We start from the raw sequence: 56781 nt of genomic DNA, 5'->3' as shown, positions 1-56781 counted from the left end.
CGTGCGATCGCCGGCGCCGTGACCGCGGACGATCCCAAGGCGCGTCTGATGGACGAGTACGCCGCGTACCGCCGCAAGGAAGCGCGTTCGCTCTACGACGAACAGGGCGATCTCGAGCGCGAGATCGCGCGCACGTCGTTCGAGAACGACGAACTGCCGGGCCTCGGTTCGCATCTGCGTGACGACTGGCGCCGTCGAGGTCTCGACTCGAAACTCGGCGAGACGGCTTTCTTCGACTGGCTGGCCCGCAAGACCTGGGGCGAACCGACCGACGGCGATCTGCTCGCTTTCACGCTGAGCCAGTCGCGCGCAGCCTGACGGTGTGGCCGTCGCGGCCTGCCCTGCCGCCGCGCATTCGCTCTTCGAATCAATAAAAAAGCGGTCTTCACGCATCCACGTGAAGACCGCTTTTTCTTTGCCGCCCCGACTTACTTCGTCTTGAGCATCTCTTCGATCTGGTGAAGGATGGCATCGCGCCGGTCCTTCGTCAGACCCTTCAGACGCAGTTCCAGCCTGTCATCGCCATACGACTTCAGATCGCCCACGGCCACGCCGTCGAGCTTGATCTCCATACGCTGCGCGTAACGCTGGCGACCGGCCGGCTTGGGGCTCTCCTGAGGCGTCGCACGACCCTTGACGATATCGGCGACCTGACGCGTGCTGAGATCGTCGGCGAGAATCCGGTTGATCAGCCGCAGCGTGGCGTCCGTGCCGCGCGCGCCGTGATAGCGGCCAACCTGGTACGCCATGTTCGAACCGAAGCGGTCCGGGCGCGCGACCATTTCGTGCATCACCGCTTCAGGCAGTTTGCCGATCGACAGCGCAACCGCCACGGTCGATTCGTCGAGGCCGAGATGATCGGCCAGTTCGCGCTGGCTCTGGAAATGCTTGTCGTCGATAAAACGCTTCCAGACGACGGCGTTGTCGAACACCGTCTGCGAATCGCGCTGCACGTTGAGGTCGTAGCCGAGTTTGTAGCTCTCCAGCCCGATCGGCAGATCGACGACGATCGCCTTGACGACTTCCTTGTTGGCTTCCTTGAGCGCCCGCACGCGTCGTCCGCCGTCGCTCACGAAGTAGCTGCCCGGAGCGGCGTAATCGGGGATCACGTGGATCGCCTGCTGCTGCCCCTGCTTCGCAAGATTGACCGCCAGTTCGGCAATCGACGTCTTCAGATAGAAGTGGCGCGGATTGAACGGGCTCGGCTTGATTGCCTTCAGCGGCAGTTCGATGATCTGGCCGGGGCGGTAACCCTGGTCGACGCGCCACGCGCGGTATTCGGCCGATTCGTGTTCGCCGGTGGCGAGCACTTCTTCCTGGGCTTCCACGGCCGGTTCCGGCTGGCTGGCACGACCGACGACTTCGCGCGTCTTGGGCTTGTCCTGGACGAGGCCGTCGATGGCGTTGAGCCGGTCAAGCGCGGTGCGCTTCTCGCTGCTCGTCGTATCAGGCCGGGCCTGGAAACCCTTGGCAAATTGTGAGGACTTCATTCAGGTTCCTTTATGCGCATAAAGTCAGGAGAGCATCTCCGCGATCTCGTCCGCGCAGGCGCGAACTTCGACCGCGGCGAGCCGCGCACCGCGATCGTTCATCTGCAGGACTGTCTGGCCGAGGGCCATGGCCTGCTTGTACGCTTCGCGGGTGGGGATCTGCGTCTTGAGCAAAGGAAAACCGAGTTCTTCCAGCGCACGCTTGAGTTCACGCGTGAGCATGCGTTTCTCTTCGGTCTTGTTCAGCAGGAACACGGCCTTGAGATCTTCGTTCATGACCTGCGCTTGCTGCACCAGCTTCACGAGGCCGACGCTCGACCAGTAATCAGCTGGCGATGACGACGTGGGGATGACGGCAATCGATGCCGCGAGCAGCACCACGCCCGACACTTTCTCGGTGATCGACGGCGGGCAATCGACAACGATGATGTCGTAGTCGCCAATGAACTTCTTGATCTCGCGGTGGATCTGGCCACCGGCTTCGGAGAGATTGACCACCGGGAAAGGAATGCCGACGTCGCCGTCAGCGGAAGCGCTTGCCCAGTGAACCAACGTGTTCTGGCCGTCGGCATCGACCACGAGTACACGCTTTCCCCGTTCATGAAATGCTGCGCCGAGATGCATCGCGATCGTGCTCTTGCCGACCCCGCCCTTCTGCTGCGTGACTGCGATTATCTCTGCTGCCAATTGATTTTCTCCTTTTGCTAATTGTTTTGGATTTTACCTGGATTAAGTTGTGATTCAACGGCAAGAGCTTGTTTTTCGTCGTATGAAGCTGCAACGTTGGCCGTTCGGCTGAGGTTTATGCGCATAAAGGTCGAAGGCCGCGGCGAGCGCGTGCCGTCGCACGGCACCAATGGAACGATGGCGCCCCACGCCGAATTGCGTCGCGCCGTCAGGCTTTATGCGCATAAAGCAGATGACAGCGATGCTCCTGGAGGTTGCCGAGCGTAGTCACGGTTTTCATGACCGATGTCGACCGCCGCCGATGCTTTCCACTCGTGCGACTCCAAAGGTTTATGCGCATAAAGTCCGCGCACTCATTGCCCAGATTCCGGCATGTCTTTGATGGCATCAACCGCGCATGCACTCTGTGGCGATGGACGGGCACGGCTTTATGCGCATAAAGCCGTCCGGCGATCTGATGCGTTCGACGAATCGCCCGCACTTCCCTCCCCTCTTGCCGATGTCGCCAGTGCGATTCTTTATGCGCATAAAGCGCCCTACCCGCGTGGTCTTCGCGGCATGGCGTGCTCTCATCTCGACCCGCCGGTAAAATCAGTGCCGACTCAAACGACCACACATGGAGACAGGCCGTGAGCCAAAGTCAAACGCGGGCCAGTCCGCAATACGTGTCGCCCCACCTCACCCTCCTGCGCTTTCCTGCTACCCAACCATGATCACGATCTACCACAACCCCCGTTGCTCGAAATCGCGCGCGACCTGCGAACTGGTCGCCGGCACCCACGCCGCTGGCGAGCCCGTCGAAATCATCGAGTATCTGAAGACGCCGCTCACAGTCGATCAACTGAAGGCGCTCCACGCGCTCCTCGGTGGCGATCTGCGCGACATGATGCGCACGAACGAAACGGAATATGAAGAACTCGGCCTGGGCGCGGACAGCGTCAGCGACGACCAGCGCTACGCAGCCATCGCCCAGCACCCGATCCTGCTGCAACGTCCGATCGTCGTGCGTAATGGCCGCGCCGCGATTGGCCGTCCGCCGGAAAACGTCGCCGCCTTGTTTGCCTGACCTGGGCGCGCAGTCGCCAAACCTCACGAACATCCCAACGGCCGCTTCACACCCGACACGGCCTCTTCCCAACCGCAGTGACACCGATCATCGAGAATCCCGTGGAGTCCCTTGCTAACTTACCCGCGTGGTCGTTCCACGACACACGCCTGATCCTCTCCTGTGCGCTCGGCCTTGTGCTGATCGTTATCCTGATTAGCGCGCTCAAGCTCGCGCCGTTCCTCTCGATCCTCGTTGGGACGTTCGCGGCGGGCTTCGCCGCCGGCGTGCCGCTCGAAGGCGTCGCGAGTGCATTCAGCAAAGGCGCCGGTGCGCTGCTCGGCGATGTCGGCATCATCATCGCGCTCGGCGCCATGCTAGGTGCGCTGATGGCGGAATCGGGCGCGGCCGACCGCCTCGTGTCCACCTTGCTCGATCATTCGACGCCGCGCACGCTGCCGTGGATGATGTCGCTCGTCGCGGTCATCATCGGCTTGCCGCTCTTTTTCGAAGTCGGCCTCGTGATGATGGTGCCGATCATTTTCGTCATGGCGCGCCGTTCCCAACAGCCGATCCTGCGCATCGCCATTCCGGCGCTCGCGGGCATGACCACGCTGCATGCGCTGCTGCCGCCGCACCCGGGCCCGCTGATTGCCGTCAGCGCCTTGCATGCGGATCTGGGCATTACGCTTGGCTTCGGCATCATCGTGGCGATTCCAGCGGTGATCCTCGCGGGCCCGCTCTATGGTTCGTGGCTCTCGCGCCGCATGCAGGTGGCGGAACCCGAAGATCTCGGCAAATTGTTTACGAGTCATGATCCGCAACTGGCGGCGCCGAGCTTCGGCGTTTCGCTGCTGACCATTCTTCTGCCCGCCGTACTGATGCTTTGCCGCACGGTCGCGAAACTCGCGCTGCAGCCCGATACGCTCAGCTTCACCGTGCTCAACTTCTTAGGTGAGCCTTTGATCGCGCTCGGGCTCACCGTTCTGTTTGCGATCGTTGCGCTTGGTTGGTCGCGCGGCATGGCGCGTGAACGTGTCGGCAATATCCTGCGCAAGAGCCTGCCGCCGATCGCGGGTCTGCTGCTGACCATCGGCGCGGGCGGCGGTCTCAAACAGACGCTCGTGCTCGCCGGCATCAGCACGACGATCAGCAAGATCGCCGTCGGTGCGCATCTGCCGCTGCTGCTGCTCGCGTGGCTGATTGCCGTCGCGCTGCGTCAAGCGACGGGTTCCGCCACGGTCGCCACCACCGCCACTGCTGGCATCGTCGCGCCGGTCGTCACCGGTCTGAGCGCCACCCACAATTCGCTGATGGCGCTCGCCATCGGCGCGGGCTCGGTGTTCTTCTGCCACGTCAACGATGCGGGCTTCTGGATGGTGCGCGAGTACTTCGGCCTGAAGCTGAAACAGACAGTCTTCGTCTGGTCGATTTTGCAGACCATCGTTTCGGTCGTCGGTCTCGTGCTCACGCTGCTGCTCTGGAGCCTGCTCAGCTAGCGCCCCGCCCTACCGCGTCTGTCGCAGCGCATTCCGGCGCGCTGCGACAGATGTGCTCAAAACTCAGGCGCCCTACTCCGCCGACCGGAACCCGACACATTGCCGATGGCACCGGCCTTTGCGCAAAGTTGTGCACAAGGTTATCGACAAAATCTGTGGATAAACCGCCGCCTTCGCACTTGTCCACATTCCCTCGTCCCCTCATCCCAGCGCCGGACACCCTGACATACCCGCCACGCCGCACGCGCCTATGATGTGGGTTCTCTGCAATGCGCTTCGCGCGCGCTCTCGAGAACTCCGAGGAGGACACTGAGATGGCCTATCAAATCGCGGTCGTGGTCGGCAGTCTGCGCAAGGAATCGTTCAACCGTCAGCTCGCGCATGCCGTGACGACGCTGGCACCCGCCGACTTTTCATTCGAGTTTCTCGACATCGGTGGATTGCCGCTTTACAGCCAGGATTACGACGCCGATTTCCCCGAAGTCGCGCGTCAGTTCAAGCAGAAAATCGAAGCCGCCGATGCGCTGCTCTTCGTGACGCCCGAATACAACCGCTCGATTCCGGGCGTGTTGAAGAACGCGATCGACTGGGGATCGCGGCCGTGGGGCAAAAATTCGTGGAGCGGCAAACCGGGTGCGGTGCTCGGCACCTCGCCGGGCGCGATCGGCACTGCCCTCTCGCAGGCGCACCTGCGCAACGTGCTGGCGTATCTCGATGTCGCGACGCTCGGTCAGCCCGAGATGTTCGTCAAACACGACGTCAGCCGCATCAACGAGAAAGGCGAGATCGTGAACGACGATACGCGCAAGTTTCTGCAGACCTTCGTCGATCGCTACGTGGAGTGGGTGAAGCGTCAGCTTGGACGCTGAGCGTTTTTTCCAGAGTCGAAGAGCGCGATGGCGCACGAGCCTGCGCCATCGCCGTCCCAGTCGCCCGCTTAATGCAGCGTAGGACCGATACCCTTCACCGGCTGATCGGGCGCATCTGACGCGCGGTGATCGTGCGAATCCTCTTCGTATTCGATGAATTCGTCGGGGATACGCGGCGCGGCGGCGGCCGATGTCTGGGTGGCCTGCGGCGTGCCAGGCACATCGACGCGCGCGCGCGTTTCATGCGGATTGTGCGCGGCCGCCGGCGTGCCCATCACCGCGCCCGCGCCGGGTGCGCTCGCTGCGGTGAGAACCGTGGCTTCGGCATCGTTCACCGTGCGCGCGTCTGCGGCCATGTGCTCGGGGCTCGCTGCGGTGGGCGGAATCGGCTCGATGGCGTCAGCGGGCGTTGCGCGTCGACGCATGGCATCGGCGATACCGGCGAGCCCGAGTTCATCGAGCGCCGAATGCTCGCGCATGACCGGATCGGTATCTGCCGATGCCCACGTCCAGTTGCCGCCGCGAATCGCCACTTCGAGCGCCTGTTCGTCGCGCAGTGTTTCGCGTGCGAGATCGGCGTGCGCTTCGTCGCTCACGCGCACGCCGAGCAGCACGTTGCCGTCCGGCGCGGCCGTTGCCGCTGGCGCGTGCGGCGCGGGTTCGGGCACGGCGCCGGCGTTGGCGTTGGCGCGCACGTCGCCGGTCGTGGAGAAGAAGCTCGACACCAGCCGCTCGATGCCAGCCAGCACGCCGGCCTCATGCACGGGCAACTCGATATCGCTTGCCGGAAATCCGCGCTGGAGCAGCGCTTCCTGCGCATGCTGCGCGGCATCGTAGGTCTTGAACAGACCGGTCACGGTTTGTCTCATGGCTCACTCCTCGTCGTCACTGGGCGATGGTGGCAAGTCCGGCTCGCGCGCGCGTTGCGTGCAGCACGTGCAGGCAGGCGCGCCGGCGGGATCGTTTGCACATCCGGGCGATGTCGCAAGCCGCATGCCTCGGATGATCCGCAATTCAGACTATAGAAGCCAGCCGCACGATCCGCGCGCTATTTCGATTCACAGCGTCGATTCAGCGTGTCGATTCACAGCGTCGCATCCCGCTCCCGCCGCGCGCGCGTCTGGCGCTCGCGCTGGATCGCTTCGAGCATCTTCTCGAGCAATGCGATATCGAATGGCTTGGACAGCACGCGCACATCCACGTGACGCGCGCGTTCGAGCTCTTCCGCGTAGCCGGTCACGAGAATCACGGGCAGCGTCGGCTCGCGCGACTGCAAGGCTTCGGCGAGATCGATGCCGTTCATTTCGCCCGGCATGTGAATATCCGATAACACCAGATCGAAACGCGGCGCGTCGTTTTCTTCGAGATTGTCCGCATGGGACGCGCGGGCAGCGCGCGCCGCATCGACGAGCGTGAGCGCGCTGGCCGCGTCGACCGCGCAGGTGACGTGATGGCCCATCATCTGCAAAAGCGCCTCGGTGCCTGCTGCGACTTCGTCGTTGTCTTCGACGAGCAGCACGCGCAGGCCTTGTGGCGGATTCGCGCTGTCCTCGCGCACTTCGGGCTCGCGCTTGACCGCGGGCGCGGCTGCGGCGCGCGGCAGATACAGATGCACCGAAGTGCCCGCGCCAATCGCACTGTCGATGGCGGCAAGGCCGCCCGAACGCTCGCAGAACGCGAACACCTGCGGCAGACCGAGACCCGTGCCCATGCCCTTCGGCTTGGTCGTGTAAAGCGGTTCGAAGGCGCGCGCGAGCACATCATGCGACATGCCCACGCCGGTATCTTCGAGCGACACATGCACGAAGTCGCCGTCGAGCGGAAAGCCCTCGCCCGGCCGGAACGCCATGTTGCGCGCGTGCACGGTGAAGCGCCCGCCGTTGGGCATCGCGTCGCGCGCGTTGACGGCGAGATTGATCAGCGCGAGTTCGAATTCGGCGACGTCGACCAGCACCGGCCACACGTCCTCATCGACATCGACGACGAGCGAAACTTTCGCGCCCAGCGACGCACGCAGCAATTCGCGGCTGGCGGGCAGCCAGCGGCCCACGTGAATCGTCTCGTTGCGCAGCGGCTGCTTGCGCGCGACGCCCAGCAACTGGCGCGTCAGTGATTGCCCACTTTTGAGCGCGCGCTCGACCGCCGACAATTCGCGCTCCAGAGCCGCCGCGCCGCGCCGGCGCGCGATCTGCACATTGGCCGAAACGATCATCAGCAGATTGTTGAAATCGTGCGCGACGCTGCCGACCAGGTTGCCGAGCGCTTCCATCTTGCGCGACTGCCGGTAAGCCGATTCGATCGAGCGACGCATCGACGCTTCGGCCTGCCAGCGCTCCCAGGCTTCCTCTTCGGCGGCGAGGCGGCGCAGCGACAGCCAGATTACGCACCACAGCGCGATCGACGGCGTGAACATCGAAATCAGCAACACGCTCAGATGCCGATACCACCCGGCCCAGACCGCCGCCGAGCGATACGCGCAGGTCACATAGACGGGATACGCGCCCACGCGCCGGAACGCCACGATGGCATTGCCGCCGAGCAGTTGCGAATGCATGCGCACGACGCCCGAGTCCTTGCCGAGCGCGAGCGCGGCGGCGAACGGCGTGCCGGGCGTGACCGTATCGGGAATCGTCGGGCGCGCGCCGGATGCCGCTTTCGGCGCCGATGCGGATATCGCCGAAGCCGCTGCCGGTGAACTCAGCGTCGCGCGCGGCGGCGGCTCGAACGCGAGAATCGCGCCATCGCTGCGCACGAGCCCGAGCGCCATCGGCGAATCGTCGCCGAGCAGTTCGCTGTAGAACTTGTTGAAGTAGCGCGGACGCAGCGCCACCGACACGAGGCCGGCGAATTGCCCCGCCGCGTCGCGTCGCGCGATGCCGGTGTTGAATACGGTCTCGCCGCTCACCTGCCCCACCATCACGCGCGAAACGTGATCGACCACGCGTCCGGCGCGAATGCCGACGAAATCGTCGCGCGTGGCGATCGAGACGGGCGGCGGCGGCGAGTAACGGCTGCTCGCGAGCAGATTGCCGTTGCGCCCAAAGATCGACACGGCGGCCACCTGCGGATAACCGCCGCCGATCGCGTCGAGTTTTTCGTGGATCTGCGCTTCGTTCGCGCGAATGCCCTCGTCGTCCAGTTCCTCCACGCCATCGACGATGCGCGCGTCGAGCGCGTCGTTCATGTCAAAGACTTTCAGCGCGTGCTCCTCGGCCACGCGCACGGTGCGCAGCGTGGTGTCGGTGGCGTCGGCTTCGCGGGTGCGCAGGTCGCTGTAGGCCATCGCGGCCACGTAGACGCAGGGCAGCACGATCGCGGCGAGCAGGAGCGCGATCAAGGTGCGGCGGCGGACCGTGAAGTCGTGGCTGGGCGCCGCCGGAAACGGCGCTTCGTCGGTGCGCGACGGCAGCAGCGAACGGTCGTCTGGCCCGGGTGGCCGGTCGGAAATCATCGTACGGAAAGGGCTGGGAGCGGCGGCGGAGCTTTTTGAGATCGCAGATGACATGATAAACGACCCGGCTCGCGCCGCCGCGTTCGGGGCCTCATCGATAAATGCCCGCTGGAAGAAAAATTCACCCGATTCATGCGTAATTTGAGCAATGAGCCATGCGAATCGAATCGCGTTGCGCCCAGGTTGCACCTTGCTCGCAAAGTAAGGCGATTTTTCTGTCAGAACAGGCGATTGCGCGAAAATCCATCGAGCGCAAACGTACACAAAAGGATAATCATCGGACTTTATTTAAGGGATCGATCAATTATTTTCCCTAAATCGCGAAAAATAAGTCATTTTCATTCGTCGATCATTTATCGGCGAGTTGCATTTGTTTCCGTTTGCTTCGAGAATCGCGGACACGATGAATAAGACACCCGAAAATGGGTGAATTGTTTACCGCGCCGTTTTGGTGTTTTCGATGCGTAAGCCGAAAGGACGCGGTGAGAAACGGGGTTGCTACTGTCAGGCTGGCGAGGTTCGCCGCTGCTGCCATCCGTGCCGCGTTACACCGATACGCGCACGCAGGCCTCTGCTGCTTCTTCGACTTGTCCCGACGCCCGGCCGAATCGCCCAGAACGCTGCCGCATGGCGGCCGAAAGTAAGTTGGCGTAAGCCGGCAATTCCATGCTTTACGCATAAAATGCGCGCACCGCTAAAGTTTTTGCGCGCGCCGCCGTCAATACGTCTTAACGCATTCCGTCCAACGCACTCTCAGCCTGCCTATCCATGTCCTTGCCCATCGTGATCGCCGACGATTCGCTGCTAGCCCGCAAGGTGCTCACGAAGGCGCTTCCCGAGGACTGGGACGTCGAGATTTCCTACGCGTCGAACGGACGAGAAGCGCTGGCGCATTATCGCGCCGGGCGTGCACCGGTCATGTTTCTCGACCTCACGATGCCCGATATGACGGGCTTCCAGGTTCTCGAAGCGCTCCAGCATGAGGACCTGAATACCTTCGTGATCGTCGTTTCCGCCGATGTCCAGCCGCGCGCCCAGGAGCGCGCACTGGCGCTCGGTGCGATGGCGTTCGTGCCGAAGCCGGTCACCCAGGAAGCGCTGCTACCCATCCTGAAGGAGTACGGGTTGTATGCCTGATCGAGTGTTCACGGAACTGCAGCGCGACGCCCTGCAGGAAATCGCCAATCTCGGCATGGGTCAGGCGGCTACGCGCCTGTCGGGCCTGCTCAATGCGTTCATCGAACTGTCGGTGCCGCGTGTGCGCGTGGTGGCGGTGCGCGAGGCGGCGCAGGCGCTGCGCGAAATGACCGGCATCGATGGCCCGGTCACCGCAGTGCGACAGGGCTTTCGCTCCGAGATCAAGGGCGAGGCGCTGGTGATCTGCCGCAGCGGCGAAATCGGCGAACTGGGTGCGCTGGTCGGCGGCCCATTCGCGGAATCGGCGTGGGATGCGCTCACGGAACAGGAACTGATTTTCGACGTGGCGAACGTGCTGACGGGCGCGTGCGTATCGTCGATGCTCGACCAGCTCGGGCGCTTGCCGGTGTTCTCGCAGCCTGGCCTGCTGGGCGAGGCCGTCACGCTCGACGAGGTGTTCCAGCCCGGCCTGCTGGCCTGGGATCTGGCGCTGCTCGTCGAAGTCAATTTCGCGCTGGAAGACCAGCGCTTCCGCGCGCATCTCGTCATGCTGATGGCCGAGGAGTCGATTTATCATGTGAGCCGCGCCATCGACGCCATGCTCCATAGCCTATGACTACCCCTGTTTCATCGCCCTCGCTCTCCGACCTCGTCGCGGAGCGTGTTGGTTTCGGCATCTTCGTCCTCGACCGCGAGATGAACGTGCTGATGTGGAATCGCTTCATGCAGGACCACAGCGGCGTGGCCGCCGAAGACGTGATCGGCCGTCCGGTCTTCGAACGTTTTCCCGAACTGCCGCGCGCCTGGCTCGCGCGCAAGGTCGAAAGCGTGTTCCAGCTGGGTAGCTTCGCCTTCAGCTCGTGGGAACAACGCCCTTACCTGTTCCGCTTCGATCACGATCGCCCCATCACGGGCGGCGTCGACTACATGCAGCAGGACTGCACCTTCATGCCGCTGATGCGCGATCGCGAAGTGATCGCCGTGTGCGTGACGATCACCGATGTCACGCACGTGAGCGTGATGCAGCGCGAGCGCGAGGAAGCGGTCACCAAACTGCGCGAATACGCCGATCGCGACGGCCTCACGGGCATCGGCAACCGGCGCTATTTCGAAACGCGTCTGGCCGAGGAGTTCTCGCGCTGGCAGCGTTATGGCGGCGAGATGTCCGTGCTGCTGTTCGATCTGGACCACTTCAAGAAGATCAACGACGAATTCGGCCACGTCGCCGGCGACACGGTGCTGCGCACGATGGCGCAGCGCGTGGCCGGCGTGGTGCGCAAGGAAGACATTTTCGGGCGCTTCGGCGGCGAGGAATTCGCGCTGCTGCTGCCGTGCACGCCGCTCGACGACGCAATGCACGTGGCCGAAAAGATCCGTCATACGATCGGCGATACGCCTGTGGACGTGCAGGGCGACGTCGTGGCGGTGACGGCCAGCGTGGGCGCGGCGTCGGCGCGACCCGGCTCGAACGACTACGAGGTCATGATCAACGAGGCGGACGCCGCGCTTTACAGCGCCAAGCGCCAGGGCCGCAACCGCTCGGTGGTGCTGCTGCACGAGCTCAATTAGCTCCTCGAGCAGGACGAGGGGTTCCGGCGCGCGTTCCCCGAGTATCAGCGGCGTCGGCGAAATTATCGGGGAAATTGAGCGAAGTTAGGTTAAAAATCGCGTGCAATGTGCGATTAACCGGCTGGGCAAATCCTCCGAAGGCGGCGCGAACCCACCGCGCCCCGTTTCCCTTTGCTTGCCCCAACCGCCCCCTGACTGCGGCAGCAGGCAAAGGTTGATATACTTTTGGCCGTTTCGTGCGACACGCACCGTCCGCTCACGTCACGAGCATCGACAAACCATCCCCCTATTGGGGGTTTGGGGGGCTTTTGCCCAAACTTCTGTGAGATGTTGAACTTAGCCTGATCGCGAAGTCCACTTAATGTATTGCTCTGGTTACCACCAGAGTCCGCCCTGTCAGCGGCAGTACCTCCGCCGACAAGGCGAAAGTACCGTTTACATCACCTTGGCCAATCGGCCCAAGGCTCACTGTGACGACGAGCGTACTTAGCTCGATCCATCATTGTTCACACTCGGAAGTCTTCGGCCGACGAGTGCAGCGAACCTGCTATGCGACTAGCAGTAGCCTACGGAGACATGCGTCACTGGTAACGGTGAGGTGTGAAGCTTTCCTGACAATGCAGTCCCCGGTATTTCACGGGTCGGAAATCGCCGTGAGGCGGTCTCCGAGACACTCCCAGCAGGAAGGGGGTCGAGACGCTAGGCTGACTGACATGGCTAACGTATGTGAATCACTGATAAACCCCGTGACAAAAGCGGTGCCAAAACTGCTGACAGGCATCAACCAAAATGGTGTGCGGTCGGCTAGCTCGTTGAAACGTCGGGCTACGTCGCCAATCGACCGCCGGGGAAGAGGTGGAGCCTAAACCAGTCGTGTGATGGATCGGGAACGTGGTAAGCCCGTAGGGTCGCCTGCGGAGCATTGCAGGCAAGCGAACCGCAAGGAACGCCGTTGACTGTGCGGGTATGGGAGGACGGAGAAAGCGAAAGGTATCCTGTAATGGGATGCATAGGGGTTGAGACATTACCCCACGCGAAAGCGGGCAGACTTCCGTTTGGTCTACCGTCGCAAGACGGCTGACGAACCTCTAGCGGAAATTGTGATCGCTGGCGATCTTGGTCGTCAGCGCTGTTATTACCCCGTTGCGGGAGCAAAACGCTCCCGCAAGGGGCGTGTTGCTCCTCGTGCGGGATTCACTTCTTCAAGCGGGAGAGCAGCATGAGAGTATCTGTCCGAAAGGATCGATCTGCGCTCTCACACGCGCCGGATAACTGGTACGCCGTAGATTGGCGACGAGTCGAACGGAACGTGGGAGGGATGCAGATTCGAATTGCGAAGGCGACGCGGGAAGGCGACTGGCGCAGGGTGAAAGCCCTGCAACGAATGTTGACCCGCACGTTGTCCGCGAAGTTGTATGCGGTGCGACGTGTTACGCAGAACCAAGGCGCGCGAACGGCTGGAGTCGATCGCGAACTATGGGATTCGCCTGACAGCCGATGGGAAGCCATCGGCAGATTAAAGCGGCGTGGATATAAGGCTTTGCCATTACGGCGAGTCTTCATCCCCAAGGCCAACGGGAAAGAACGCCCGCTGGGCATTCCGACCATGCGAGACAGGGCGATGCAGGCCCTGTATCTATTGGCCTTGGAGCCCGTGGCAGAGTCGACGAGTGACCCGAACTCATATGGGTTTAGGACCAACCGCTCTACGGCCGATGCCATGGCTCAGATCTTTGTGACCATATCCAGGCGCATTTCGGCCCAATGGATTCTGGAAGCAGATATCAAGGGCTGCTTTGATTACATCAACCACGACTGGCTGATTGACCGCGTTCAAATGGACAAGGGCATTCTCCGGAAGTGGCTGAGGGCTGGCCTGATTTACAAGGGGCAGCTACAGGCGACTGAGGCAGGTACGCCACAAGGGGGCATCATCTCCCCGACGTTGGCCAACGTGACTCTGAACGGTCTGGAAAGTGAACTGACAGCGCATCTCATCGCGCGTCACGGGATCAAGAAGGCCGGGAAGCTGAAAGTTAACTTGGTGCGATACGCCGACGATTTCGTCATTACTGGTGCCTCGAAAGAGATACTGGAAAACGAAGTCAAACCTTGGATCGAAGAATTCCTTGCACAACGAGGCCTTCAACTCTCTGAGGAAAAGACGCGTGTGGTCCACATTGACGATGGCTTCGACTTCCTTGGGTGGAATTTCCGGAAGTACTCCGGAAAGCTGCTCATCAAGCCGAGCAAGAAAAACGCGCAAGCGTTCTATCGCAAAGCTGTGGACGTCATCAGTACCAACAAGACGGTGAAGCAGGAAGGACTGATCCGACTGCTTAACCCGATGTTGCGCGGCTGGGCTCAGTATCACAGTCCAGTTGTGGCTAAGCAGGCGTACACACGCATGGAGCATCTGTTGTTTAAGCGGCTCTGGCGGTGGTCCAGGCGGCGACATCCCCAGAAGAGCACGGATTGGGTGAAGAGGAGGTACTTTCACGCGGTCGGTTCTCGCTCTTGGGTGTTTGCCGCGCCAGTGGTTCGAGAGGACGGCAGCAAAGGGCTCTTCGATTTGTACCAACTCAGCGGTACGGAAATCAGGCGCCATAAGAAGATCAAGGGGGAATTCAACCCCTTCGATCCGATGTGGGAGCAATATGGCGAGCAGTTGCGGCAGGAGCGCATGTGGGATTCGATGCGCTATCGAAAGCAGTGGGCGTCGTTGTTTATGTCGCAGCGAGGGCTATGCGCTCACTGCGACTGCGCTCTAACGGATGAGACAGGGTGGCACGACCATCATCTGGAATATCGGATGACGGGAGGGTCGAATGCCCTTTCCAATCGAGTGTTATTGCATCCGCACTGCCATCAGCAGGTGCACGCTGGTAAAATTGCAGTAACGAAGCCGGCCCTACTGTAGATAGGGTTTTGTTTTTGTAGGCTTGAGCTGTATGCGGGGAAACTCGCACGTACAGTTCTTAGGGGGCCCCGTTCCTGTAAAGGAATGGGGCTACCCTACCGGCCTCGCACCTTGAACGGTGTTCCGACAAGGCCGGTGCCTCGCGCGTGTCCGCGCGCGCGGGCGACCCGCGACTCGCGGGCCCGAATATCTGAAACGCCCCGTCGAGGGCGCCCCCCAGCGGAGTTCGTCTTGGCCGTTTCCAACCTCGTCGTGGACGATACACAGCAGACCGATGCTGCCGCCGCTTCGTCGGGCAGTTCGTTTTATCTCGCGATGCGCATTTTGCCGCCGGCGCAGCGCGACGCCATGTATCAGGTCTACGCTTTTTGCCGCGCTGTCGACGACATCGCGGATAGCGACCTGCCGCGCGCCGAGCGTGCGGCGGGGCTCGACCAATGGCGCGCCGATATCGACGCGTGCTATGCCGGCACGCCGCGCGCGTCGCTGGCGGCGCTCACGCGCCACATCCATACCTTCGGTCTGCAGCGCGAGGATTTCCACGCGATGATCGACGGCATGGCCATGGACGCCGCCGAAGACATCTGCGCACCCGATGAAGACACGCTCGACCTGTACTGCGACCGCGTCGCGAGTGCGGCGGGCCGTTTGTCGGTGAGAATTTTCGGGATGGCAGACGAGCCTGGCCGCCTGCTCTCGCATCACCTCGGGCGCGCGCTGCAGCTCACCAACATCCTGCGCGATATCGACGAAGACGCCGATATCCGCCGCTGCTATCTGCCGCGCGAACTGCTCGCGCGCGAAGGCATCGCGGCCACGAGCCCGCACCAGATTGCCGCCGATCCGTCGCTGCCGCGCGTGTGCGCGACGCTGGTGGAGCGCGCGCTCAAGCATTTCGCCGAAGCCGACGCGATCATGGACCGCACGCCGCGCGTGCAGGTCAAGGCGCCGCGCATCATGTCGGGCGTCTATCGCGTGCTGCTCGAACGCACCGTCGATCGCGGCTTCGACCTGCCGCGTCCGAAGCTCGCCAAGCCGCGCGCACGGCTGATGTGGATCGTGGCGCGCTACGCGCTCTTCTGATGCCCCGGCTCGTCCACGTGATCGGCGCGGGGCTTGCAGGCCTCGCGGCGGCGGTCCGGTTGCAGCGGCGTGGCGTGCAGATCGCGCTGCACGAAGCGGCGGGCCAGGCAGGTGGACGATGCCGTTCGTACTATGACCGCGCGCTCGCGGCCACGCTCGACAGCGGCAATCACGTGGTGCTGGCGGGTCACGCCGAAACGCTCGACTACGTGCGCGAAATCGGCGCAGTCGATGCGCTGGCGGGCCCCGACGAACCCGGTTTCGCCTTCATGGATCTGGCGGCGCGCTCGCGCTGGAACGTGCGTTTCTCGCGTTCGCGCCTGCCGCTGTGGATCGCCGACGCCAACGCGCGCGTGCCCGACACGCGCACAATCGATTACCTCGCGGTGCTGCCGCTGCTGTTCGCCAAACCCGGACGCAGTGTCGCGCAGACCATGCAGTGCGCCGGACCGTTGTGGGAGCGGCTGCTGCGCCCGCTCTATCTCGCCGTGCTCAATATCGAGCCGCGCGAAGCGAGCGCGGAACTGGCGGGCGCGATGTTGCGCGAGGCGCTGTCGATCGGCGGCGAGGCGTTCCGGCCGCTGACCGCGCGCCACGGCCTGTCGAGCGCTTTCATCGATCCGGCGCTGCGCATGTTGCAGCACGGCGGCGCGGCCATCCGGCTCGATTCGCCGCTTCAGGAGATCGTGTACGACGACGCGTCGCAGCGCGTCGCCGCACTCGATTTCGACAGTGGCCGCGTGCTGCTGGGCGCCGATGAAGCCGTGCTGCTGGCGGTGCCGTCCGCGGCGGCCGCCGCGCTCGTGCCGGGCTTGCCGACGCCGCAACGCCATACCGCCATCGTCACGCTGCATTTCGCGATCGAGCCGCCGACCGGCCTTGCTACGCCGATGGTGCTGGTCAACGGCACGGCGGGCTGGCTCAACGCCTCGACGGGGCGCCTTGCCGCCACGATCCACGACGCGGGCGAACTGCTGCTGCTCGCGCCCGAAGAACTCGCGCGGCGCGTCTGGACCGACGTGGCGGCCGCCGCCTCGCTGCCTGCCGATCCCGTGCCCGCGTGGCAGATCGCCAGCGATGCCCAGGCCGTGTTCGCCGCCACGCCGCAGGAAGAATTGCGCCGCCCGTCGGCGCGCACCCGCTGGAACAATTTGACGCTCGCAGGCGACTGGACCGCAACCGGTCTGCCCGCGACGATCGAAGGCGCAATCCGCTCGGGCCGCAAGGCTGCGGATCTGCTCCTGTCTTGACACCAGGATGTACCGATGAACGATCTCTCCCAGGCCCCGGCCGACGACTTCGCACCCGCGCCCGACGCCACCGGCGCTCCGATTGGCGCCAGTGTTGGCACCACCGCCGGCACGCCCGTGCCCGCCGCCGTGCTGGCCCACGACGAAGGCCTCGCGGCCGGCCTCGACGCCGCCGTGGCGCGCGCGACCGACGCGATCCTCGCCGACCAGCGCGCCGACGGCCACTGGGTCTACGAACTCGAAGCCGACGCCACGATTCCCGCCGAATACGTGCTGCTGGTCCACTACCTCGGCGAAGAAGCGAACCTGGAGCTCGAAGGCAAGATCGCGCGCTACCTGCGCCGCATCCAGCTGCCGGGCGGCGGTTGGCCGCTCTTCACCGACGGCGACATGGACGTGAGCGCCAGCATCAAGGCGTACTTCGCGCTGAAGATGATCGGCGACGCCGAAGACGCGGAGCACATGGTGCGCGCGCGCGAAGCGATCCTGGCGGCGGGCGGCGCGGAGAAGGCCAACGTCTTCACGCGCATCCTGCTGGCGCTGTTCGGCGTGGTCACCTGGTACGCAGTGCCGATGATGCCGGTCGAGATCATGCTGCTGCCGAAGTGGTTCCCGTTCCATCTGTCGAAGGTGTCGTACTGGGCGCGCACGGTGATCGTGCCGCTGCTGGTGCTGGGCGCGAAGCGTCCGGTTGCGAAGAACCCGCGCGGCGTGCGGATCGACGAACTGTTCCACAGTGCGCCTGTCAGCACCGGTCTGAACGAGCGCGCGCCGCATCAAAGCCCGGGCTGGTTCGGCTTCTTCCGCGCCGTGGACGGCGTGCTGCGCGTGACCGATCCGCTGTTCCCCAACTACCTGCGCCAGCGCGCCATCGACGCCGCCGTGGCCTTCGTCGACGAACGCCTGAACGGCGAAGACGGCCTGGGCGCGATTTTCCCGGCCATGGCGAACGCCGTGATGATGTACGACGTGCTTGGCTATCCGGCCGATCATCCGCATCGCGCGATTGCGCGCCAGTCGGTCGAAAAGCTCGTCACGATTCACGCCGACGAAGCCTACGTGCAACCGTGTCTCTCGCCGATCTGGGACACCTCGCTGGCCGCCCATGCGCTGATCGAAACCGGCGACGCGCGTGCGCACGAAGCCGCGCGGCGCGGCCTCGAATGGCTGCTGCCGCTGCAGATTCTCGACGTGCGCGGCGACTGGATCTCGCGCCGCCCGGATGTGCGTCCCGGCGGCTGGGCGTTCCAGTACGCCAACCCGCACTACCCCGACGTCGACGATACGGCCGTGGTGGTGGCCGCGATGGAGCGCGTCGACAAACTCGACAAGACCCGCAATTTCGACGAACCGATCGCGCGGGCGCGCGAATGGGTGGTCGGCATGCAGAGCAGCAACGGCGGCTGGGGTGCGTTCGAGCCGGAAAACACCCACGAATACCTGAACAACATCCCGTTCTCGGATCACGGCGCCCTGCTCGATCCGCCGACCGCCGATGTGTCGGGCCGTTGTTTGTCGATGCTCGCGCAGCTCGGCGAAACGCTGACCACCAGTGATCCGGCGCGGCGCGCGTTCAACTACATCCTCGCCGAGCAGGAGTCCGACGGCAGCTGGTACGGCCGCTGGGGCATGAACTACATCTACGGCACGTGGACGGCGCTGTGCGCGCTGAACGCGGCGGGCCTCGAGCATCACGACGCGCGCATGAAACGCGCGGCGCAGTGGCTGATCGCGATCCAGAACGACGACGGCGGCTGGGGCGAAGACGGCACCAGCTACAAGCTCGAATATCGCGGCTACGAGCGCGCGGACAGCACGGCGTCGCAGACGGCGTGGGCGCTGCTCGGCCTGATGGCGGCGGGCGAAGTGAATCACCCGGCGGTGGCGCGCGGCATCGAATGGCTGCAGGCGACGCAGCGCGAGCACGGCCTGTGGGACGAAACGCGCTTCACGGCGACGGGCTTCCCGCGCGTGTTCTATCTGCGTTATCACGGCTATCGCAAATTCTTCCCACTGTGGGCGCTCGCGCGTTATCGCAACCTCAAGCGCGAAGGCGCGACGCTCGTGAAGGTCGGTCTGTGATGGCGGCGGTGGCAAGTTTGAAGACGGGCGGCGCGCTGCCCGTGATCGCCGTGACCGGCATGGCGTTCGAAGCGGGTATCGCGGCGGGCAAAGGCCAGGACGGCATCGAGGCGGTCTATGCCGCGCGCGCCGATCTGCTCGAACGCGCGCTGACGGCGGCGCTCGATCGTGGCGCGGCGGGCGTGATCAGCTTTGGCACGGCGGGCGGCCTCGGGCCGGATCTGGAGCCGGGCACGCTGGTGATCGCGGATGCGATCGAAGGCCCGTTTGGCCGCGTCGATTGTGACAAGGCGTGGAGCGAGCGCATGGCGGCGGCTTTGCTGGCCTCGCCGCTGGCGGCGCAGACGCGTCGCGGCGTGGAAGCGTCCGTGGCCGCCGCGCTCACGGGCGCGGCCGACAAGGCGGCGCTGCATCAGGCGAACGGCGCGCTGGCCGTCGATATGGAGTCGCATCTGGCGGCGGCTGCGGCGGCCGCTCGCGGTCTGCCGTTTGTGGTGTGCCGTGCCGTGGTGGACCCGGCCTGGCGCAGCCTGCCGAAGGCCGCAATGGCGGGCCTGCGCGACGACGGCACGACCGCCGTGCTGCCGGTTCTGCGCGAACTGGCGCGCGATCCGCTGCAATTGGGCGGCTTGCTGCGCATTGCCGCCGATGCCGGCGCGGCGCGCAAGGCGCTGACGGCTGCCCGGTGTGTGTTGATTGAATCTGGCGCGTTTTTTCCGCGCTGATCGGCGAAACCATGCAGCGGGAATATTGAAATCCTAGGGAAAACCCCTATCTCTGGTAATATCTTAGTGTTAACCCTAGGTCCGAACCTTCGAGGTCTGGGGACGGATCAAGCATGGGAGTACCAGAGAATGAATTTTCATACCCGCAAGTGGGTCAAGCCTGAAGACCTGAATCCTAACGGCACCTTGTTCGGCGGCAGCCTGCTGCGCTGGATCGACGAAGAAGCGGCCATTTACGCGATCTGCCAGCTGGACAACCAGCGCGTGGTGACCAAGCTCATCTCCGAAGTCAATTTCGTGAGTTCGGCGCGTCAGGGCGACATCATCGAACTGGGCATCACCGCGACTGACTTTGGCCGCACCTCGATCACGATGCGTTGCGAAGTGCGCAACAAGGTCACGCGCAAGAGCATTCTGACGATCGAAAAGATGGTGTTCGTGAACATGGGTGCCGACGGCAAGCCCGCGCCGCACGGCCGCGATCGCATTCGTTACGCCGAAGAGGCGTACGAGCGTTATCGCGAGACCGTGCATACGTCGGCGGACGCCACGATGCTGGCAGCCGCTAAAGAGGCTGAAAGCATGGAGCAGCACGAAGACGAAGCGGTGCATTGAGCGGCTTCGTTTTACTGGCTTCGCGTTGAATAAAAAACCCGGCAAGGTCGATGACCTTGCCGGGTTTTTCACATCTGCACGACCCGCCATTCAAGCGGGCCGCATCACATCAAATTCAAGGCGCCGATGCCGGTTGCGCGGGCGTTGCCGCGGCAGGCGCCGACGCCGCCTTGGCCGGCACTGCGCCGGACGCCGCCTTGGGCGCGGAAGCCGCAAGCGGAGCCGACGCGGCAGCATTCGCCCCGGCAGCCGGTGCAGCCGCACTGCCCTCGCCCGGATCATCGTAGTTCGGCAGGCCGTTCTTGTTCGACGCTCCCGAGCCCGCAGCATCGCCCTTCGACTCGCCCGGATCGTCGTAATTCGGCAGACCGTTATTCGACTTGCCCGTGCCGCCGCCGTTATCGTCGGTGGCGCCCGGATCGCCGTAATCCGGCAACGGCGCGTTGGCGCTTTGCGAACCGTTGATCATCGACTGGCGTTGCTGCCGGTACGCGTCGCGCACGAACGAATACTTGTCGAGCGCCGCCTGCTGCAGCAGGTCGGTTGCGCCCAGCAGATCCGCGCGCGTGCTGACGAATTGCGCGATATACATCGGGTTGCGCACGGCAGGCTCGATGTAGTTGAGCAGGTTGAACTTCACGTCCACACCCATGCCGATGCCGTCGCGAATCGAGCTCGGCCCGAACACCGGCAGCACCAGATACGGACCGGCCGGCACGCCGTAGTGGCCCATCGTCAGACCGAAGTCCTGATGGTGCTTCGGCAGGCCCGCAGGCGTGGCGAAGTCGATCAGGCCGCCCAGACCGAAGGTCGAGTTCATCGCGAGACGCATGAGGTCTTCGGTGGCGTCGGTGATCTTCAGTTGCAGCAGGTCGTTGGCGAAGTTGCTGATATCCCCGAGATTCGAGAAGAAGTTCGAGATCGCCTGGCGCATCGGCTGCGGCGTGACTTTCTGGTAACCCTTCGCGATCGGCTGCGCGATATGGGTGTCGAGCGCGTCGTTAAACGTAAAGATCGCCCGGTTCGCAGGTTCGAACGGGTCACCCGGCTTGCGGTCAGGACCGGTTGCGCAGCCCGACGTCACGAGGAGCGTCAGGCTCGCTGCCGCCATGGTGAGCGCGGCTTTTTTCTTCATCATTGATCGATCCCCTGCATTTGCGATCGTGCGCGCTTGACGCGCGGCTTGCCCATCAGCACCGGTTGGAACACCACGGCGCCGATCAGCGTACATAACAAGGACAGCGCGAGCAGTTTGCCCATGCTCGACGTGCCCGGATGGTGCGAAAGCCACAGGCTGCCGAACGCCGTGGCCGTGGTTGCGGCCGAGAACAGCACCGCATGTGTGAGGCTCGAGTGCAGGAGGCCGGTTTGCCCCGCGCGCCATGCCATCACGAAATAGATTTTGAACGCGACGCCGACACCCAGCATCAGGGGAAGCGCGATGATGTTGGCGAAATTGAGTTGGATACCGAACACAACGCACAACTCGAGCGTCACCAGCGCCGATACCAGCAGAGGAATCAGCGTGCGCAGCACGTCGCCGAAATGGCGCAGCGTGATCCACAGCAGCGCCGTGATCAGCAGTACCGACCAGCCGGCCGCCTGCAGGAACGCAAGAATGATGACGTTGGCCGAATGCAGGATCGAGATCGGCCCGCCGATGGCGTTCGGCTCGGCGGCCTTCACGGCGTGCGAGAAGCGCGCGAGCATGACGTCGTCGTTCGGATCGACGCCTGCGGGCACGCGCGGCGCGACATCGACGATCGCCTGGCCCGTCACCGACGATACCCAGTCGTGAACCATCTCGGGCGGCAGGTTTTCGCGCGTGATTTCGGACGGCTGCAGCAGGCGTTCGAGCTGCGCGAAGGCTAGCTTGAGCGGCTGGCTGAAGGCGGTTTCGGCCTTGTCGCGCACGGCGGGGCTGGCGGCCGCGAGTTTCATCAGACCATCCGACAGATGTTGGGCTTGCGCCGCGCCCGGACCCGGATGATCGCCGGCCGCGAGCGCAAGCTGATTCGCCGCGCGCTTGAGCGTATCGACGCGCACGGCGTCGGTCACCGGCGACGACGGCTGCTGCGTGAGCGCCGGCATCAGTTGCTGCGAGGCGCTGGCGATCAGCATGAGCTTTTGCTGCTGATCGGCGGGGATCAGCGAGCTGAGCGTGGTCGCGCGGCCGACTTCCGGCAGCTTGCCGAGCTTCGCGGCGATCTTGTCGGCATCGGCCAGCGTAGGCGCGAGCACGCTGACATCGTTGATCGAAATCACCGGCGAATTCTTCAGCGCGATGAGCGTCGCCATCGATTCCGTGTGCGGGTCCTTCAGATGCAGCGGATTGAAGTCGAAGCGCAGGAAATACAGCAGCGGCGACGCGCCCAGCACGACGATCAGCGTGCCGATCAGCACCGGCTTGCGATGCTCGGCGAGCCATTTATCCACGGGCGCGAGAAACGCGAAGCCCGGCGAAGCCCGTTCGCCCTTGGGCTTGAACACGCTGATGAGCGCGGGTAGCAGCGTCATGTTGGCGATATACGCGACGAACATGCCCACCCCGGCGATCTGGCCGAGTTCCGACAGACCCTTGTACGCGGTCGGCAGGAACGAAAAGAAACTTTCCGCCACGGCGATCGCCGCGAGCGTGAGCGGCACGCCGATCAGGCGCGCGGTCTTGAGCAGCGCAACATCGAGGCGATCGTCCTGATAACGCTCCTCGCGATACTTCACGCCGAACTGCACGCCGAAGTCCACGCCCAGCCCCACGAACAGCACCATGAAGGCGACCGACAGCATGTTGAGCGAGCCGATCATCAGCAGACCCAGCGCCGCCGTGACGGCGAGGCCCACGACCAGCGTGATCAGCACCGCGCCGATCAGACGGCCCGAGCGCAGCGCGAGCCAAAGAATCAGCAGCACGACGATGGCGGTGATTGCGCCGTTGAGCGCGGCGCCGTCCTGCACCGAGGCGAATTCGTCGTCGGCGAGCGGCTGTTCGCCGGTCAGGCGCACGCGTGCGCCGTATTCGGTGTCCAGATGCAGCGAGGCGGCAGTGTCGCGAATCGCCTGCGTGGCGTTCGCGCCCGCCTTGAGCGCGCCGAAGTTCAGCACTGGTTGCACGGTGACGAAGGAGAACGCGGGCTTCGTCGCCGCGTCCTTGTCCACCAGCGCGCGCCACGAGAACGCGGCGGGTTTGCCCGCGAGCACCTGATCGACGGTATCGGCGGCGCTGCCGAGCAAGGCGGCCATCTGCGGCAGCTTCACCTGGCCGATGGTCAGCGGCAGTTGCAGCGTGGTCGTGAGCGTGCCGGCGAGGCCCGCGAGACTCGGGTCTTTCGCCAGTTGATTGATCAGCGGGCGCGCCTGCACGAGCTGGCCCGTGGTGGACAGCACGGTGGGCGTCGACGGGAACAGCAGGCCGTTGTGTTCGAAGAACGGGCCGCCCGCAGGCTGCGAAACGGCGCTGAATTCGCGCGTGTCCTGTCCCAGGGCGCCGGCGAGCTTGTCGGCGGCGGCATCCGCGAGTTCGGGCGCCTGCGCTTCGACCACCACGAGCAGCGAGCCGCTGCGCTGCGGGAACGCGCGATCCTTGGCGTCGCCGAGCGCGGCCCATTCGGCGTTGTTTTCGACGAGGCCGCTGATGTCCGTGTTGATCTTGAAATGCTTCGCGACGTACGCGCCGCTGAGCACGGCAAGTACGAGCGCGAGTGTGATGACCCACGCCGCGCGGCGCACAGACCAGGCGACGAGGTGGATGATGAATGGCTTCAGCATAAAGGCGAGGGGGCCTTGTCGTTTAACTGTTCTTGAATGAAGCGCTCAAGTATACCGGCCCCGCCCAGTGAGGCGCGCCTCGCGCACACGAGCGCAACCGGCAAAGCCGTTATACTGGTTCGGCCGGGGCGGGATCGTCTCGCTCGTTGCGCCGCAACCTGCCCTTCCCGCCGGCACCCGATATTCACTGTTCCAAAAACGCGTATGAAACGTTATCTGACCGCATTTCTCGCCGCCGCCTTCCTGTCGGGCGTTTCGGGCGCCGCCTTCGCCCAGTCGTCGCCGGACGCTGTCGTGAAGGCCGCCGTCGAAGGCACCGTCAAGGCGATGCAGGCCGACCCGCAAGCCCGCGGCGGCGACATGGCCCAGATCACGAAAGTGGTCGAGACCCATTTCGTGCCCGCTACCGATTTCCAGCGCACCACGCGTATCGCGATCGGCAAGGCCTGGACCACGGCTACGCCCGAGCAACAGCAAAAGTTGTATGAGCAATTTCAACTCCTGCTTGTGAAGACCTACGCATCGTCGCTCGCGCAACTGCGTGACACCCAGGTCAACTTCAAGTTCGCACCGTCGAACACGGGGGCTGCCGCGAAGGACACCGTCGTGCAGTCGCACGTGCTCAGCAACGGCGGTGACGACGCGATCGACTACCGTCTCGAGCGTTCGGGCAACGGCTGGAAGATCTATGACATCAACATGATGGGCGCGTGGCTGATCCAGGTGTATCAGACCCAGTTCGCCGACCAGATCGCCAAGGGCGGCATCGACGGTCTCATCAAGTTCCTCGTCGATCACAACGCGCGCAGTTAATTCAGCGTAGCTAAACCAGCTTAGACGTTCAGGAAGTTTTCGCACGGCGCGTGCTCGAAAGAGACGCGCCGTGTGTGTTTTGGCGCGCGTTACTGCGCCTCCCGTTGTTTCGTTCTCTCGTTGCCTTTGCCGTTGCTCCAGCAACTTTTTTTGAGGCGCTTACTTCCTGCGATTTTCCACCGCGAACTTGATCAGTTCCGCCTGCCCGTCGATATCGAGTTTGCGCTTGAGATTGAGCCGGTGCGTTTCCACCGTGCGCACCGAGAGCCCCGCGCGCTGCGCAATCTGCTTGCTCGACAGCCCTTCGGCGAGCGCATCGAGAATGTCGCGCTCGCGCGGCGTGAGGCGCTCGATGGGCGTTTCCTTGAGCGACGCCTGAATCATGCGCGCGCCCAGTCCCGCGCTGAAAAACGTCTGCCCCGCCAGCACGGCCCCGATCGCGCGCACGATCTCCGCGCCCGGCGAATCCTTCAGCACATAGCCGCTCGCGCCCGCGCGCAGCGCCTGCGTCACGTACTCGACGTTATCGTGCATCGACAACATCAGCACGCGGATCGCCGGAAAGCGTTCGTGAAAAATGCCGGCGAGCGCGATGCCGTTCATGCCGGCCATGCCCACGTCCATCAGTGCGAGATCGGGCTCGAGCGCGGCGGCGAGTGTGATGGCTTCGTCGGCGTTACCGGCTTCGCCCGCGACTTCGAGGCCCGGCACGGCTTCGAGCCGCGCGCGCAGACCGTCGCGCACGAGCGGGTGATCGTCGACGAGAATAAGGCGCGCGGCCTTCGCTGCTTCGTTCATGGTGTCTCTGTGTGTTTCGGTGCTGCGCTGATGTGTTTTGCCGGAATCGGCACCCACGCGGTCAGGATCGTGTGTCCCGGTTTCGAGCTGATGTCGAGTTCGCCGCCCAGCGGTTCCAGCCGTTCGCGCATGTTACGCAATCCCATGCCGGCGCGCGGGTCGGCTTGCGCGAGCGCGACGTCGAACCCGCGGCCGTTATCGGCGATGGCGAGCGTGACGCCGTCCTGCGCGATATCGAGCGTGAGCATCGCGCGGCGCGCGTGAGCGTGTTTGACGATGTTGGTGAGCGCTTCCTGGGCGATGCGAAACAGCGCGGTGTTGACGGCATCGGGCAGCGGCGCGCTGCGCGGGTTGCGGTACGCGCCGCCCTCGCCCGTCTGCGTGAAGCCGATTTCGATGCTGGCCTGGCTGGTTGGATCGGCTTCGTCGGCTTCGTGCGCTTCATCGGCCAGTTCGCGCGTCAGTTGTTCGAGCGCGGCGGCCAGGCCCAGATCGTCGAGCATTGCCGGGCGCAGCGCGTGCGAAATGCGGCGCACTTCGCGCAGCGTGTCGGACAGCCGCGTGAGTCCGGTCGAAAGCGAGGTTTCCGCGGCGACCACCCGCGTTTCGCCGCGCTCGAAACGCGCAAGCGCCGATTCGAGCAGCAGTTTCGCCGATACGAGCATCTGGCTGATGCCGTCGTGCAATTCCCGCGAGAGCCGCGCGCGTTCCTGTTCCTGCGATTCCACGACCTGCTGCGCGAGCCGCTTGAGCTTGGCGTCGGTGCTGCGATATTCGCTCACGTTGAGCACCAGCGCGCCGAGCGCGAACACGCCCACGCCCGCGAGCGCAATCACGCCGAGCCATTGCAGCGTGCGTTCGATATTGGCCGATGCCCGTTCGTCGATATGCGCGAGCGCGGTATCGACATCGTCGAGATAAATGCCGGTGCCGACCATCCAGCCCCAGCGCGGCAACGCGACCACATAGCCGAGCTTGGGCGCGAGCTTGCCCGTCGACGGCCGATGCCACATGTAGCGCACGTAACCGCCGCCGTGCTGCGCTGCGGCCACGAGTTGCTGGATCGTGAGCGAGCCTTGCGGATCGCGCAGATTCCACAGATCCTGGCCGACCAGACCCGGCTCGCGCGGATGCATCAGCGAGCGGCCGTGCATGTCGTAGACGAAGAAATAGCCGTCGGGGCCGAAGTCCATCTTTTGCAGCACGGCGAGCGCGGCGCGCTGGCGCGCGGCATCGTCGGCGGGTGTTGGGGTATTGGCCGCACCGGCGTCGGGCGCGTAGAGCGGCTCGATCGCGCTGGTGGCGAGCTCGACGTAATGACGCAGCTCGATTTCCTTGCTCGACAGATACGCGGCCTGCATGGTGGCGTGTTGCGTGCGCGCAAGCGACGTCGCCTGCTGCCTCACGCCGATGCCGATGCTGGCGATCGCCGCGAGAAACGGCACGACTGCGAGCAGGAAGATTTTGGTCTTCAGGCGGTCGTTGAAGAAAAATGGGGCGGGCATGGCGGCGTTCGGGAGCAGAGTGTGCAAGCATACCCGGGCGCGCGTTCGCGGGTTGGCGAATGCCGCGCGCGCCGCACGATGATTGCGCGCGCAACTTTTTTCTTTCGAGAGCCGATCCGATGATTCAAGCGATGACTGTGCGCGCGTTGGCTGTCGTATCGACTGCGCTGTTGCTTGGCGCTTGCGCTGGCGGACCGACATCGCCTGGCGCAGCGCAGATGGCGCAGAACGTGCCGCTCGTTATCGCGCATCGCGGCGGCACGGCCGACGCGCCCGAGAACACGCTCGCGGCGATCCGCACGGCGCTCGCCAATCACGCCGACGCGATCTGGCTCACGGTGCAACTGAGCCGCGACGGCGTGCCGGTGCTCTATCGCCCCGCCGATCTCGCCGCGCTCACCGACGCGCACGGCCCTATCGCCTCGAAAACGGCCGCAGAACTCGCGCAGGTCAACGCGGGCTGGCAGTTCAAGGCGCAGGATGCCTGGCCTTATCGGCGATCGCCTGTCGGCATTCCTACGCTGGCGCAGGCGCTGTCCGTCATTCCCGCCGATACCCTCGTCGTTCTCGACATGAAAGCGCTGCCCGCCGCGCCGCAGGCCGCCGCCGTGGCGCAGGTCCTGGACGAAGCCGATGCGTGGCATCGCGTGCTGCTCTATTCCACCGAAGCCGCGTATCAGCAGGCCTTTGCGGCGTGGCCGCGCGCACGCGTATTCGAATCGCGCGATGCCACGCGCGGGCGTCTGGCGACAGTTGCGCTTGCACATGCGTGTGAAGCGCCGCCTGCAGCCGGCGCGTGGACGGCATTCGAATGGCGTCGCAAGGTCGATCTGACGGAGCGCTTCACGCTCGGCGAAGCGCATTCGACGGTCAACGACGCGCAATTGTGGACGCCGCAAGCGGTGCAATGTTTTCGAACGCATCCGCGCGTGCATATCGTTGCGATTGCCGTGAACAGCGCGGCGGACTACAAGGCGGCCGCCTGTGCAGGCGTGGATGCCGTACTGGCGGATTCTCCACGCGAGATGACCGCGGTGCGCGACGCCTTGAAGAAGGGCTATCGCTGCCCGTGATCCGCTGACACCCTACGTGATACTACGTAGCAACCTTACGTAGTTGTCCGGTTGTGGGCCGCGCATTGAAAGCGAATACTAGGCGCCCATAGCGTGCGCCACGATGCGCCACGCTCCATGCGTTCTTTGTCTAGTATGAAGAACGCGTGCAAAAGACCACCCATCAGACTAAAAACATAAAACAGGAGACGTCATGAGTCGGACATCCAGTTTTGTCGTCTGGACGCTTGTCGCGCTGCTTGGCGCGTTCGCGTTCGGCACCATCGCGCTCGCGCACGGCGAACGCATTTCCGCACTGTGGATCGTGATTTGCGCGGTCTGCGTTTATCTCATCGCTTACCGCTTCTACTCGCGCTTCATTGCGTCGACGGTGCTGCAACTCGACGGTCTGCGCATGACGCCGGCCGTGCGTCACAACGACGGGCTCGACTACGTGCCCACCAACAAGTACGTGCTGTTCGGCCACCACTTCGCGGCGATTGCGGGCGCGGGTCCGCTGGTCGGCCCGGTGCTGGCCGCGCAGATGGGCTATATGCCCGGCATGCTGTGGATTCTCGCGGGCGTGGTGTTCGCGGGCGCGGTGCAGGACTTCGTGGTTCTGTTCCTCTCCACGCGTCGTGACGGCCGCTCGCTGGGCGACCTCGTGAAGATGGAACTCGGGCCGATCCCGGGCGTGATCGCCCTGTTCGGCACCTTCCTCATCATGATCATCATTCTCGCGGTGCTCGCGCTGATCGTGGTGAAGGCGCTGACGAACTCGCCGTGGGGCACGTTCACCGTGGCCGCGACGATTCCTATCGCGATCTTCATGGGTCTTTACGTGCGCTACATCCGCCCGGGCAAGATCGGCGAGATTTCGATCATCGGCTTCATCCTGCTGATGGCGTCGATTGCGTTCGGCCAGCACGTGCACGATTCGCCCACGCTCGCCGCCTGGTTCACGTTCACGGGCACGCAGCTCACGTGGATTCTGATCGGTTATGGCTTCGTGGCATCGGTGCTGCCGGTGTGGCTGCTGCTCGCGCCGCGCGATTACCTCTCGACCTTCCTGAAGATCGGCACGATTCTCGCGCTCGCGATCGGCATTCTGATCGTCGCGCCGGAACTGAAGATGCCCGCGTTCACGAAGTTCATCGACGGCACCGGTCCGGTGTGGTCGGGCAACCTGTTCCCGTTCCTCTTCATCACGATCGCGTGCGGTTCGGTGTCGGGCTTCCACGCGCTGATCTCGTCGGGTACGACGCCCAAGCTGCTCGATAACGAAACCAACGCGCGCTTCATCGGTTACGGCGCGATGCTGATGGAATCGTTCGTGGCGATCATGGCGCTGGTGGCCGCTTCGGTGATCGAGCCGGGCGTGTACTTCGCGATGAATGCGCCGCTCGCGGTGCTCGGCACCTCGCCGGATGCGGTCGCGCAGACCGTTGGTCATTGGGGCTTCGTGCTCACGCCGGACATGCTCACGCAAACCGCGCATGCCGTGGGCGAAACCACCATCGTCGCGCGCGCTGGCGGCGCACCGACGCTCGCCGTGGGCATGGCGCAGATCCTGCATCAGGTGATCGGCGGCGAAGCGATGATGGCCTTCTGGTATCACTTCGCGATCCTGTTCGAAGCGCTGTTCATCCTGACGGCTGTGGATGCGGGCACGCGCGCTGGCCGTTTCATGCTGCAAGACCTGCTCGGCACCTTCCACCCGGCGCTCAAGCGCACGGAATCGCTGCCGGCGAACCTGATCGCCACGGCGCTGTGCGTGGCCGCGTGGGGCTACTTCCTGTATCAGGGCGTGGTCGATCCGCTCGGCGGCATCAACACGCTTTGGCCGCTGTTCGGCATCTCGAACCAGATGCTCGCCGGTATCGCGCTGATGCTCGCCACCGTCGTGCTCTTCAAGATGAAGCGCGAGAAGTTCGCCTGGGTCACGGCGCTGCCGACGCTCTGGCTGCTGATCTGCACGCTCACGGCTGGCCTGCAGAAGATCTTCGATAGCAATCCGAAGGTGAGCTTCGTGGCGCACGCGCAGAAGCTGTCGGCGGCGCTCGATGCGGGCAAGATTCTCGCGCCGGCGAAGTCGGCCGAGCAGATGCAGCGCATGATCTTCAACGACTACGTGGATGCGGCGCTCTCGGGCCTGTTCATCTTCGTGGTGGTGAGCATCGTGGTGTACGGCCTGATCGCGATTGCGCGCGCGCGTCGCGTGGATCGTCCGACCGTGCAGGAAACGCCGTACGAAGCGCTGCCTGCGGGCGCGACGGTTGCGGCACGCCACGGCGCGCATTGAACGCACGCTTTAACGGAGCGCACCATGTTCTCGGAACTACGCGACAACGTGCAGACGGCCGGGCGCTATCTCGGCCAGGCCATGCGGCTGATGGTTGGTCTGCCCGACTATGACGGCTACGTTGCGCACATGCGCGCGACGCATCCGGATCGTCCGGTGATGACTTACGAAGAGTTCTTCCGCGAGCGGCAGAACGCGCGGTATGGATCGGGCGCGGGGAAGTGTTGCTGAGTCCGAACTAATTTCGGCGCGCGTTTCTGGCGCTCCAAAACAAAAAAGCGCGATGGCGAAAGCTCTCGCGCTTTTTTCGATGTGCGGATGAGCGGATGAGCGCGAGCGGAGAATAGCTCCCGCAAACCCTCACCTTCGGCATCGACGGATATCGCCTTGATACAAACAAAAAGGGCGCAACGGCTCACGCCGTTGCGCCCTTTTCCGTTCCTCGCGCTACCTGAGCGCGAAAAACCTTAGCTTGCTGCGACCGTCACCGGCTTCTTCGTCTTGGCCGAGTTCTTGATCTCGTCGAGCTTGATCTCAACGTGACGCGAGAACACGTATTCAGCCGGACGTTGCGTATCCAGCGGGATGTCCTTGACGAATGCGCCTTCGGTCTTCGGGCCGCTCAACGCAACCTTCAGTGCCTTCAGCGGATGCGCGACCGTGTCCATCACGGCGGTCGCCTCGAAGCCGCAGTGGACCATGCAGTCCGCGCACTTCTCGTACTTGCCCGTACCGTACTTGTCCCACTCGGTCGTTTCCATCAGTTCCTTGAAGGTCTTCACATAACCTTCGCCGACCAGATAGCACGGCTTTTGCCAGCCGAACACCGTGCGCGCCGGGTTGCCCCAAGGCGTGCATTCGTAGGTCTGGTTGCCGGCCAGGAAGTCGAGGAACAGGCTCGACTGGCTGAACGACCACTTCTTGCCGTTGTTGCCGCGCTTGAAGATCTCGCGGAACAGGTTCTTGGTCTTGTCGCGGTTCAGGAAGTGCTGCTGGTCCGGGGCGCGCTCATACGCATAGCCCGGCGACACCGTGATGCCGTCCACGCCGATGGCGTGCGCCGTGTCGAAGAACTTCGCCACGCGTTCCGGCTGCGCGTCGTTAAACAGCGTGCAGTTGATGTTCACGCGGAAGCCGCGGCGCTTGGCTTCCTTGATGGCCGAGACGCACTTGTCGTACACGCCTTCCTGCGACACCGAGTGATCGTGCGCTTCGCGGTCGCCGTCCAGGTGGACCGACCAGACGAAGTACGGGCTCGGCTCGTAGTCGTCCATCTTCTTTTCCATGAGCAGCGCGTTCGTGCAGAGATACACGAACTTCTTGCGCGCCATGATGCCCTTGACGATCTGGGGCATTTCCTTGTGCAGCAGCGGCTCGCCACCGGCGATCGAGACGACCGGCGCACCGCATTCGTCCACCGCACCGAGACATTCCTCGAGCGACAGTCGCTGGTTCAGGATGGGATCCGGATAGTCGATCTTGCCGCAACCGTTACATGCGAGGTTGCAACGGAACAACGGCTCGAGCATGAGCGCGAGCGGATAACGCTTATTGCCGCTGAAATGCTGGCGGAAGATGTACGTGCCAACGCGGACTTTCTGGAGCAGCGGAATAGACAAGAGGTGTCCTCCTTAAACTTCGCGCGCGACGAGCGGTTGCAACAGCTTCGACGGCAGCTTGAATTCGACTTTTTCTTCACGGCCCGCCATCGTCGACACCTCGACAGGCCCCAACGCGCGCAGCGCGTCGATCACGTTTTCTACCATTTCCTCGGGAGCCGAGGCGCCGGCCGTAATACCGACCGTCTGTGCGCCTGCGAACCACTCGGCCTTGACTTCCGAGCCGTCGGCGACGAGGTAGCTCGGCAGACCCGATTCGCTGCCGATTTCACGCAGACGATTCGAGTTCGAGCTATTCGTTGCACCGACCACCAGCAGCACATCCACTTGCGACGACAGATCGCGCACGGCGGCCTGACGGTTTTGCGTGGCGTAGCAGATGTCGCGCGTATCCGGGCCGACGATGTCGGAGAAACGCTTGACGAGCGCGTCGATGATGCCGCGCGTATCGTCGACCGACAACGTGGTCTGCGTCACGTACGCGAGCGGCGCGTCGAGCGGCAGGTCCAGCTTTTGCACATCGGCTTCGCTTTGCACCAGCAGCACGGTGCCGGGAATCTGGCCGATCGTGCCTTCGACTTCGGGGTGACCGGCGTGGCCGATCAGGATCAGCGTACGGCCAGCCGCCACGTATTGACGGCCTTGAACGTGAACCTTGGTGACGAGCGGGCAGGTGGCGTCCAGCACGTCGAGCTCACGCTCTTCGGCTGCGCGCTCGACCGTCTTCGCCACGCCATGCGCGCTGAAAATCGCGACGGCGCCTTCGGGCACTTCGTCGAGCTCTTCAACGAAACGGGCGCCCTTGTTACGCAGGTTCTCGACCACGTGACGGTTGTGGACGATTTCATGGCGCACGTAGACCGGCGCGCCGTGCTTCTGCAATGCGCGATCGACGATTTCGATAGCGCGGACAACCCCCGCACAAAAGCCGCGGGGTTGGGCAAGGATCACTCGCATAGGGTGGCGAACTCCGACTGCCGCGGTTACGAGGAAGCCGTGTCAGACTCGCTCGCCGCGGCGATCATATTAATAAGGTGCTAATAAATGCATGCATCCGCCTGGGGGGGGCGGAAAAACCAGACGCGCATTTTAACCCCATCGCCGCACCTTTGCTGCGTAGCGCGCGAGAAGGTGCGGCGCGCACGCGACGATAATCGGCATCGACGGGATTTTGACCCCGATTTTTACGCGTTCCGGCGGTCATGCCGACGTTGTATCGGCCCCACGCTCAGGCCCGTGTGGCGGGACGGCGGGGTGAAAACCGCGCCATTATGCGTTCTGAATCGAAAGATTGCTGAAAGTAATGGGCGGGCAACATCGGGCAATATTCCGAAACCCTGCCCGACCATCCGGGACGCGGGGCCTGGCGCGGTGCAACATGACGCGGGAACCCTTAAACTAGCGTCCCCGCTGTCGGCGCGCCTGGCGCGAGGCGGGCCCGACCCCAATCCGGATACCCCGATGGAACCCGACCACTACGACGAATTTCCGGTAGCGAGCATTCTGCTGCCGAAGGCGCTGCGAGCGCCTGTCGGCGTGATCTACCACGTCGCGCGCACGCTCGACGACATCGCCGACGAAGGAGACTGGAGCCGCGAGGAGCGCCACACGCGCCTGGCGGATTTCCGCGACGGGCTCGACGCCGTGGCCGAAGGGCGCCCGGCGCCCGTGCATCCGACGCTGTTCGCCAGGCTCGCGGACGTGGTGCGCCGCTGCCGCCTGCCGCTGCAGCCGTTCTACGACCTGGTGTCGGCGTTCGATCAGGACATCGACACCACGCGCTACGCCGACCGTCACGATCTGCTGGACTTCTGCCGCCGCTCGGCGAACCCGGTCGGGCACCTGATGCTGCATCTCATCGATGAAGCCACGCCCGACAATCTGGCCGATTCCGACGCCATCTGCACCGCCTTGCAACTGATTACGTTTCTCCAGGACGTGCCGGCCGACTGGCGGCGGGGGCGCGTCTATCTGCCGCAGGCCGACCGCACGCGTCTGAACGTGACCGAAGCGCAGATCGCGGCGGGCGTGGTGGACGATGCCTGGCGCGCGCTGATGCGGCACGAAATTGCCCAGGTGCGCGCGCTGATGCTCAGCGGCGCGCCGCTGGCGCTGCGCGTGCCGGGACGCTTCGGGCTTGAACTGTGCAGCGTCGTGCACGGCGGGCTGCGCATGCTCGACGTCATCGAGCGTGCCGACTACGACGTATTTCGCGCGCGGCCCGCGCTGCGCGCATCCGACTGGGCCGTGGTGCTGATGCGCACGGCGGCCATGTGGCTGTCGCGCCGTGTCGGCGTGCGCGCGCCTTCGATCAAGAGTAATAACGCATGATGACCACGATTCTCTTTGCCGTGTCCTGTCTTTCGCTGCTGATCTGGCTGGTGCTGCTGCTCGGCCGCGGCGGCTTCTGGCGCTCGCGTCCCGCCGATCCGCTGCCCGTGATCGAGCCCGCGGCGGGCTGGCCGTCGGCCTGCGCCGTGGTGCCGGCGCGCAATGAAGCCGATGCGATCGGCGAAGCCGTCACCTCGCTGCTGCGTCAGGAATACGGCGGCGATTTCCACGTGATCGTGATCGACGACCACAGCACCGACGGCACCGCCGAAGCCGCACGCGCCGCCGCGCTCGCGCTGCAGTGCCCGGAAAAGCTCACCGTCATCACCGCGAAGCCGCTGCCGGCGGGCTGGTCGGGCAAGGTCTGGGCGCAGTCGCAGGGCATCGAAGCCGTGCGCACGCTGGGTCTGGACGCCGATTACCTGCTGCTCACCGACGCCGACATCGGCCATCCCGCCGATGCGCTCGCGCAACTCGTGGTGCGCGCGCAGGCCGAAAAGCGCGACCTGGTTTCGCTGATGGTGCGTCTGCGCTGCGACTCGGTCTGGGAAAAGGCGCTGATCCCGGCCTTCGTGTTCTTCTTCGCCAAGCTGTACCCGTTCGCGTGGGTCAACGACGCGCGCAACAAGACGGCGGCAGCGGCGGGCGGCTGCATGCTGGTGCGCCGCAAGGCGCTGGAGGAAGCGGGCGGTATCGAGTCGATCCGCGCGGAACTCATCGACGATTGCAGCCTGGCCGCGCGTATCAAGCATCGCGGCGAGGGCCATCATCCGATCCGTCTCGATGTCGCGGCGAAGAGCGTGTCGCTGCGCCCGTACGATTCGTGGAAGGACATCTGGAACATGATCGCGCGCACCGCGTTCACGCAGTTGCATTACTCGGCGTGGCAGCTGGCGGGCACGATTCTCGGCATGACGGTCATCTATCTGGCGCCGCCCGTCGTGGCGCTGGTGCTGGGCGCGAAGGGCTGGCCCGCATGGCTCGCGTGGGCAATCATGTGCTGCTCGTATTCGCCGATGCTCGCTTACTATCGCCGCTCGCCGTTGTGGGCGCCGTTCCTGCCGCTCGTCGCGCTGTTCTACGTGGGCGCGACGTTCGCCTCGGCCTGGCGTTTCTGGCGCGGCAAGGGCGGCCAGTGGAAGTCGCGCGTGCAGGCGCCTGCGCAGGGGAACTGATTGGTGTGCGCTGTCGTTTCTACGGCAGCGCGTGTCAGGCGGAGCTTCGCGCGAACGCCACCAGCAGACCGTAATCGCCTTTGTCCGCTGCCCGCAAGGCAGTCAAATACGCCGCGCGGGCGTTGTTGGCTTTAACCAGCGTCCCGCCGCTGCCCCACGAAAATGGCGCCTGCTTCAGGCTGCGCAAAAGCGCATCGGCCATCATGCGCGCGTGCCGGCCATTGCCGTTTGGGAAAGGATGAATCCAGACCAGATCGCGATGAAATCGTGCGGCAATCTCATCGGGCAGGAAAGTATCGTTCTCGACCCACCACTGCGTGTTGTCGAAAAGATTTCTCAGCTTGACGCTGATCTGCGTCCAGTCGCATCCGATGTTCTTGTCGGACTTGCGAAATGTGCCCGCCCACGACCAGGTCGCGTCGAACATCTTCTTGTGCAGGTTGCGGCAGAACGCTTCGCTGAGAACATCGGCCTTGCGTTGGCGACGCGCCCATTGCACCGCCCGCAGGATGTTCTCCTGCTCCCAGTCATTCAGGTCGCCTTGGGTCATCAGATGAACAGGTAACAGCCCCGCACGCTCGTCGGGGTCGAGCGGTGTCTGGCCGTCCTGTTCATCCAGATTTATCGCCATAGGTCGGACCAGCGGCCCCGGAGTAATTCGGCAGTTCTCTGCTCCACCTGTTTGCGAAGGCGCTCCGTTGCCGGACGCTGGTCTTCGAGACTCATGGTGTGCGCGACGCCGCTGACTTCCTCAAGGGCGATCGAGCGCGCGCGATCTTCGACCACCTGAGTGAGCGGCTTTCTCGGGACCAAAGCGTAGACCAGTTCGCAATCCAGCCCGTCTGCCAGCTTGCGGAGTTGCCCGAGCGTGATGCGCTCTTCGGCTTCCGCCAATTCCGACTTGTGCAGACTCGGACCGGTCATGCCCAACTTGCTGGCTTGCTGGCGCTCGGTGAGCCCTAACGATTCCCGGATGGCTTTTAGCCATCCGCGCGGCGGGGGCCGTCGGCTGATCAAATCCTTGTAGACCTCAAGCGATGCCTGAATCTGCTCAAGCCGGAGCTGTCTCATTCTGGAGTCCATTTGCTTCACTATGGGCTATCAAATAACAAAAAAATAATAGCCTATAGTGAAGCAGATACCAAGATTTTGCGTCTCTATGATGAAGCAAAGATGGGCGATTTGCTGCCTTTCAGGCTAGCAGATGCGAGGCAATCCGCTTTGTGCGACATCAAGAAAAAGACCCGCAATCCCTGATGGGATTGCGGGTCCTGGTATCGATGAGCAAAGAATGAGCACAAACCGACGTTGGTTTGTGCCGACGGCGCGCTCAGCGCTGCGTCAACATCATGTACATCTGCACGACCATGTCGGGCGAGAACGTGAACGGCACCCAGCCGTGGCCGGTGTGGCGCATGACCAGCAGACGGTCGCCGTTCGATTGCTTCTGCACGGCCATCATCGGGTTCTTCGTCGACGCGAAGCGCCAGCCTGGCGGAATCTCGGGCGGCGGTTCGGGCTGCATCGAAGCGCGCACGTTCGCGAGTTCCTCGATCAGCTGGCTCACCTGCATCGGATGCAGCGACACCGTCTGCCCGCCGATCGTCATCGTGATCTCGTTCTGCGCGGGACGGCCGACTTCCAGCGTGGGGCGCGTCGCGCTCGACGCGGGCAGCGCCGGCGCTTCGGGCAATTCGGGCAGCTCGAACAATTCCGGCAATTCCGGCGGCGGCACGAGCTCCGCAGCAGCGGGCACAGCGACGGGCGCTTCGGCGGGCACCTCCGCAGGCACCTCGGCGCGCGCCTCGGGTTCGGCCGGCGCGATAGCGGCGGCAGCGGTCGATGCGGTCGTTTCCGGGGTCGCTGCAACGGCCGCGGCGGGCGCGTGGGCCGCGCTGGCGGCCTGAATGAGTTGATCGACGCCTGCGTCGATCGCGCCGATCTGGTCTTGAAGATTCATGCGAGCTTCTCTGGTAAGACCCGCGATTTTACCCACAGAGCGCGCCAACGGGTCGGCGGTCGTTGTAAGCAGGACGCAACAACGTTGTAACAATTGGTCGTGCGGCCTGCTTCAAGGCACCCAAAACACCTTATTTCCCGCTCAGATAGCCCGCCTCGCGGAACCACGCGAGTGCGTCCTTGAGCCCTTCGCGGTAAGGCCGTGCGCGATATCCGAGCTCGCGTTCCGCCTTCGCCGAGGTGAAGTACATCTTGTTCTTCGACATCTTGAGCGCATCGACGGTCACGAACGGCTCTCGCTTCGTGATGCGCGCCACGGCTTCCGCGCCCATCGCCAGCGGATACAGCGGCCAGCGCGGCAGCGCGATGGTCGGCGGCTTGCGCCCGACCATGCCGGCGATATCGGCGAGCATCTGTTGCAGCGGCAGATTCTCGCCGCCCAGGATGTAACGCTCGCCGATGCGCCCGTGCTCCAGCGCGAGGAAATGGCCATTGGCCACGTCGTCCACGTGCACGAGGTTCAGGCCCGTATCGACGAAAGCGGGCATCTTGCCGGTCGCGGCTTCGACGATGATGCGGCCCGTGGGCGTGGGCTTGACGTCGCGCGGGCCGATCGGCGTGGACGGATTGACGATCACGGCGGGCAGGCCGTCCTGCTCGATCATCCGCTCGACGGCGCGCTCGGCGATCACCTTGCTGCGCTTGTAGACGCCAATCGCCTGATCGGCCTTGAGCGGCGAGGTTTCGTCGGCGGAATTGCCGGAGTTCGTGACCTTCAGCGTCGCCACGCTGCTGGTGTAGACGATGCGCTCCACGCCCGCCGCGAGCGCGGCGCGCATGGTGGCTTCCGCGCCTTCGAGGTTGGCGCGCTCGATTTCGAGCGGATCGGGCGCCCACAGGCGATAGTCGGCGGCCACGTGGAACAGGTAGCGCACGCCGTCGAGCGCCTTGCGCATCGAGGCTTCGTCGCGCATATCGCCGGTGACGATTTCGACGTCGAGCGATTCGAGGTTCTTGCGCGGGCTCGTCGCGCGCACCAGCAGGCGCACGGCAAAGCCTTTTTCCAGCGCGATGCGGGCGACGGCCGAGCCGACGAAGCCGGACGCGCCGGTGATCAGCACGAGGTCCTTGTTAGCGCGGGAAGTGTCGGTCATTCTGGTTTCGCATTCGGGTTCGATGATGGGCGCCGGGCTGCGGAAAGTCGCGGCCGGCAGCCGCAGTGGCACGGATTGTACGTGGCGCGCGCGTGCTGCGCTGCGGCGACCGGCAGGCGCAAAGGCCTGGGAATCGCGTCTACAATGCCGACCGTGTGTTGCACGCAGGTCGCATGCAAGGGAAACAGGAGATCGAACGATGAGCGAACCGGATCTGGACGCACGCCTGGAAACGTACTACGTGCGCGTGCACGGAACGGTGCAGGGCGTGGGTTTTCGTCACGCGACGGTGCGCCAGGCGCACGCGCTGCGCATTCGCGGCTATGTCGCCAATATGGAAGACGGCACGGTCGAAGCCGTGATCCAGGGCACGGCGAACCAGGTGGACCGCATGCTTTCGTGGCTGCGCCACGGCCCGCCCGCCGCGCGCGTGAGTTCGGTGGAGAGCGAGGAGCGCTCCTCCGAAAAGCGTTACGAGCGTTTCGAGCAGCACTGAACCGCTTCGAAACGGCTAAAAAAGCGGTGCGCCTTCATCAGCGCACCGCTTTTGCGTTTTTTGCAGCGCTTTTACGGCATTTTCATCGCATCAGGCCACGGCCAGCAGACTTTCCGCGAAGCCCCAATCCTTCTCGATCCACTGCCGCGCGCAGCTGAAGCCCGCATCGGCGGCAATCGCGGGGATTTCATCGGCGTGATACTTGTGGCTGCTTTCGGTCCAGATGGTCTCGCCGGCTTCCATGTCGATGTCGATCCGCGCCGCGCCGACATGCGCGTGCACGTGACGCTTCGCGCGCAGATGCATCTCGACGCTGCGCGCGTCGGGATTGAAGCGCGCGACGTGCTCGAAGTCGTGCAGGTCGAAATCGGCGTCCAGCTCGCGGTTGATGCGCGAGAGCAGGTTGAGGTTGAACGCGGCGGTCGCGCCGATGCTGTCGTCGTAAGCGGCGATCAGCGTATCGACGGGCTTCACGAGATCGGTGCCCAGCAGCAGCGTGTCGCCGGGGCGCAGCATCGCGCGGATCTCGCGCAGAAAACGCGTGGCCGCAAGCCGCGCGAAGTTGCCGATCGTGCTGCCGAGAAACAGCACCAGCAGGCGCTCGCCGTTCTTGCGCTGGCGGCTGACTTCGGCGAGACCGGCCAGATAGTCGCGCTCGTAACCGACGATGGAAATGCGCTCGATATCGGCCAGTTCGCGGCGGCACAACTGCAAGGCGGTGCGCGAAATCTCGATCGGACAATACGAAGTCGGGCGTTTGCGGCACAGCGCTTCCAGAATGCGGCGCGTCTTGCGCCCGCTGCCGCTGCCGAGTTCGGCGACCGTCACATCGGCGGGCAAGGCTTCGACGATTTCATTGGCGTAGCGCGTGAGCAGGCGTTCTTCCGAGCGCGTGACGCCGTATTCGGGCAACACCGTGATGACTTCGAACAGCGCCGAGCCGACTTCGTCATACAGATACATCGACGGCAATTCCTTCTGCGGCGCGTGCATGAGGCCGCTGCGGACATCGGCGGCGAAGCTGGCAAGCGCGGGAGATTGGGGATCGGGGCGGGAGGCGGGCAGGGTCATGCGGGCTCCTGGATCGTGGGACGGCAGGCGTGCGGTGCGCGCAACCGTCGTCCACACGATGGGAGCGACGACGGTTCGCGCCCCGAACGAAGGGCGGTTCTCCAGCGAAGACTTCCGTTCTAGTCCATCGCGCCGGGCAATACACGGACTAAATTGCGATTTTCGCTGCGGCAGCGGAGGGCGCATCGGCCGTGCCCGCGTTCCGGCGCGGCCTGCAGCGCATTAGAATGCCGGCTGGCGCGCAGTGACAGACAGCGCTCCAAATTCAATAACCGATTCAAATGACAACGTCTTTTCCGGCGCCGCCTGTTTTTTGCATGGCCGCGATCCGGCTTGCCTGCACCCGCGGCATGCCCGAAATCCCCGACACCTTCGCCATTCGCATTACGACGACCTTGCGCGCAGCCCGCGCCGCGCTCCGCCGATGAACACCAACGACCCCGGGCGCGGCATCGCGCTTTCCGTGACCGCATCGGCGCTATTTGCGCTGATGTCGGCGTACACCTTGTTGCTCGCGCCGCTTGGCGGCCTCGATATCTTCGCCTGGCGCGTGATCTGGACCGTGCCCGGCGCGCTCGCACTGCTGGTGGTGCGCAAGCGCCTGCCGCAGTTGCTCGAACTGGTCATGCGCGCGATCCGCCAGCCGCGCATCGCGCTGATGCTGGCCACCAGCGCCGCGCTGCTCGGCCTGCAGATCTGGGTGTTCCTGTGGGCGCCGCTGCACGGGCGCATGCTCGAAGTGTCGCTCGGCTACTTCATGCTGCCGCTGGTGATGGTGCTGGTCGGGCGCTATTACTATCACGAGCGCCTGGAGCCGCTGCAATGGATCGCGGTGGCCTGCGCGGCCGTGGGCGTCGCGCACGAACTGTGGGCCACGCACGCGTTTTCATGGCCGACGCTGCTGACGGCGCTCGGCTATCCGCCGTACTTCGTGCTGCGCCGCAAGATCCACGCGGATTCGCTCGTGACCTTCGCCATCGAAATGATCCTGCTGCTGCCCGTGGCCTTCATCGAAGTCCATACGGGCGGCTCGCTGGCGCTGGTGAACAGCCACGCGTGGCTGGCCTGGGTGCTGCTGCCGGGGCTCGGCCTGATCAGCACGATCGCGCTCGCGACCTATCTGAAGTCCAGCCGGCTGCTGCCGATGGCGCTGTTCGGCATCCTCGGTTATGTCGAGCCGGTGTTGCTCGTGGTCATCTCCGTCACGCTGCTGGGCGAGCATCTCGGGCTGCGCCAGCTCGCGACCTATGTGCCGATCTGGATCGCCGTGGCCTTGACGGCGCTGCACGGCGCGCGCCTCGTGCGCCATTCGCGCTGAGCGCGTAGACGGTTTTTATCGCGCCGCGTGCCCGCGCGGCGGATTGATGCGCGTAGGGCCGGCCTTGGCTTCGATGGCCTCGCGCAGCGCGGGGCGCCAGCCCAGACCGAACAGCGCCTCGGCGAGCACGAAAAGCGGCCCGATGATCAGGCCCGCCAGATCGTCGACGAAAGCCGGCTTGCGATGTTCGTAGGCCACGTGGCCGATGAACTGGAACGCCCAGCCCACCACGAAAAGCCCGATGCCGCCCGCGAGCCACATCGCCGTGCCCTGCTGCGCGAACCACGCGCCGATGCTCAGGCACACCGCCGCGACCGCCGCCATCATCAGGCCGAGCGGCACGTCGAGCACGAGGTAATAGAGCGTCGTCGCGCCGAACAGCAGCCACGCGGGCGAGAGCGGCACGGCCGCGAGCGGCCACGCAACGCCCGCGAACACCGGCCGCGAAAGCAGCACCGCGAGCGCCAGCACGATCATCGGAATACCGACGAAATGCGTGGCGATATTGCGCGAGTCGCGATGATATTCGGCGTATTGCGTGAGCTGATCGGTCAGGTTTCTCATGGATGTCCCCTTGTCTCTAAAGTCATTATGATCGTCGGGCGCACCGCCGCAGACCTTCGGCTAGCCGACAATCTCGACTCGATGACTTCACGCCCCGACGATTCCGCCATCACGAACGCCGCTCCACCTGGACTGCCGCTCGACTCTGTCTCGCCGTGCCTCGCGGCGGCGCTGGCGCGCAGCACGTGGTTCGCCGGTCTGCCCGAGCCGTTGCGCGCCGGTTTGATCGCCGGTGGCCGCGTGCGCACGATGCGCGCGGGCGAGCGGCTGTTTCTGCGAGGCGACGCCGCCGACGGCGTCTATTGCGTGCTCGAAGGCGCGGTGCGCATCGGCGCGGCGAGCGCGTGCGGACGCGAGGCGCTGCTCGCGTTGATGGGCCCGGTGAGCTGGCTTGGCGAGATCGCGCTATTCGATTCCGGCGTGCGCACGCACGATGCCTATGCCGAGCGCGACACCACGCTCTTTCACGTGCCGCGCGCGGCGCTGGCGGCGCTGCTCGACGAAACGCCCGCGTATTGGCATGAATTCGGCTTGCTGCTGGCGCAGAAGCTGCGCCTCGCCTTCGAGGCCATCGAGGAAAGCGCGCTCCTGCCCGCCGCGCCGCGTGTGGCGCGCCGCCTGCTGCTGCTGGCGGCCGGTTACGGCGAAGCGGGTCTCGACGCGGCCAGCGACGCGCCCGACACCGATGCGGCCCGCCACGTGATCCACGTCCCGCAGGAAGACCTCGCGCTGATGCTCGCGCTGTCGCGCCAGACCGTGAACCAGATCCTGCGCCAGTTCGAGCGCGACGGCCTGCTGGTGCTGCGCTACGGCGAAATCGAGATCGTCGATGCCGTGCGTCTGGAGCAGCAGGCGCGCTGACGCGGCGATCGGCATTGCAGCCGCGCGCCTTTTGCCCCGACAATGACGCGGCTTACAGCGCGCCTGCCCGCGCTGCCGAACCCGTCTTTCAACCGGCCGCCTGCGCGCGGCGCTTTCCGATACCGCTTCATGACCGACCGCGTCATTGCCGCCTTCGATTTCGACGGCACCATCACCACGTCCGACAGTTTCCGCGCTTTCATGCTCGACACGGCAGGCAGCACGCGTTTCGTGCTCGCCGCGCTGCGCTGCCTGCCGTGGCTCGCGGGCATCGCGCCCGGCTGGTCGGATCGCGGCCGCACCAAGGCGCGCTTCCTGAAAGCCGCGCTCGGCCCGGTGCGCCGCGAGGCGCTGGACGCCGCCGCACAGCGTTTTGCCGCTAACGGCCTGCGCGAGATGCTGCGCCCCGAAATGCTCGAGCGCATTCGCGAACATCAGGCGCTGGGCCACGAAGTGGTGCTGGTAAGCGCATCGCCGTCGATCTATCTGCGCAAATGGGCGCCGACGGTGGGCATCGACACCGTGCTGGCGAGCGAGCTGGAATGGCGCGATGGCGTCTACACTGGGCGGCTCGCGGGCCGCAACTGCTGGGGGCCGGAGAAGGTTGCGCGGCTGCGCGCCTGGTGGGGCGATAACGCGCCCGCCACGCTCTACGCCTATGGCGACAGTCGCGGCGATCTGGAAATGTCGCAACTCGCCAACCACGCATGGATACGCGGCGAAGCGCCGTTCCCGTCGCTCGCGCCGGCTGGCGGCTTCGGCGCGCCGGCGTGAGCCGGTGACCCTGTGAGCGACTGACGGGCGAGCGGACACGAGACATCGGAAAACAACTGAAGGAGACGACCCCATGAACGGACAATGGACCACGGTGAAGTCGCGCGACGGCGGCGAATTCCGCGCCTACACGGCGCTGCCGCCCGAAGGCAGCGGCCCCGGTCTCGTGCTGCTGCAGGAGATCTTCGGCGTGAACGCGAACATGCGCGCGACCGCCGAGCGCTACGCCGAAGAAGGTTACGTGGTCATGGTGCCCGACCTGTTCTGGCGTCTGGAGCCGGATGTCGATCTGGGCTACGAAGGCGCGGACATGGCGCGCGCGCTTGCGCTGCACGATCGTTTCGATGTCGATCTCGCGCTCGACGATATCGCGCAGACGCTCGGCGCGTTGCGCGCGCATCCTTCGCAGCGCGGCAAAGTGGGCACGCTGGGCTTTTGCCTGGGCGGCAAGCTCGCGTATCTGGCGGCGGCGCGCACCGACATCGACTGCGCGATCGGCTATTACGCCGTGGGTCTCGAAGCGTATCTGAACGAAGCCGAAACGATCCGCTGCCCGCTGATGCTGCACTTCGGCGGCGAGGACAAATGGTGCGACGCGGCTTCGCGCGCGCGCATCGAAGCCGCGCTGGCGGACACGGCGGGCGTCGAGCTCTACACGTATCCGGGCTGCGATCACGCCTTCGCCTCGCCCGCACGCCCGCAATTCGACAAGGCCGCGGCGATGATGGCGTACTCGCGCTCGCTCGCGATGCTGCGCCGCGTGATGGGCCCGATCTACGACTTCAACGCGCTGTGGGAAGAACACTGCTACCACGAATTCGTCGCGCGCAACCCCAACGACGTGATGCCGACGATGGTCGCGCAGCCCTACGTCAACCACATCCCGACGATGACGGGCGGCGTCGGCCACGACGAACTCAAGCGCTTCTACACGCACCATTTCGTGCACTCGAATCCCGAGGACACGCGCCTGATCCCGATCTCGCGCACCATCGGCTCCGATCGCGTGGTCGACGAATTCATTTTCTGCTGCACGCATGACCGCGAGATCGACTGGCTGCTGCCGGGACTCGCGCCCACCGGCAAGTATTTCGAAGTGCCGATGCTGGCCGTGATCTGCTTTCGCGGCAGCAAGCTCTACAACGAGCACATCTATTGGGATCAGGCTTCGGTGCTGGCGCAGATCGGCGCGATCGATCCCACCGGCCTGCCGATTGCCGGCATCGAAAGCGCGAAGAAACTGCTCGACGAAACCCTGCCGTCGAACACGCTCATGCCGGCGTGGAAAAGCAGCGAAGGCAAGCCGTTCTAAGCCGGCCTTCCACGTGATGGATCGCGCTGCTTACTGAAACGGATTGTCGATCACGCCGGGCTTCGCGTCCGGCTCCTCCTTCACCTGCGCGGGCAGATGCGGGTCGGCCTGCAGCTTCGCCACCACGTTATCGAGCGCCGCCTTCAGCGCGAGCGCGGCGGCCAGTCCGCGCCGGTCGCGCGTGATGTCGAGCGTGCCGGCCAGCGTCACGCGCGTGCTGCCGTTGGTGAGCGTGAGCGCGTCGCCCTGCACGTTCAGGACATCGTCGTCGTTTGCGTATGCGTCGAACACCTTGTATTCCTCCTTGAGCGCGATGCACGTTGGGCTCGCATTATAAAAAACGCAGCGCACGGCCATCAAACTGTCTGCCGATGCCCGCCGCCCAGTCTGTATCGTCGAATCTGACAGCCAAAACGGTAGAGCGCTGTGCGCGAATGTGAAGCCATTGTCAGGCTGACAACGCCGCGCTGACGCAGATCAACACCGAATCGCGAATCCGCTGCACTTCACGGCAAACCGATGATGATGACGCACCTGTTGCCTGAACAAGGAGTGCGTCATGGGAATTCTAGACAAGGTGGCCGAAATCGCCGTCGTGGCGGTGAAACTGACTGAAGTGAGTGCGTGCGGCGACGCATCGGCAATCATCGATACACGGGCCTGACGATGCGGGTTTCGCGTATTGCGCAAAGGCGGGGCGCGTGCCTCGCAGTGGTGATGAGTGCGTGCGTGTCGCTGCTCGCGGCTTGCACGTTGACGCCGTGGCAGCCGCTCAGCCGTTCCAGCGACGATAGCAACGCCGACGACGCTTCTGCCGCCACCGAGGCCAGCGCGCCCGGGCCGGCTTCGGCCACGCCGGTGATCGTGCCCACGTCCAGAGTGGTGGCCGAGGTGCCTGCCACCGCGAGCAAAGCCGCCGCCGCGAAGGACTTCTATCGCGTGAAGACCGGCGACACGCTTTATCACATCGCCGCCGCGCACGGCCAGCGTCCCGCCGATATCGTCGCGTGGAACAAGCTGCCGGCTTCGGGCCAGGTGAAAGTGGGGCAACTGCTGCGGGTTGCGCCGCCGGTGAAGAGCGCGGCGGCGCCCGCTCCGGCGCCTGTGCCGGTCAAGCAAGCGTCAGCGACGCCTGCCGCGCCCGTCGCGCCTGCAGCGCCCGAGCCTGCGGCCAAACCTCGCGCGACCACCGCGCCCGCCCCGGCCTCCCGCTTCGTCTGGCCGATGAACGGCAGCGTGGCCACGTCGTTCGCGCCGGGCAAGTCGCGCGGCATCGTGATCGCGGGCGCGCCCGGCGAGCCGGTCAAAGCGGCCGCTGCGGGACGCGTCGTCTACGCGGGCACGGGCATCCAGGGCTACGGCAAGCTCATCATCGTCAAGCACGACGCACGTCTCGTGACCGCCTATGGCCGCAATGGCCGCTTGCTCGTCAAACAGGGCGAATCCGTCAAGCAGGGCCAGACGATTGCCACCAGCGGCGCCGATGCCGCGGGCGTCGGCACGCTGCTCTTCGAAGTGCGCGAGAAAGGCAGGCCCGTCGATCCGCTGGGCAAACTGCCGCGCGCGCAATCGTGAAGATCGTTGTGGAGTCCGTATCGAAATGAAAGCCATCAACCGACGACAATTCCTCGCAACCGCCTGCACGAGCCTCGTGGGCTTCGCAGGCCTGACCGGCTTGAGCGCCTGCACCGCCACGCCCGCCAGTTCCGCTTCGGCCGATGCGAACCTGCACGCGCGTCGCGAAATCGATGCGAACGTGGAAGCGGCGCTCGCGCGTCTCTACAGCACGGTGAAGGGCTCGCGCGAACTGTTTTCGAAGGCGCGCGCGGTGCTGGTGTTTCCTGAAGTGATCGGCGCGGGTTTTGGCGTGGGCGGTCAGTACGGCAAAGGCGCGCTGCGCGCGAGCGGCCGCACGGTGGGCTATTTCAGCACGACCTCGGGTTCGCTGGGCTTCCAGGTGGGGGCGCAATCGCGCGCGATCTTCTACGCCTTCATGACGCAGGGCGCTTACGATCGCTTTCGCCGCAGCAGCGGCTGGGCGGCGGGCGCGGACGGCACCGTCGCGCTCGTGAAGATGGGCGCGAACGGCACGATCGACACGTCGACGGCCGTCAATCCGATCGAGGCCATCGTGCTCACCAACGCGGGCCTGATGGCGGGCGTTTCGCTCGAAGGCTCGAAGGTTTCGCGGCTCGACCTTTAAGCGCGTAGCCGCGGTAACGACTGAAAAAGCGCGGCGCAGCAGACTGTCGCCGCGCTTTTTATTTCACGCGCTCACCAGCCCCATTTGCGCACGGTAAAGGCGTGGCCGTTGAAGGCCACGTTCGTCCTGGCGGCGACATCGGCGGGAATGCCGGGGAATGCGATGCCTGCCTGCGCGCCCAGATCGCGCACCGGGCGGATGTCGTAACGGTCGGCGCTGGCGTTATCGGCGACGATCGCGAACGCGAGTTTCTGCGACGGCACGTACACCACCTTGAAGATTTGCGTGGGCACCAGCACGCGCGTCGCGCCGATCGTCTGCAATTGCGCGCCGGTGAACAGCGGGCCGGTCACGACATAGGCTTCGCCGTATTTATCGGCGAGCTTGCGCACGGCCGCTTCGATATGCGCCCACAGACGCTGGTTGTTGTCGCGGTTCTGGGGAACGATGTTGGCCAGAGAAAACGACTCGGCCATCGCTTGCGGATTCCAGCGATTGCCCGCCGGGCTCATGTGACCGCGATCGAAACCGCTGCGCTTGTAATCGGCGAGCGTCGCGCCTTCGCCGGCCGGCAGGCGGTCGTCTTCGAAGAAGCGGTTGGTGCGGGTCATGTCCTTCGCGGCGTCGAGGTGATCGCGCGTCAGGTGTTCCGCCGACCAGAGCGGCCCGTGCGTGATGCCCGAGTGCAGCACGACGAAATCCGAATAGCAGAGCATGTGCGTCTTCGGCGCCATGCGCGCGTTCGTGAGCGCGGGGAACTGGCCGTCGGGGACAAATGCGGAACAGGCGGGTGCGGCGAACGCATGGCCTGCGAAAGCCATGGCGAGACAGGCAAACAGCTTCTTCATCGGCGAATCGGAAAGGCAGAAAGCGCGCGGGCGTGGCGCAGGCTTGCGCGCGGCGTCGCGTCAGGTCAGTAAAGGGCCTGAAAGTATAGCGGGCAGGCTCGTGCGCGGCCATATCACGTCATGCGCGCGTCATGCGATGCGGATCGGCGCAAAGAGGGATGGCACCGCCGCGAGGCGGCGGTGCGGACGTGAACAGGCGGTAGGGTGTTGCCTAGGTGTTGCTGCGCGCGGCGTGCCGGAACGTCACGCGGTCAAGCAGGAGAGCGGCTGGAACCCGGCTGGGAGTGAACCCTCGGAGCCCGAGGAGCCCGAACTCAGCCAGCAAAGAGCGCGTTTTCAGCGTGGACCTTCTGCCGATCCACGGCTTGCAGGCGCCACTGGCCTTCCATTGGCGAATGCGAGGTTTCGCACGACCACGTGGCGTCGCCGTGCGCGGAACTGATTTCCTGGCGGCGGTTCACGTGCAGGCCGCGCAGGGTGCAAAGCGGTTGGTCGGCGAGCGGCGCGCACAGCGCCGTCACACCGTTGGCATCGTGCATCTCGCCCCATTCGGGAAGATCGATGCCCGCGTGCGACTCGCGCGACCAGCGTTGCTGGTCGGTATCGAGCCAGAGCACGGCGTAATCATGATTCACGGTCGGATCGGGACCGTTGATCAAAATCGTCAGTCGCATGTGAACTCCGAAAAGAGCGCGTGGGCGGACGCGCGACAGTCTGGGCCAGGGGAAATTCTCAGTCTAGGACGTATGTTTCCATCCGCAAGTCGTTTATTCACATATTGGGACAGGTCAATCTTCAGATTAGGCGATGAAGGCGGGCGGGCCGCTGTGACACGGCGTCGCTCAAGGCTTCGAGGCCGTTTGCAGGCATTTCGTTCAACGCACTATCGGCGAGATTGAAAATGGCAATTGGGAACGCAAACGGCATTTCCTAGATTGATAGAGCGGCGGAGTCCGCATAGCGTCTTGCTGCACCGCACGAAGATGCGTCGCGCCGCGTCCCCAAATACAGGATGGAGGCATAGATGACACAGCTCAAAGGCTCGAAGACCGAGCAAAATCTCAAGGACGCCTTCGCAGGCGAATCCCAGGCGAATCGCCGCTATCTCTACTTTGCTGCCAAGGCCGATGTCGAAGGGCAGAACGATGTCGCCGCGCTGTTCCGTTCGACTGCCGAAGGCGAAACCGGCCACGCGCATGGCCACCTCGAATATCTGGAAACGGTCGGCGATCCGGCGACGGGCTTGCCGTTCGGCACGTCGCGTCTGAATCTGCAGGCGGCTATCGCGGGCGAAACGCACGAATACACCGACATGTATCCCGGCATGGCCAAGGCCGCGCGCGACGAAGGTTTCGACGAAATCGCCAACTGGTTCGAAACGCTCGCCAAAGCGGAACGCAGCCACGCCAACCGCTATTCGAAAGCGCTGGACGCTTTGGTCGAATAAGTTCGCGCACGGCACGTCATTACTGGCGCACGCGACGCACTGGCGGCGCGCGGTCCAACCGCGCGCGCGTGCAAGCGTGCGCATGGCGTGCCTTACATCAAATAGAAAAAAGGAGACGTCATGCCCCACAAGGAAGGCAGTCTCGAAGCGCCTACGCGGCATCCGCTCGACTGGCAAAGCGACGCGTTCTACGATCAGGCGAAGCTCGACGACGAACTCGCGCGCGTGTTCGATATCTGCGCGGGCTGCCGGCGTTGCGTGTCGCTATGCGGCGCGTTTCCGGCGCTATTCGATCTCGTCGACGAAACCGATACGGGCGAAGCGCATGATGTCGATAAGGCATCCTATGCAAAGGTTGTCGATCAATGCTATCTCTGCGACCTCTGCTATATGACGAAGTGCCCGTATGTGCCACCGCATCCGTGGAATGTGGATTTTCCGCATTTGATGCTGCGCGCGAAGGCGATTCATTATCGCAACGGCGAGGTGCAACTACGCGATCGCGTGCTGTCGAATACGGATGCGTTAGGGCATCTCGCAGGCATTCCCGTTGTGACGCAGACCGTCAACGCGGTGAACGCCACGAAGCCGATGCGCGCCGTCATGGAAGATGCGCTGGGCGTGGATCGCCATGCATGGCTGCCTTCGTTTGCCACGCGCAAATTTCGCAGCGCGGCGCGCAAGGCCACGTCGAGCGAGGTGCGCGACGGCGAGCGCACGCCTGGCAAGGTGGCGATCTACGCAACCTGCTACGTGAATTTCAACGAACCGGGCATTGGCCACGACTTGCTGGCGGTGCTCGATCACAACGCCATTCCCTATGTGCTGGTGAAAAGCGAAGCGTGCTGCGGCATGCCGCTGCTCGAGCAAGGCAATCTGGAAGGCGTGGCGAAAAAGCAGGCTGCGAATATGCCTGTGCTTGCGCAATACGCGCGCGAAGGCTATGCGCTGTTAGGCGCGGTGCCTAGCTGCGTGCTGATGTACAAACACGAACTCCCGCTGATGTTCCCCGACGATGCCGATACGCGCGCCGTAAGCGACGCTTTCTGGGACCCGTTCGAATACTTCGTGGCGCGCAATCGCGATGGTCTGCTGAAGACGGATTTCACCACGCCGCTAGGCAAGGTGTCGTATCACGTACCGTGTCACGCGCGCGTGCAGAATATCGGCCGAAAAACTTCGGACCTGCTTTCGCTCGTGCCGGAAACGAAGGTGACGGTGGTCGAGCGTTGTTCGGGTCACGCCGGCACATTCGGTGTAAAAAAGGAATTTCACGCGATGTCGATGAAGATCGGCACGCCGGTTTTCAAGCAGATGGCGCTAAGCGATCCCGATTTCATTTCATCGGATTGCCAGCTTGCGGGACATCATATTGCGCAAGGCATCGAAGAGAACAAGCTCGCGAATGCGGAGAGCGGCGCACCGCCGCTTGCGCACCCGCTTACGCTGTTGCGAAAAGCCTACGGCATTTGATACGTACTGCGATGCAAATATCAAGCGAGAGGAACATCCCATGACGATCGCCAGAGATTCGCTGCTGTCGCTGGAATCCTATGCGAAACAGCGCACCGCAATGCGCAGCCAGATTATCGAGCACAAGAAGCGCCGCGCCGTGGCGTTAGGCAATCACCTGACCTTTCTGTTCGAGGACGAAGCGACCATCCGCTATCAGATTCAGGAGATGCTGCACATCGAGCGGATCTTCGAGGAGGACGGCATCCAGGGCGAACTCGACGCCTATCTGCCGCTCGTGCCCGATGGCAGCAATCTGAAAGCGACGCTGCAGATCGAGTACGACAACGAGATCGAGCGGCGAGCCGCGCTTGCGCGTTTGATCGGCATCGAAGACCGCGTGTTCATGCAGGTGGCAGGCGAGCCGCCCGTGCACGCCATCGCCGATGAAGACCTCGAACGCGATAACGCCGAAAAGACCTCGGCCGTGCATTTCGTGCGCTTCGAATTCACGCCTGCGATGATCGATAAACTGCGCGCGGGCGCGGCGTTGTCGATCGGTTGCGATCATCCGCATTACCGCTTGCCCGCGCAGTCGATCGAGGGCGCCGTGCGCGCGTCGCTCGTGAGCGATCTCGCGTGAGCGTGCGTTAAACGTCCTTGCGATACATGACGAAGCCGGGTTTATCGGCGACATCGTCGTAGAGGCGCATGGCCGTGTGATTCGTCTCGTGCGTGTGCCAGTAGACGCGCTTCGAATTCGAGGCCTTTGCGTGCGCATAAACCGCTTCGATCAGCGCGCGTCCCACGCCTTTGCCGCGCAGATCTTCGGCCGTGAAAAGATCCTGCAGATAGCAGATCGGGCCGTCGAGCGTGGTGTTGCGGTGATAGATGAAGTGCACGAGACCCACTACGCGTTCGCCGTGCAGCGCGATCAGCGCATGCATGGGTTCGTAGCCGTCGAAGAAGCGTGTCCACGTGGTTGCGGTAATCGGCTCGGGCAGCGCAGTGGGTCCAAAGCGGCCATAGAAACGGTTGTAGCCGTCCCAGAGCGGACGCCACGCGTCGTAGTCGGCGGGCGTGACGGCGCGCACCTGGATCGCTTCAGTCATCATGGTTCTCCTTGTCTTCAAGCCGACTCGCGGCAATGTTCGGCAATCGATAACAGACGCCAGCGTAGGCGATTTGTGGCACCATTGTTAGTCCCACCCACGCGACAAAACATGGAGCCACGAGATTGGACTACGCGCTGATGATGTCGGCCTACGAGCGCCGTGCGCGCGCGAGCGCGGCGCGCCGCCTCACGCAACAGGACCTGCTTTACGAAAGCCTGCGCCGTGCGATTCTCGACGGCGATATTGGCCGTGGTACGCGTCTCGCTTCCAGCCGCACGCTCGCGGAAGAACTCGATATCGCGCGTAATTCGGTGCTCTATGCGTATGAGCGGCTGGTGGATGAGGGTTTCGTCACGGCCACGCGGCATGGTTCGGTGGTCAACGATGTGAAGGCCACGGCGGCGCAACCGTCGGCGCAGATCGAGCCGCCCGCAAGCGCCGCGCGCACGCTCTCGCGGCGCGTGCGGGAGTTGCCGCCACGTCGTGCGGCCAGCGGCGCCGCCGCGGCGTTGCGGCCCGGCGTGCCCGCGCTCGATGCGTTTCCGCTCGTGCAGTGGCGCGCGGCGGTGGAGCGTGCGATGCGCGAAGTGGACGCGAGCGAGCTTGGCTATGGCGATAGCGTCGGCCAGCCGGCCTTGCGTCAGGCGATTGCGCAATATGTGCGCGTGTCGCGCGGCGTGCGCTGCCAGCCCGATCAGGTTTTCATCACCGACGGCACGCAGACGAGTCTCGACATCAGCGCGCGTTTTTTCGCCGACGAAGGCGAGCGCGTGTGGATCGAGAATCCAGGCTATCTGGGCGCGCGCGTGGCAATGCTCGCGGCGGGATTGTCGCTTGTGCCCATTCCGGTAGACGCTGCGGGGATGGCCGCGCGCGAAGAGGACTGGCGCGATGCGCCGCCGCGCCTCGTTTATCTCACGCCTTCGCATCAATATCCGCTGGGCTGCGTGCTGAGTCTCGAACGGCGTCTGGCGCTGATTGAACATGCGCGCGCGTGCGGCGCGTGGATCATCGAAGACGACTACGACAGCGAACTGCGCCACGACGGGCCGCCTTTGCCCTCGATTCAAGGTCTCGCCGACGATACACCCGTGATCTACCTCGGCACCTTCAGCAAGACGCTGTTTCCCGCGCTACGCATTGGCTTCATGATCGTGCCGCGCCAGATCGTCCCGCAGATGGAAATGGCGCATCGCACGCTGGTACGGCAGGGACGCGTGGCGGAGCAGCTTGCGTTGGCGGATTTCATCGAGAGCGGACGCTACGCCAGGCATTTGAGGCGCATGCGCAAGCTCTATCTGGCGCGTCGCGACGGACTCGTGGCGGCCATCGAAAAGCATCTGGGCGGGCTGATGACGGTGTCGGCGGACGCGGGCGGCATGCATTTGAGCGTGCGCCTGGATGCGCCTTTCGCCGATGTGGCCGTGAGCGAAGCGGCGAGGGAACATGGTCTGGCGCTTTCGCCTTTGAGCGCTTACTGGCTGGATGCAAAGGCCGCAACGGGTGCGAATAGTGCGGATCACGTGCCGTATAACGGCTTCCTGCTAGGCTATGCGGAGGCCACGCCTGAGGCATCGGATCGCCTGATGGAGACGCTGGCGAAGGTGATGCGGGGGATGTCCGCCAACCAGGCGCTCTGACCGTGTGGCGCGAATGACGCCGATGTTGTCATTTCCGCTTCTATACCGCCTTCGTGCGCAGCCATAGAATCTCTACCTACTCAATCGACCCACCGCGAGACAACGATGAGCCGTCACGACCGAAGCTTGCTCGACAATCCCACATGGTTTGCATTGACCACCACGCAGGCGAAGCTCGCTCGCGGCACGGGAGCGGCGCGCCGCTACGACGCTGCGGTTGCGCCGTTCGCGGGTCTGGAAGCCATGACGGAAGGGGCGCTTGGCGCACTCGGCGAACTGCTTGCGCGGGATGAATTCGCCGTGCTGCCATCGACGACGGATCTTCCGGAGGTCGCTGGCATCCACACCGAGCGGATGTTTTCGCTGGTGCAAATGGCGGACGAAGAAAGCGTTGCAATGCCCGAGCACAGCGATGTAGTACGGCTCGAAACGAAAGACGTCGCCGCGATGCTCAATCTGGTTGAGCGCACGAAGCCTGGACCATTCGGTATCCGAACGATCGAAACAGGAAACTACATCGGTATTCGTGACGGCGAAAAACTCATCGCCATGGCGGGAGAGCGCATGCGTCTCGACGGCTTTGTCGAAATCAGCGCAGTCTGCGTGGACGACGATTATCGCGGCAGGGGCATCGCCGCGCGTTTGATGAACCTGCTTCGCAACGAGATTCGACAGCGCGGCGAAACCCCATTTCTTCACGTGCGCGATGACAACACACCGGCCATCGCGCTATACGAACGGCTGGGCTTCAAGGCGAGAAAGACCTTCTCGCTCTACAAAGTGCAGCACGCGCTCGATCAGAACATTTCCAGTACGCGGTGATACATCATGCCGATTTCCAGCGCGGGCCGACGCCACGCCGGTCCGCCTGGAAAACGCGCGTGACGTAGCTGTGAAAACAGCTCGAACGAGGCGCGCTCGCCCGCGATGGCCTGCGCGACCACGCGCCCCGCGATGCCGGTGAGCGCGACGCCGTGCCCGGAAAAGCCTTGCACGTAGTAGTAATTCGGGTCCACTGCGCCAAAATCCGGCGCGCGATTACGCGTGACGTCGACAAATCCGCCCCACGCATATTCGACGTTCACGCCTTCGAGTTGCGGGAATACGCCGGTCATGCGCGTCTTCATCGCTTCGGTCAGTCGCGCGGGTGCCGCGCCCGTGGAATCTGCCCGGCCGCCGAACAACAGGCGATTGTCTGCCGACAAACGGAAATAATCGAGGAAGAAGTTGTTGTCGCAAATCGCGGCGCGGCCCGGCATGAGCGCATCGGCGCGCTCGCGGCCCAGCGGTTCGGTCGCGATGATGTACGAGGCGATGGGCGCGATGCGCGCTTCCACGGGCGCGGGCAGCACGCCGCCAGGCGCGGCGTTGCAGCACGAAACGACGAAGCGGCAGCGTACTTCGCCGCGCGCGGTTTTCACCACCGGTTTCGCGCCGCGCACCACATCGAGCACGCGCGAATGCGCGAACAGTTGCGCGCCTTCCTTGCGCGCGGCAGCGGCAAGCCCCAGGCAATACTTGAGCGGATGCAGATGACCCGACACCGGGTCGAACACGCCCGCCAGATAGCTTTGCGAATTCACGCGCGCACGCGTGGCATCGGTATCGAGCCATTCGAGCTTGTCGTAACCCCAGCGCGTGCGCGCCGCCTCCATCCACGAACGCAGACTGGGCACGCGTTTGGGCTTCGTAGCGACCGTTGCAAAGCCCGAGGTGAAATCGCATTCGATCCCGTAACGGGCGATGCGCTCCTTCACGAGTGCGATGCCTTCGATCGACAGCGCCCACGCCGCACGAATACCCTGCGGACCAAGCTGCTTTTCCAGCACTTCGTCTTTCGCGAAGCCCACCAGCGTTTGCCCGCCATTGCGGCCCGACGCGCCCCAGCCCGGCCGATGCGCGTCGAGCACCACCACCGACAAGCCGCGCGCACGGCATTCGAGCGCCACCGACAAGCCCGCGAAACCCGCACCGATCACGCAGACATCCGCGTCGACAACGCCTTCGAAAACCGGGTCGTCGTCGGCGGGGCGCGTGGCAGTGGCTTCGTAATAGGAGTGGCGGGCGAGCACGTCCGCCTGGGCGTCGAGGTCTAGTTTCATCGAGGGTTATCCGTTAAAGCAGGTCCATCAAAGCAGGTCTTTCATGCGATACCACGCCATCGCCAGCACGAGGGCGGGGGTGCGCAGTGTCGCGCCGCCGGGGAAGTCGCGATGGCGGATCTTGCCGAACAGGTCGAAGCGCGCGGCCTGGCCGTGGATCGCTTCGGCAATCAGTGTCCCTGCGAGCCCGGTCGTATTGACGCCGTGGCCTGAAAAGCCTTGCGCAAAATATACCGTAGGCGAGAGGCGGCCAAAATGCGGCGCGCGATTCATGGTGATATCGACAAAGCCGCCCCACGCGTAATCGACCTTCACATCGGCGAGTTGCGGGAAGGTCTTGAGCATGTCGCTGCGCATCGCTTCGCCCAGATTGCGCGGCTCGAAAGTCGAATAGCTGACCTTGCCGCCCCAGAGCATGCGCGTGTCGGGCGCGGGGCGGAAGTAATCGAGCACGAAGCGGCTATCGCAGACAGCCGCCTGCGCGGGCATCAGCGCGGCCATGCGCTCCTTGCCGAGCGGTTCGGTGGCGATCACATAGGTGCCCACTGGCATGATCTTGCGCGCGAGTTCCGGCGCGAGTTCGCCCAGATAGGTATTGCATGCGAGCACAACGAATTTCGCACGCACCTTGCCTTGTGCGGTTTCGATCGTGTGGCCGTCGTGTTCGTTGCGAATGCGCGTAA

General features: G+C 64.2%; 53 protein-coding genes (2 of these 53 running past the window's edge). 31 read left to right on the top strand and 22 right to left on the bottom strand.

From position 1 onward, the window contains the following. A protein-coding gene (locus tag G3N59_RS20520) for a replication initiation protein (RefSeq protein ID WP_205984455.1) crosses the window boundary here: on the top strand, positions 1 to 318 show its final stretch. It extends 1038 nt beyond the left edge of the window; 318 of the gene's 1356 nt are visible here — the last part of the coding sequence; the start codon falls outside the window, past its left edge; the stop codon is at positions 316 to 318. A 110-nt stretch (positions 319 to 428) separates the two neighbouring features. Here G3N59_RS20520 and G3N59_RS20515 read toward each other — a convergent pair whose 3' ends face one another. Beyond that, on the bottom strand, positions 429 to 1490 hold the full coding sequence (locus G3N59_RS20515) for a ParB/RepB/Spo0J family partition protein (protein WP_205984454.1): 1062 nt from the start codon (positions 1488 to 1490) through the stop codon (positions 429 to 431). Between the two features lie 24 nt (positions 1491 to 1514). Beyond that, a complete protein-coding gene (gene parA / locus G3N59_RS20510; protein WP_183728142.1) occupies positions 1515 to 2177 on the bottom strand; it encodes a ParA family partition ATPase in 663 nt (220 codons plus the stop codon). 709 nt (positions 2178 to 2886) lie between these two features. On the opposite strand from parA, the gene arsC reads away from it, so the two are divergent. From arsC to G3N59_RS20495, 3 genes are all read left to right on the top strand, one after another. Continuing rightward, complete coding sequence (gene arsC, locus G3N59_RS20505; RefSeq protein WP_205984453.1) at positions 2887 to 3243, top strand: arsenate reductase (glutaredoxin); 357 nt, start codon at positions 2887 to 2889, stop codon at positions 3241 to 3243. 101 nt (positions 3244 to 3344) lie between these two features. Then, positions 3345 to 4721 carry a gluconate:H+ symporter gene (locus G3N59_RS20500; protein ID WP_205984452.1) on the top strand — a complete coding sequence of 459 codons (1377 nt, stop codon included), beginning with the start codon at positions 3345 to 3347 and terminating at the stop codon, positions 4719 to 4721. A gap of 314 nt (positions 4722 to 5035) precedes the next feature. Further along, the gene (locus G3N59_RS20495) at positions 5036 to 5590 is read left to right on the top strand and encodes an NAD(P)H-dependent oxidoreductase (RefSeq protein WP_205984451.1); all 555 of its coding nucleotides are present in this window, start codon (positions 5036 to 5038) and stop codon (positions 5588 to 5590) included. Positions 5591 to 5658: 68 nt separating this feature from the next. On the opposite strand, the gene G3N59_RS20490 is transcribed toward G3N59_RS20495, so the two are convergent. Further along, complete coding sequence (locus G3N59_RS20490; RefSeq protein ID WP_205984450.1) at positions 5659 to 6459, bottom strand: hypothetical protein; 801 nt, start codon at positions 6457 to 6459, stop codon at positions 5659 to 5661. A gap of 215 nt (positions 6460 to 6674) precedes the next feature. Continuing rightward, positions 6675 to 9041, bottom strand: a complete 2367-nt coding sequence (locus tag G3N59_RS20485) for a hybrid sensor histidine kinase/response regulator (RefSeq protein ID WP_205984449.1) — start codon at positions 9039 to 9041, stop codon at positions 6675 to 6677. A gap of 768 nt (positions 9042 to 9809) precedes the next feature. Between G3N59_RS20485 and G3N59_RS20480 the strand changes: the two genes are divergently transcribed. The 9 genes from G3N59_RS20480 (at position 9810) to G3N59_RS20440 (ending at position 20422) form a co-directional block, all read left to right on the top strand. Further along, complete coding sequence (locus G3N59_RS20480) at positions 9810 to 10178, top strand: response regulator (protein ID WP_205984448.1); 369 nt, start codon at positions 9810 to 9812, stop codon at positions 10176 to 10178. Continuing rightward, positions 10171 to 10794: a chemotaxis protein CheC gene (locus tag G3N59_RS20475; RefSeq protein WP_027820393.1), complete on the top strand. Its 624-nt coding sequence runs from the start codon at positions 10171 to 10173 to the stop codon at positions 10792 to 10794. Before G3N59_RS20480 ends, G3N59_RS20475 begins: the two co-directional genes overlap by 8 nt. Continuing rightward, entirely contained in the window at positions 10791 to 11747 is a 957-nt protein-coding gene (locus G3N59_RS20470) for a sensor domain-containing diguanylate cyclase (RefSeq protein ID WP_205984447.1), read from the top strand. The genes G3N59_RS20475 and G3N59_RS20470 overlap by 4 nt, the downstream gene beginning before the upstream one ends. A gap of 1219 nt (positions 11748 to 12966) precedes the next feature. Next, the gene (gene ltrA / locus G3N59_RS20465) at positions 12967 to 14667 is read left to right on the top strand and encodes a group II intron reverse transcriptase/maturase (RefSeq protein WP_205984446.1); all 1701 of its coding nucleotides are present in this window, start codon (positions 12967 to 12969) and stop codon (positions 14665 to 14667) included. Between the two features lie 231 nt (positions 14668 to 14898). After that, positions 14899 to 15750 (top strand): presqualene diphosphate synthase HpnD, encoded by an 852-nt coding sequence (gene hpnD, locus G3N59_RS20460; RefSeq protein ID WP_205984445.1) that lies wholly within the window; start codon positions 14899 to 14901, stop codon positions 15748 to 15750. Further along, positions 15750 to 17000, top strand: a complete 1251-nt coding sequence (gene hpnE, locus G3N59_RS20455; protein ID WP_205984444.1) for a hydroxysqualene dehydroxylase HpnE — start codon at positions 15750 to 15752, stop codon at positions 16998 to 17000. Before hpnD ends, hpnE begins: the two co-directional genes overlap by 1 nt. A 15-nt stretch (positions 17001 to 17015) precedes the next feature. Then, on the top strand, positions 17016 to 19082 hold the full coding sequence (gene shc / locus G3N59_RS20450) for a squalene--hopene cyclase (protein WP_205984443.1): 2067 nt from the start codon (positions 17016 to 17018) through the stop codon (positions 19080 to 19082). Next, positions 19082 to 19807, top strand: coding sequence for a phosphorylase (locus G3N59_RS20445; RefSeq protein ID WP_205984442.1), 726 nt, complete (start codon positions 19082 to 19084; stop codon positions 19805 to 19807). The genes shc and G3N59_RS20445 overlap by 1 nt, the downstream gene beginning before the upstream one ends. Before the next feature lie 129 nt (positions 19808 to 19936). Beyond that, positions 19937 to 20422 (top strand): hotdog domain-containing protein, encoded by a 486-nt coding sequence (locus G3N59_RS20440; protein WP_205984441.1) that lies wholly within the window; start codon positions 19937 to 19939, stop codon positions 20420 to 20422. 115 nt (positions 20423 to 20537) lie between these two features. On the opposite strand, the gene G3N59_RS20435 is transcribed toward G3N59_RS20440, so the two are convergent. Together G3N59_RS20435 and G3N59_RS20430 are read right to left on the bottom strand one after the other, a co-directional pair. Continuing rightward, a complete protein-coding gene (locus G3N59_RS20435; RefSeq protein WP_241023645.1) occupies positions 20538 to 21560 on the bottom strand; it encodes a VacJ family lipoprotein in 1023 nt (340 codons plus the stop codon). Next, positions 21557 to 24187 (bottom strand): MMPL family transporter, encoded by a 2631-nt coding sequence (locus G3N59_RS20430; RefSeq protein WP_205984440.1) that lies wholly within the window; start codon positions 24185 to 24187, stop codon positions 21557 to 21559. The genes G3N59_RS20435 and G3N59_RS20430 overlap by 4 nt, the downstream gene beginning before the upstream one ends. Positions 24188 to 24391: 204 nt before the next feature. On the opposite strand from G3N59_RS20430, the gene G3N59_RS20425 reads away from it, so the two are divergent. After that, positions 24392 to 25000, top strand: coding sequence for an ABC transporter substrate-binding protein (locus tag G3N59_RS20425; protein WP_103707661.1), 609 nt, complete (start codon positions 24392 to 24394; stop codon positions 24998 to 25000). A gap of 159 nt (positions 25001 to 25159) precedes the next feature. On the opposite strand, the gene G3N59_RS20420 is transcribed toward G3N59_RS20425, so the two are convergent. Together G3N59_RS20420 and G3N59_RS20415 are read right to left on the bottom strand one after the other, a co-directional pair. Further along, positions 25160 to 25798 carry a response regulator transcription factor gene (locus G3N59_RS20420; RefSeq protein ID WP_205984439.1) on the bottom strand — a complete coding sequence of 213 codons (639 nt, stop codon included), beginning with the start codon at positions 25796 to 25798 and terminating at the stop codon, positions 25160 to 25162. Beyond that, the gene (locus G3N59_RS20415; RefSeq protein ID WP_205984438.1) at positions 25795 to 27303 is read right to left on the bottom strand and encodes a cache domain-containing protein; all 1509 of its coding nucleotides are present in this window, start codon (positions 27301 to 27303) and stop codon (positions 25795 to 25797) included. Before G3N59_RS20415 ends, G3N59_RS20420 begins: the two co-directional genes overlap by 4 nt. A gap of 119 nt (positions 27304 to 27422) precedes the next feature. Here G3N59_RS20415 and G3N59_RS20410 point away from each other — a divergent pair, with 119 nt between their 5' ends. The 3 genes from G3N59_RS20410 (at position 27423) to G3N59_RS20400 (ending at position 30888) form a co-directional block, all read left to right on the top strand. After that, positions 27423 to 28376, top strand: a complete 954-nt coding sequence (locus G3N59_RS20410) for a glycerophosphodiester phosphodiesterase family protein (RefSeq protein ID WP_205984437.1) — start codon at positions 27423 to 27425, stop codon at positions 28374 to 28376. 193 nt (positions 28377 to 28569) lie between these two features. Then, entirely contained in the window at positions 28570 to 30657 is a 2088-nt protein-coding gene (locus G3N59_RS20405) for a carbon starvation CstA family protein (protein WP_205984436.1), read from the top strand. 24 nt (positions 30658 to 30681) lie between these two features. Next, positions 30682 to 30888, top strand: a complete 207-nt coding sequence (locus G3N59_RS20400) for a YbdD/YjiX family protein (RefSeq protein WP_027820406.1) — start codon at positions 30682 to 30684, stop codon at positions 30886 to 30888. Positions 30889 to 31124: 236 nt separating this feature from the next. On the opposite strand, the gene hpnH is transcribed toward G3N59_RS20400, so the two are convergent. Together hpnH and ispH are read right to left on the bottom strand one after the other, a co-directional pair. Next, positions 31125 to 32276, bottom strand: a complete 1152-nt coding sequence (gene hpnH / locus G3N59_RS20395; RefSeq protein WP_205984435.1) for an adenosyl-hopene transferase HpnH — start codon at positions 32274 to 32276, stop codon at positions 31125 to 31127. 12 nt (positions 32277 to 32288) lie between these two features. Beyond that, positions 32289 to 33233 carry a 4-hydroxy-3-methylbut-2-enyl diphosphate reductase gene (gene ispH / locus G3N59_RS20390; protein WP_027820408.1) on the bottom strand — a complete coding sequence of 315 codons (945 nt, stop codon included), beginning with the start codon at positions 33231 to 33233 and terminating at the stop codon, positions 32289 to 32291. 504 nt (positions 33234 to 33737) lie between these two features. On the opposite strand from ispH, the gene hpnC reads away from it, so the two are divergent. Further along, positions 33738 to 34607, top strand: a complete 870-nt coding sequence (hpnC, locus tag G3N59_RS20385) for a squalene synthase HpnC (protein ID WP_205984434.1) — start codon at positions 33738 to 33740, stop codon at positions 34605 to 34607. Continuing rightward, complete coding sequence (locus G3N59_RS20380; RefSeq protein WP_205984433.1) at positions 34604 to 35782, top strand: glycosyltransferase; 1179 nt, start codon at positions 34604 to 34606, stop codon at positions 35780 to 35782. The genes hpnC and G3N59_RS20380 overlap by 4 nt, the downstream gene beginning before the upstream one ends. A 34-nt stretch (positions 35783 to 35816) precedes the next feature. Here the strand turns inward: G3N59_RS20380 and G3N59_RS20375 are convergent, their stop codons facing one another. From G3N59_RS20375 to hpnA, 4 genes are all read right to left on the bottom strand, one after another. After that, complete coding sequence (locus tag G3N59_RS20375; RefSeq protein WP_205984432.1) at positions 35817 to 36413, bottom strand: mobile mystery protein B; 597 nt, start codon at positions 36411 to 36413, stop codon at positions 35817 to 35819. Continuing rightward, positions 36404 to 36853, bottom strand: coding sequence for a mobile mystery protein A (locus G3N59_RS20370; protein ID WP_241023643.1), 450 nt, complete (start codon positions 36851 to 36853; stop codon positions 36404 to 36406). Before G3N59_RS20370 ends, G3N59_RS20375 begins: the two co-directional genes overlap by 10 nt. A gap of 259 nt (positions 36854 to 37112) precedes the next feature. Beyond that, positions 37113 to 37742, bottom strand: coding sequence for a hypothetical protein (locus G3N59_RS20365; protein WP_205984430.1), 630 nt, complete (start codon positions 37740 to 37742; stop codon positions 37113 to 37115). 130 nt (positions 37743 to 37872) lie between these two features. Further along, positions 37873 to 38895 (bottom strand): hopanoid-associated sugar epimerase, encoded by a 1023-nt coding sequence (gene hpnA / locus G3N59_RS20360; protein WP_205984429.1) that lies wholly within the window; start codon positions 38893 to 38895, stop codon positions 37873 to 37875. 199 nt (positions 38896 to 39094) lie between these two features. Between hpnA and G3N59_RS20355 the strand changes: the two genes are divergently transcribed. Continuing rightward, the gene (locus G3N59_RS20355; protein WP_205984428.1) at positions 39095 to 39391 is read left to right on the top strand and encodes an acylphosphatase; all 297 of its coding nucleotides are present in this window, start codon (positions 39095 to 39097) and stop codon (positions 39389 to 39391) included. Positions 39392 to 39481: 90 nt separating this feature from the next. Here the strand turns inward: G3N59_RS20355 and egtD are convergent, their stop codons facing one another. Continuing rightward, complete coding sequence (egtD, locus tag G3N59_RS20350; RefSeq protein WP_205984427.1) at positions 39482 to 40462, bottom strand: L-histidine N(alpha)-methyltransferase; 981 nt, start codon at positions 40460 to 40462, stop codon at positions 39482 to 39484. Between the two features lie 424 nt (positions 40463 to 40886). Here egtD and rarD point away from each other — a divergent pair, with 424 nt between their 5' ends. Further along, complete coding sequence (gene rarD, locus G3N59_RS20345; protein ID WP_205984426.1) at positions 40887 to 41780, top strand: EamA family transporter RarD; 894 nt, start codon at positions 40887 to 40889, stop codon at positions 41778 to 41780. A gap of 15 nt (positions 41781 to 41795) precedes the next feature. On the opposite strand, the gene G3N59_RS20340 is transcribed toward rarD, so the two are convergent. Continuing rightward, the gene (locus G3N59_RS20340) at positions 41796 to 42344 is read right to left on the bottom strand and encodes an Mpo1-like protein (RefSeq protein WP_205984425.1); all 549 of its coding nucleotides are present in this window, start codon (positions 42342 to 42344) and stop codon (positions 41796 to 41798) included. Positions 42345 to 42425: 81 nt separating this feature from the next. Between G3N59_RS20340 and G3N59_RS20335 the strand changes: the two genes are divergently transcribed. The 3 genes from G3N59_RS20335 to G3N59_RS20325 all read left to right on the top strand — a co-directional run bounded on the left by G3N59_RS20335 (position 42426) and on the right by G3N59_RS20325 (position 45291). After that, positions 42426 to 43205 carry a Crp/Fnr family transcriptional regulator gene (locus G3N59_RS20335; RefSeq protein WP_205984424.1) on the top strand — a complete coding sequence of 260 codons (780 nt, stop codon included), beginning with the start codon at positions 42426 to 42428 and terminating at the stop codon, positions 43203 to 43205. A 129-nt stretch (positions 43206 to 43334) separates the two neighbouring features. Beyond that, complete coding sequence (locus tag G3N59_RS20330) at positions 43335 to 43979, top strand: HAD family hydrolase (RefSeq protein WP_205984423.1); 645 nt, start codon at positions 43335 to 43337, stop codon at positions 43977 to 43979. A 73-nt stretch (positions 43980 to 44052) separates the two neighbouring features. Next, complete coding sequence (locus G3N59_RS20325; RefSeq protein WP_205984422.1) at positions 44053 to 45291, top strand: dienelactone hydrolase family protein; 1239 nt, start codon at positions 44053 to 44055, stop codon at positions 45289 to 45291. 30 nt (positions 45292 to 45321) lie between these two features. On the opposite strand, the gene G3N59_RS20320 is transcribed toward G3N59_RS20325, so the two are convergent. Next, positions 45322 to 45582, bottom strand: coding sequence for a hypothetical protein (locus G3N59_RS20320; protein WP_205984421.1), 261 nt, complete (start codon positions 45580 to 45582; stop codon positions 45322 to 45324). 426 nt (positions 45583 to 46008) lie between these two features. On the opposite strand from G3N59_RS20320, the gene G3N59_RS20315 reads away from it, so the two are divergent. Together G3N59_RS20315 and G3N59_RS20310 are read left to right on the top strand one after the other, a co-directional pair. Then, positions 46009 to 46866, top strand: coding sequence for a peptidoglycan DD-metalloendopeptidase family protein (locus tag G3N59_RS20315; RefSeq protein WP_241023641.1), 858 nt, complete (start codon positions 46009 to 46011; stop codon positions 46864 to 46866). 34 nt (positions 46867 to 46900) lie between these two features. Then, positions 46901 to 47494: a YSC84-related protein gene (locus G3N59_RS20310; RefSeq protein WP_205984473.1), complete on the top strand. Its 594-nt coding sequence runs from the start codon at positions 46901 to 46903 to the stop codon at positions 47492 to 47494. Positions 47495 to 47565: 71 nt separating this feature from the next. Here the strand turns inward: G3N59_RS20310 and G3N59_RS20305 are convergent, their stop codons facing one another. Next, positions 47566 to 48342, bottom strand: a complete 777-nt coding sequence (locus tag G3N59_RS20305; protein ID WP_205984420.1) for a DNA/RNA non-specific endonuclease — start codon at positions 48340 to 48342, stop codon at positions 47566 to 47568. Between the two features lie 314 nt (positions 48343 to 48656). Continuing rightward, positions 48657 to 49016 carry a DUF3564 domain-containing protein gene (locus G3N59_RS20300; RefSeq protein WP_205984419.1) on the bottom strand — a complete coding sequence of 120 codons (360 nt, stop codon included), beginning with the start codon at positions 49014 to 49016 and terminating at the stop codon, positions 48657 to 48659. A gap of 350 nt (positions 49017 to 49366) precedes the next feature. Here G3N59_RS20300 and G3N59_RS20295 point away from each other — a divergent pair, with 350 nt between their 5' ends. The 3 genes from G3N59_RS20295 to G3N59_RS20285 all read left to right on the top strand — a co-directional run bounded on the left by G3N59_RS20295 (position 49367) and on the right by G3N59_RS20285 (position 51884). Continuing rightward, complete coding sequence (locus tag G3N59_RS20295) at positions 49367 to 49789, top strand: rubrerythrin family protein (RefSeq protein ID WP_205984418.1); 423 nt, start codon at positions 49367 to 49369, stop codon at positions 49787 to 49789. A 120-nt stretch (positions 49790 to 49909) separates the two neighbouring features. Beyond that, positions 49910 to 51262: a heterodisulfide reductase-related iron-sulfur binding cluster gene (locus tag G3N59_RS20290; protein WP_205984417.1), complete on the top strand. Its 1353-nt coding sequence runs from the start codon at positions 49910 to 49912 to the stop codon at positions 51260 to 51262. 40 nt (positions 51263 to 51302) lie between these two features. Further along, positions 51303 to 51884, top strand: coding sequence for a DUF3501 family protein (locus G3N59_RS20285; protein ID WP_205984416.1), 582 nt, complete (start codon positions 51303 to 51305; stop codon positions 51882 to 51884). A 7-nt stretch (positions 51885 to 51891) separates the two neighbouring features. Here G3N59_RS20285 and G3N59_RS20280 read toward each other — a convergent pair whose 3' ends face one another. Beyond that, complete coding sequence (locus G3N59_RS20280) at positions 51892 to 52353, bottom strand: GNAT family N-acetyltransferase (protein WP_205984415.1); 462 nt, start codon at positions 52351 to 52353, stop codon at positions 51892 to 51894. Positions 52354 to 52478: 125 nt separating this feature from the next. Between G3N59_RS20280 and G3N59_RS20275 the strand changes: the two genes are divergently transcribed. Then, a complete protein-coding gene (locus tag G3N59_RS20275) occupies positions 52479 to 53996 on the top strand; it encodes a PLP-dependent aminotransferase family protein (protein ID WP_205984414.1) in 1518 nt (505 codons plus the stop codon). Between the two features lie 105 nt (positions 53997 to 54101). Further along, a complete protein-coding gene (locus G3N59_RS20270) occupies positions 54102 to 54818 on the top strand; it encodes a GNAT family N-acetyltransferase (protein WP_205984413.1) in 717 nt (238 codons plus the stop codon). Here the strand turns inward: G3N59_RS20270 and G3N59_RS20265 are convergent. Continuing rightward, the gene (locus tag G3N59_RS20265; protein WP_205984412.1) at positions 54794 to 56098 is read right to left on the bottom strand and encodes an FAD-dependent oxidoreductase; all 1305 of its coding nucleotides are present in this window, start codon (positions 56096 to 56098) and stop codon (positions 54794 to 54796) included. The two genes, G3N59_RS20270 and G3N59_RS20265, sit on opposite strands and share 25 nt — an antisense overlap. Before the next feature lie 27 nt (positions 56099 to 56125). Then, a protein-coding gene (locus G3N59_RS20260) for an FAD-binding oxidoreductase (RefSeq protein WP_205984411.1) crosses the window boundary here: on the bottom strand, positions 56126 to 56781 show its 3' portion. It continues 637 nt past the right edge of the window; 656 of the gene's 1293 nt are visible here — the last part of the coding sequence; its start codon lies beyond the right edge, outside the window; it ends in the stop codon at positions 56126 to 56128.

It is taken from the genome of Paraburkholderia sp. Ac-20340, assembly GCF_017104965.1.
Classification (GTDB): Bacteria; Pseudomonadota; Gammaproteobacteria; order Burkholderiales; family Burkholderiaceae; genus Paraburkholderia.
The sequence above is the reverse complement of the archived record's forward strand: the minus strand, read 5'-3'. Positions and strand labels throughout refer to the sequence as shown.

Bases quoted from the DNA above. Each gene is read 5' to 3' on its own strand.
- G3N59_RS20515 (WP_205984454.1), bottom strand. From the start codon at position 1,490: ATGAAGTCCTCACAATTTGCCAAGGGTTTCCAGGCCCGGCCTGATACG.
- arsC (WP_205984453.1), top strand. From the start codon at position 2,887: ATGATCACGATCTACCACAACCCCCGTTGCTCGAAATCGCGCGCGACC.
- G3N59_RS20495 (WP_205984451.1), top strand. From the start codon at position 5,036: ATGGCCTATCAAATCGCGGTCGTGGTCGGCAGTCTGCGCAAGGAATCG.
- G3N59_RS20490 (WP_205984450.1), bottom strand. From the start codon at position 6,459: ATGAGACAAACCGTGACCGGTCTGTTCAAGACCTACGATGCCGCGCAG.
- G3N59_RS20485 (WP_205984449.1), bottom strand. From the start codon at position 9,041: ATGATTTCCGACCGGCCACCCGGGCCAGACGACCGTTCGCTGCTGCCG.
- G3N59_RS20480 (WP_205984448.1), top strand. From the start codon at position 9,810: ATGTCCTTGCCCATCGTGATCGCCGACGATTCGCTGCTAGCCCGCAAG.
- G3N59_RS20475 (WP_027820393.1), top strand. From the start codon at position 10,171: ATGCCTGATCGAGTGTTCACGGAACTGCAGCGCGACGCCCTGCAGGAA.
- G3N59_RS20470 (WP_205984447.1), top strand. From the start codon at position 10,791: ATGACTACCCCTGTTTCATCGCCCTCGCTCTCCGACCTCGTCGCGGAG.
- ltrA (WP_205984446.1), top strand. From the start codon at position 12,967: ATGAGAGTATCTGTCCGAAAGGATCGATCTGCGCTCTCACACGCGCCG.
- hpnE (WP_205984444.1), top strand. From the start codon at position 15,750: ATGCCCCGGCTCGTCCACGTGATCGGCGCGGGGCTTGCAGGCCTCGCG.
- shc (WP_205984443.1), top strand. From the start codon at position 17,016: ATGAACGATCTCTCCCAGGCCCCGGCCGACGACTTCGCACCCGCGCCC.
- G3N59_RS20445 (WP_205984442.1), top strand. From the start codon at position 19,082: ATGGCGGCGGTGGCAAGTTTGAAGACGGGCGGCGCGCTGCCCGTGATC.
- G3N59_RS20440 (WP_205984441.1), top strand. From the start codon at position 19,937: ATGAATTTTCATACCCGCAAGTGGGTCAAGCCTGAAGACCTGAATCCT.
- G3N59_RS20435 (WP_241023645.1), bottom strand. From the start codon at position 21,560: ATGATGAAGAAAAAAGCCGCGCTCACCATGGCGGCAGCGAGCCTGACG.
- G3N59_RS20430 (WP_205984440.1), bottom strand. From the start codon at position 24,187: ATGCTGAAGCCATTCATCATCCACCTCGTCGCCTGGTCTGTGCGCCGC.
- G3N59_RS20425 (WP_103707661.1), top strand. From the start codon at position 24,392: ATGAAACGTTATCTGACCGCATTTCTCGCCGCCGCCTTCCTGTCGGGC.
- G3N59_RS20420 (WP_205984439.1), bottom strand. From the start codon at position 25,798: ATGAACGAAGCAGCGAAGGCCGCGCGCCTTATTCTCGTCGACGATCAC.
- G3N59_RS20415 (WP_205984438.1), bottom strand. From the start codon at position 27,303: ATGCCCGCCCCATTTTTCTTCAACGACCGCCTGAAGACCAAAATCTTC.
- G3N59_RS20410 (WP_205984437.1), top strand. From the start codon at position 27,423: ATGATTCAAGCGATGACTGTGCGCGCGTTGGCTGTCGTATCGACTGCG.
- G3N59_RS20405 (WP_205984436.1), top strand. From the start codon at position 28,570: ATGAGTCGGACATCCAGTTTTGTCGTCTGGACGCTTGTCGCGCTGCTT.
- G3N59_RS20400 (WP_027820406.1), top strand. From the start codon at position 30,682: ATGTTCTCGGAACTACGCGACAACGTGCAGACGGCCGGGCGCTATCTC.
- ispH (WP_027820408.1), bottom strand. From the start codon at position 33,233: ATGCGAGTGATCCTTGCCCAACCCCGCGGCTTTTGTGCGGGGGTTGTC.
- hpnC (WP_205984434.1), top strand. From the start codon at position 33,738: ATGGAACCCGACCACTACGACGAATTTCCGGTAGCGAGCATTCTGCTG.
- G3N59_RS20380 (WP_205984433.1), top strand. From the start codon at position 34,604: ATGATGACCACGATTCTCTTTGCCGTGTCCTGTCTTTCGCTGCTGATC.
- G3N59_RS20375 (WP_205984432.1), bottom strand. From the start codon at position 36,413: ATGGCGATAAATCTGGATGAACAGGACGGCCAGACACCGCTCGACCCC.
- G3N59_RS20370 (WP_241023643.1), bottom strand. From the start codon at position 36,853: ATGAGACAGCTCCGGCTTGAGCAGATTCAGGCATCGCTTGAGGTCTAC.
- G3N59_RS20365 (WP_205984430.1), bottom strand. From the start codon at position 37,742: ATGAATCTTCAAGACCAGATCGGCGCGATCGACGCAGGCGTCGATCAA.
- hpnA (WP_205984429.1), bottom strand. From the start codon at position 38,895: ATGACCGACACTTCCCGCGCTAACAAGGACCTCGTGCTGATCACCGGC.
- G3N59_RS20355 (WP_205984428.1), top strand. From the start codon at position 39,095: ATGAGCGAACCGGATCTGGACGCACGCCTGGAAACGTACTACGTGCGC.
- egtD (WP_205984427.1), bottom strand. From the start codon at position 40,462: ATGACCCTGCCCGCCTCCCGCCCCGATCCCCAATCTCCCGCGCTTGCC.
- rarD (WP_205984426.1), top strand. From the start codon at position 40,887: ATGAACACCAACGACCCCGGGCGCGGCATCGCGCTTTCCGTGACCGCA.
- G3N59_RS20340 (WP_205984425.1), bottom strand. From the start codon at position 42,344: ATGAGAAACCTGACCGATCAGCTCACGCAATACGCCGAATATCATCGC.
- G3N59_RS20335 (WP_205984424.1), top strand. From the start codon at position 42,426: ATGACTTCACGCCCCGACGATTCCGCCATCACGAACGCCGCTCCACCT.
- G3N59_RS20330 (WP_205984423.1), top strand. From the start codon at position 43,335: ATGACCGACCGCGTCATTGCCGCCTTCGATTTCGACGGCACCATCACC.
- G3N59_RS20325 (WP_205984422.1), top strand. From the start codon at position 44,053: ATGAACGGACAATGGACCACGGTGAAGTCGCGCGACGGCGGCGAATTC.
- G3N59_RS20315 (WP_241023641.1), top strand. From the start codon at position 46,009: ATGAGTGCGTGCGTGTCGCTGCTCGCGGCTTGCACGTTGACGCCGTGG.
- G3N59_RS20305 (WP_205984420.1), bottom strand. From the start codon at position 48,342: ATGAAGAAGCTGTTTGCCTGTCTCGCCATGGCTTTCGCAGGCCATGCG.
- G3N59_RS20300 (WP_205984419.1), bottom strand. From the start codon at position 49,016: ATGCGACTGACGATTTTGATCAACGGTCCCGATCCGACCGTGAATCAT.
- G3N59_RS20295 (WP_205984418.1), top strand. From the start codon at position 49,367: ATGACACAGCTCAAAGGCTCGAAGACCGAGCAAAATCTCAAGGACGCC.
- G3N59_RS20290 (WP_205984417.1), top strand. From the start codon at position 49,910: ATGCCCCACAAGGAAGGCAGTCTCGAAGCGCCTACGCGGCATCCGCTC.
- G3N59_RS20285 (WP_205984416.1), top strand. From the start codon at position 51,303: ATGACGATCGCCAGAGATTCGCTGCTGTCGCTGGAATCCTATGCGAAA.
- G3N59_RS20280 (WP_205984415.1), bottom strand. From the start codon at position 52,353: ATGACTGAAGCGATCCAGGTGCGCGCCGTCACGCCCGCCGACTACGAC.
- G3N59_RS20270 (WP_205984413.1), top strand. From the start codon at position 54,102: ATGAGCCGTCACGACCGAAGCTTGCTCGACAATCCCACATGGTTTGCA.
- G3N59_RS20265 (WP_205984412.1), bottom strand. From the start codon at position 56,098: ATGAAACTAGACCTCGACGCCCAGGCGGACGTGCTCGCCCGCCACTCC.